This is a genomic window from Arenibacter sp. F20364 (genome assembly GCF_023015905.1).
GTDB lineage: Bacteria > Bacteroidota > Bacteroidia > Flavobacteriales > Flavobacteriaceae > Arenibacter.
Map to the genome: position 1 here is coordinate 57,672 of NZ_JALKBD010000016.1, position 57,671 is coordinate 115,342.

General features: G+C 39.7%; 55 protein-coding genes (2 of these 55 cut by a window edge). 25 read left to right on the top strand and 30 right to left on the bottom strand.

The window, feature by feature from the left end; all coding sequences use genetic code 11:
- The 15 genes from hisB to MWU84_RS14255 form a co-directional block, all read right to left on the bottom strand.
- Positions 1-1,002: the 5' portion of a bifunctional histidinol-phosphatase/imidazoleglycerol-phosphate dehydratase HisB gene (gene hisB / locus MWU84_RS14185; protein WP_246902473.1), read on the bottom strand. Its footprint begins 171 nt before the window's first position; only the first 1,002 of its 1,173 coding nucleotides appear in the window; it begins with the start codon at positions 1,000-1,002; its stop codon lies off the left edge, out of view.
- Between the two features lie 10 nt (positions 1,003-1,012).
- Positions 1,013-2,071, bottom strand: coding sequence for a histidinol-phosphate transaminase (hisC, locus tag MWU84_RS14190; protein WP_246902475.1), 1,059 nt, complete (start codon positions 2,069-2,071; stop codon positions 1,013-1,015).
- Between the two features lie 69 nt (positions 2,072-2,140).
- Positions 2,141-3,424, bottom strand: coding sequence for a histidinol dehydrogenase (hisD, locus tag MWU84_RS14195; RefSeq protein ID WP_246902477.1), 1,284 nt, complete (start codon positions 3,422-3,424; stop codon positions 2,141-2,143).
- A gap of 2 nt (positions 3,425-3,426) precedes the next feature.
- The gene (locus tag MWU84_RS14200; protein WP_246902479.1) at positions 3,427-3,858 is read right to left on the bottom strand and encodes a GNAT family N-acetyltransferase; all 432 of its coding nucleotides are present in this window, start codon (positions 3,856-3,858) and stop codon (positions 3,427-3,429) included.
- 11 nt (positions 3,859-3,869) lie between these two features.
- Positions 3,870-4,727, bottom strand: a complete 858-nt coding sequence (hisG, locus tag MWU84_RS14205) for an ATP phosphoribosyltransferase (protein ID WP_246902481.1) — start codon at positions 4,725-4,727, stop codon at positions 3,870-3,872.
- A 240-nt stretch (positions 4,728-4,967) separates the two neighbouring features.
- Positions 4,968-5,783 carry a prohibitin family protein gene (locus MWU84_RS14210; protein ID WP_246902483.1) on the bottom strand — a complete coding sequence of 272 codons (816 nt, stop codon included), beginning with the start codon at positions 5,781-5,783 and terminating at the stop codon, positions 4,968-4,970.
- A gap of 12 nt (positions 5,784-5,795) precedes the next feature.
- Positions 5,796-7,832 carry a vWA domain-containing protein gene (locus MWU84_RS14215; RefSeq protein WP_246902485.1) on the bottom strand — a complete coding sequence of 679 codons (2,037 nt, stop codon included), beginning with the start codon at positions 7,830-7,832 and terminating at the stop codon, positions 5,796-5,798.
- A 142-nt stretch (positions 7,833-7,974) separates the two neighbouring features.
- Entirely contained in the window at positions 7,975-8,724 is a 750-nt protein-coding gene (fabG, locus tag MWU84_RS14220; RefSeq protein WP_246902487.1) for a 3-oxoacyl-[acyl-carrier-protein] reductase, read from the bottom strand.
- A gap of 187 nt (positions 8,725-8,911) precedes the next feature.
- Complete coding sequence (sucD, locus tag MWU84_RS14225) at positions 8,912-9,784, bottom strand: succinate--CoA ligase subunit alpha (protein WP_246902489.1); 873 nt, start codon at positions 9,782-9,784, stop codon at positions 8,912-8,914.
- 73 nt (positions 9,785-9,857) lie between these two features.
- On the bottom strand, positions 9,858-10,790 hold the full coding sequence (locus MWU84_RS14230; RefSeq protein WP_246902491.1) for a UDP-3-O-(3-hydroxymyristoyl)glucosamine N-acyltransferase: 933 nt from the start codon (positions 10,788-10,790) through the stop codon (positions 9,858-9,860).
- A gap of 49 nt (positions 10,791-10,839) precedes the next feature.
- Complete coding sequence (gene efp, locus MWU84_RS14235) at positions 10,840-11,406, bottom strand: elongation factor P (protein WP_246902494.1); 567 nt, start codon at positions 11,404-11,406, stop codon at positions 10,840-10,842.
- Between the two features lie 6 nt (positions 11,407-11,412).
- Positions 11,413-12,198, bottom strand: coding sequence for an acyl-ACP--UDP-N-acetylglucosamine O-acyltransferase (gene lpxA / locus MWU84_RS14240; RefSeq protein WP_093979885.1), 786 nt, complete (start codon positions 12,196-12,198; stop codon positions 11,413-11,415).
- 3 nt (positions 12,199-12,201) lie between these two features.
- Positions 12,202-13,602, bottom strand: coding sequence for a bifunctional UDP-3-O-[3-hydroxymyristoyl] N-acetylglucosamine deacetylase/3-hydroxyacyl-ACP dehydratase (locus MWU84_RS14245; protein WP_246902496.1), 1,401 nt, complete (start codon positions 13,600-13,602; stop codon positions 12,202-12,204).
- Positions 13,603-13,604: 2 nt separating this feature from the next.
- Positions 13,605-14,621: a UDP-3-O-(3-hydroxymyristoyl)glucosamine N-acyltransferase gene (gene lpxD / locus MWU84_RS14250; protein WP_246902499.1), complete on the bottom strand. Its 1,017-nt coding sequence runs from the start codon at positions 14,619-14,621 to the stop codon at positions 13,605-13,607.
- A 23-nt stretch (positions 14,622-14,644) separates the two neighbouring features.
- Positions 14,645-15,874, bottom strand: coding sequence for an HD domain-containing protein (locus tag MWU84_RS14255; RefSeq protein ID WP_246902501.1), 1,230 nt, complete (start codon positions 15,872-15,874; stop codon positions 14,645-14,647).
- Positions 15,875-15,911: 37 nt separating this feature from the next.
- Between MWU84_RS14255 and MWU84_RS14260 the strand changes: the two genes are divergently transcribed.
- From MWU84_RS14260 to MWU84_RS14285, 6 genes are all read left to right on the top strand, one after another.
- A complete protein-coding gene (locus tag MWU84_RS14260; RefSeq protein ID WP_246902503.1) occupies positions 15,912-17,456 on the top strand; it encodes a PglZ domain-containing protein in 1,545 nt (514 codons plus the stop codon).
- Positions 17,457-17,611: 155 nt separating this feature from the next.
- Positions 17,612-18,022 carry a tRNA (adenosine(37)-N6)-threonylcarbamoyltransferase complex ATPase subunit type 1 TsaE gene (gene tsaE, locus MWU84_RS14265; RefSeq protein ID WP_246902512.1) on the top strand — a complete coding sequence of 137 codons (411 nt, stop codon included), beginning with the start codon at positions 17,612-17,614 and terminating at the stop codon, positions 18,020-18,022.
- 180 nt (positions 18,023-18,202) lie between these two features.
- A complete protein-coding gene (locus MWU84_RS14270) occupies positions 18,203-18,391 on the top strand; it encodes a peptidase m28 (protein ID WP_246902514.1) in 189 nt (62 codons plus the stop codon).
- A 94-nt stretch (positions 18,392-18,485) separates the two neighbouring features.
- Positions 18,486-19,043, top strand: coding sequence for a hypothetical protein (locus MWU84_RS14275; RefSeq protein ID WP_246902516.1), 558 nt, complete (start codon positions 18,486-18,488; stop codon positions 19,041-19,043).
- A 57-nt stretch (positions 19,044-19,100) separates the two neighbouring features.
- Complete coding sequence (locus MWU84_RS14280; RefSeq protein ID WP_246902518.1) at positions 19,101-20,300, top strand: alanine dehydrogenase; 1,200 nt, start codon at positions 19,101-19,103, stop codon at positions 20,298-20,300.
- A gap of 3 nt (positions 20,301-20,303) precedes the next feature.
- Positions 20,304-20,684, top strand: a complete 381-nt coding sequence (locus MWU84_RS14285; protein ID WP_246902520.1) for a DUF4258 domain-containing protein — start codon at positions 20,304-20,306, stop codon at positions 20,682-20,684.
- Here the strand turns inward: MWU84_RS14285 and MWU84_RS14290 are convergent.
- Positions 20,681-21,847: a proline dehydrogenase family protein gene (locus MWU84_RS14290; RefSeq protein ID WP_246902522.1), complete on the bottom strand. Its 1,167-nt coding sequence runs from the start codon at positions 21,845-21,847 to the stop codon at positions 20,681-20,683. The genes MWU84_RS14285 and MWU84_RS14290 overlap by 4 nt on opposite strands.
- Before the next feature lie 92 nt (positions 21,848-21,939).
- Between MWU84_RS14290 and aroB the strand changes: the two genes are divergently transcribed.
- Both aroB and MWU84_RS14300 read left to right on the top strand, forming a co-directional pair.
- On the top strand, positions 21,940-23,001 hold the full coding sequence (gene aroB / locus MWU84_RS14295) for a 3-dehydroquinate synthase (protein ID WP_246902525.1): 1,062 nt from the start codon (positions 21,940-21,942) through the stop codon (positions 22,999-23,001).
- A gap of 118 nt (positions 23,002-23,119) precedes the next feature.
- A complete protein-coding gene (locus MWU84_RS14300) occupies positions 23,120-23,446 on the top strand; it encodes a hypothetical protein (RefSeq protein ID WP_246902527.1) in 327 nt (108 codons plus the stop codon).
- On the opposite strand, the gene MWU84_RS14305 is transcribed toward MWU84_RS14300, so the two are convergent.
- From MWU84_RS14305 to MWU84_RS14315, 3 genes are all read right to left on the bottom strand, one after another.
- Positions 23,433-23,963: a DinB family protein gene (locus tag MWU84_RS14305; RefSeq protein ID WP_246902529.1), complete on the bottom strand. Its 531-nt coding sequence runs from the start codon at positions 23,961-23,963 to the stop codon at positions 23,433-23,435. The genes MWU84_RS14300 and MWU84_RS14305 overlap by 14 nt on opposite strands.
- Positions 23,964-24,090: 127 nt before the next feature.
- Positions 24,091-24,570: a winged helix-turn-helix transcriptional regulator gene (locus MWU84_RS14310; RefSeq protein WP_187583751.1), complete on the bottom strand. Its 480-nt coding sequence runs from the start codon at positions 24,568-24,570 to the stop codon at positions 24,091-24,093.
- 94 nt (positions 24,571-24,664) lie between these two features.
- Complete coding sequence (locus MWU84_RS14315) at positions 24,665-25,783, bottom strand: M14 metallopeptidase family protein (RefSeq protein WP_246902531.1); 1,119 nt, start codon at positions 25,781-25,783, stop codon at positions 24,665-24,667.
- Between the two features lie 303 nt (positions 25,784-26,086).
- On the opposite strand from MWU84_RS14315, the gene MWU84_RS14320 reads away from it, so the two are divergent.
- The 3 genes from MWU84_RS14320 to MWU84_RS14330 are packed head-to-tail and all read left to right on the top strand — an operon-like array spanning position 26,087 to position 27,708.
- Complete coding sequence (locus tag MWU84_RS14320) at positions 26,087-26,464, top strand: helix-turn-helix transcriptional regulator (protein ID WP_246902533.1); 378 nt, start codon at positions 26,087-26,089, stop codon at positions 26,462-26,464.
- A 51-nt stretch (positions 26,465-26,515) separates the two neighbouring features.
- The gene (locus MWU84_RS14325; protein WP_246902535.1) at positions 26,516-26,896 is read left to right on the top strand and encodes a DNA topoisomerase IV; all 381 of its coding nucleotides are present in this window, start codon (positions 26,516-26,518) and stop codon (positions 26,894-26,896) included.
- Positions 26,897-26,898: 2 nt separating this feature from the next.
- A complete protein-coding gene (locus MWU84_RS14330) occupies positions 26,899-27,708 on the top strand; it encodes a TerC family protein (protein WP_246902537.1) in 810 nt (269 codons plus the stop codon).
- Positions 27,709-28,076: 368 nt separating this feature from the next.
- On the opposite strand, the gene MWU84_RS14335 is transcribed toward MWU84_RS14330, so the two are convergent.
- The 4 genes from MWU84_RS14335 to ychF all read right to left on the bottom strand — a co-directional run bounded on the left by MWU84_RS14335 (position 28,077) and on the right by ychF (position 35,203).
- A complete protein-coding gene (locus tag MWU84_RS14335; RefSeq protein WP_246902539.1) occupies positions 28,077-29,033 on the bottom strand; it encodes a sterol desaturase family protein in 957 nt (318 codons plus the stop codon).
- A 134-nt stretch (positions 29,034-29,167) separates the two neighbouring features.
- The gene (locus MWU84_RS14340; RefSeq protein ID WP_246902541.1) at positions 29,168-31,849 is read right to left on the bottom strand and encodes a DNA gyrase/topoisomerase IV subunit A; all 2,682 of its coding nucleotides are present in this window, start codon (positions 31,847-31,849) and stop codon (positions 29,168-29,170) included.
- Positions 31,850-31,894: 45 nt separating this feature from the next.
- Positions 31,895-33,757 carry a DNA topoisomerase IV subunit B gene (locus MWU84_RS14345; protein ID WP_246902544.1) on the bottom strand — a complete coding sequence of 621 codons (1,863 nt, stop codon included), beginning with the start codon at positions 33,755-33,757 and terminating at the stop codon, positions 31,895-31,897.
- Positions 33,758-34,108: 351 nt separating this feature from the next.
- Positions 34,109-35,203: a redox-regulated ATPase YchF gene (gene ychF, locus MWU84_RS14350; protein WP_246902548.1), complete on the bottom strand. Its 1,095-nt coding sequence runs from the start codon at positions 35,201-35,203 to the stop codon at positions 34,109-34,111.
- A gap of 167 nt (positions 35,204-35,370) precedes the next feature.
- Here ychF and MWU84_RS14355 point away from each other — a divergent pair, with 167 nt between their 5' ends.
- Positions 35,371-38,046 (top strand): TonB-dependent receptor, encoded by a 2,676-nt coding sequence (locus MWU84_RS14355; protein ID WP_246902550.1) that lies wholly within the window; start codon positions 35,371-35,373, stop codon positions 38,044-38,046.
- A gap of 170 nt (positions 38,047-38,216) precedes the next feature.
- On the opposite strand, the gene MWU84_RS14360 is transcribed toward MWU84_RS14355, so the two are convergent.
- Positions 38,217-38,567 (bottom strand): 4Fe-4S dicluster domain-containing protein, encoded by a 351-nt coding sequence (locus tag MWU84_RS14360; RefSeq protein WP_246902552.1) that lies wholly within the window; start codon positions 38,565-38,567, stop codon positions 38,217-38,219.
- A gap of 86 nt (positions 38,568-38,653) precedes the next feature.
- Here MWU84_RS14360 and MWU84_RS14365 point away from each other — a divergent pair, with 86 nt between their 5' ends.
- The 8 genes from MWU84_RS14365 (at position 38,654) to MWU84_RS14400 (ending at position 46,686) form a co-directional block, all read left to right on the top strand.
- A complete protein-coding gene (locus MWU84_RS14365) occupies positions 38,654-39,715 on the top strand; it encodes an acyl-CoA reductase (protein WP_246902554.1) in 1,062 nt (353 codons plus the stop codon).
- Between the two features lie 215 nt (positions 39,716-39,930).
- Positions 39,931-40,995: a 3-phosphoserine/phosphohydroxythreonine transaminase gene (gene serC, locus MWU84_RS14370; protein ID WP_246902556.1), complete on the top strand. Its 1,065-nt coding sequence runs from the start codon at positions 39,931-39,933 to the stop codon at positions 40,993-40,995.
- A 154-nt stretch (positions 40,996-41,149) separates the two neighbouring features.
- Positions 41,150-42,100: a D-2-hydroxyacid dehydrogenase gene (locus tag MWU84_RS14375; protein ID WP_246902558.1), complete on the top strand. Its 951-nt coding sequence runs from the start codon at positions 41,150-41,152 to the stop codon at positions 42,098-42,100.
- Between the two features lie 82 nt (positions 42,101-42,182).
- Entirely contained in the window at positions 42,183-42,815 is a 633-nt protein-coding gene (locus MWU84_RS14380; RefSeq protein ID WP_246902560.1) for a DUF937 domain-containing protein, read from the top strand.
- Positions 42,816-42,980: 165 nt separating this feature from the next.
- A complete protein-coding gene (locus tag MWU84_RS14385) occupies positions 42,981-43,436 on the top strand; it encodes a DUF6146 family protein (protein WP_246902562.1) in 456 nt (151 codons plus the stop codon).
- A 30-nt stretch (positions 43,437-43,466) separates the two neighbouring features.
- Complete coding sequence (locus MWU84_RS14390) at positions 43,467-43,787, top strand: DUF6787 family protein (RefSeq protein ID WP_246902564.1); 321 nt, start codon at positions 43,467-43,469, stop codon at positions 43,785-43,787.
- Between the two features lie 47 nt (positions 43,788-43,834).
- Complete coding sequence (locus MWU84_RS14395; protein ID WP_246902567.1) at positions 43,835-44,170, top strand: hypothetical protein; 336 nt, start codon at positions 43,835-43,837, stop codon at positions 44,168-44,170.
- Between the two features lie 233 nt (positions 44,171-44,403).
- The gene (locus MWU84_RS14400; protein WP_246902568.1) at positions 44,404-46,686 is read left to right on the top strand and encodes a TonB-dependent receptor; all 2,283 of its coding nucleotides are present in this window, start codon (positions 44,404-44,406) and stop codon (positions 46,684-46,686) included.
- Positions 46,687-46,755: 69 nt separating this feature from the next.
- On the opposite strand, the gene MWU84_RS14405 is transcribed toward MWU84_RS14400, so the two are convergent.
- The 5 genes from MWU84_RS14405 to folE all read right to left on the bottom strand — a co-directional run bounded on the left by MWU84_RS14405 (position 46,756) and on the right by folE (position 50,622).
- Entirely contained in the window at positions 46,756-47,631 is an 876-nt protein-coding gene (locus MWU84_RS14405; protein ID WP_246902570.1) for a sterol desaturase family protein, read from the bottom strand.
- A 33-nt stretch (positions 47,632-47,664) separates the two neighbouring features.
- Positions 47,665-48,147: a monoheme cytochrome C gene (locus MWU84_RS14410; protein ID WP_246902573.1), complete on the bottom strand. Its 483-nt coding sequence runs from the start codon at positions 48,145-48,147 to the stop codon at positions 47,665-47,667.
- A complete protein-coding gene (locus MWU84_RS14415; protein ID WP_246902575.1) occupies positions 48,148-49,368 on the bottom strand; it encodes a sulfite oxidase in 1,221 nt (406 codons plus the stop codon).
- Between the two features lie 271 nt (positions 49,369-49,639).
- On the bottom strand, positions 49,640-49,942 hold the full coding sequence (locus tag MWU84_RS14420) for a hypothetical protein (protein WP_246902577.1): 303 nt from the start codon (positions 49,940-49,942) through the stop codon (positions 49,640-49,642).
- 80 nt (positions 49,943-50,022) lie between these two features.
- The gene (gene folE / locus MWU84_RS14425; RefSeq protein ID WP_246902579.1) at positions 50,023-50,622 is read right to left on the bottom strand and encodes a GTP cyclohydrolase I FolE; all 600 of its coding nucleotides are present in this window, start codon (positions 50,620-50,622) and stop codon (positions 50,023-50,025) included.
- 207 nt (positions 50,623-50,829) lie between these two features.
- Between folE and MWU84_RS14430 the strand changes: the two genes are divergently transcribed.
- From MWU84_RS14430 to MWU84_RS14440, 3 genes are read left to right on the top strand one after another with little or no spacing between them, the layout of a single operon-like run.
- The gene (locus tag MWU84_RS14430) at positions 50,830-51,492 is read left to right on the top strand and encodes an ABC transporter ATP-binding protein (protein ID WP_246902581.1); all 663 of its coding nucleotides are present in this window, start codon (positions 50,830-50,832) and stop codon (positions 51,490-51,492) included.
- Complete coding sequence (locus tag MWU84_RS14435) at positions 51,489-52,052, top strand: CPBP family intramembrane glutamic endopeptidase (RefSeq protein WP_246902583.1); 564 nt, start codon at positions 51,489-51,491, stop codon at positions 52,050-52,052. The genes MWU84_RS14430 and MWU84_RS14435 overlap by 4 nt, the downstream gene beginning before the upstream one ends.
- Positions 52,049-52,813, top strand: a complete 765-nt coding sequence (locus MWU84_RS14440; RefSeq protein ID WP_246902586.1) for a TIGR02757 family protein — start codon at positions 52,049-52,051, stop codon at positions 52,811-52,813. Before MWU84_RS14435 ends, MWU84_RS14440 begins: the two co-directional genes overlap by 4 nt.
- A gap of 62 nt (positions 52,814-52,875) precedes the next feature.
- Here MWU84_RS14440 and MWU84_RS14445 read toward each other — a convergent pair whose 3' ends face one another.
- Positions 52,876-54,687, bottom strand: a complete 1,812-nt coding sequence (locus MWU84_RS14445) for a glycoside hydrolase family 15 protein (RefSeq protein WP_246902588.1) — start codon at positions 54,685-54,687, stop codon at positions 52,876-52,878.
- Positions 54,688-54,790: 103 nt separating this feature from the next.
- On the opposite strand from MWU84_RS14445, the gene MWU84_RS14450 reads away from it, so the two are divergent.
- Together MWU84_RS14450 and MWU84_RS14455 are read left to right on the top strand one after the other, a co-directional pair.
- On the top strand, positions 54,791-56,998 hold the full coding sequence (locus MWU84_RS14450) for a bifunctional alpha,alpha-trehalose-phosphate synthase (UDP-forming)/trehalose-phosphatase (RefSeq protein ID WP_246902590.1): 2,208 nt from the start codon (positions 54,791-54,793) through the stop codon (positions 56,996-56,998).
- Between the two features lie 65 nt (positions 56,999-57,063).
- On the top strand, positions 57,064-57,671 hold the 5' portion of the coding sequence (locus MWU84_RS14455; RefSeq protein ID WP_246902593.1) for an MFS transporter. The gene runs 589 nt beyond the window's last position; the window shows 608 of its 1,197 coding nt (coding positions 1-608); its start codon is at positions 57,064-57,066; its stop codon lies beyond the right edge, outside the window.

Sequence of the window (57,671 nt, forward strand, 5' to 3'; positions counted from 1 at the left end):
GAAATGATAAAACATTTCCGTTGGCATTTTGCCTATCATTTCCCTTTTGAATTCTGTTTCCCATACCAACCAGTTTCGTCCCCCGAAATCTATGGCTGCCTGTGCCAAACAGTCGTCCATGGGCAAACAGAATCCGTACCTTTCTATCCCCAATTTATTGCCCAAGGCTTTGTGAAACAGTTCGCCCAAGGCTATGGCCGTATCCTCTATGGTATGGTGCTCATCTACTTCCAGATCTCCTTTGACCCTAATTTCCAGATCCATTTGCCCGTGACGCGCCAATTGGTCCAACATATGGTCAAAGAAGTCCAATCCGGTGCTAATATTGCCTTTGCCCGTACCGTCTAAATTGAGTTTTATAAAAATATCGGTTTCATTGGTTTTACGCGTTATTTCGGACACCCGATCTTTTAGCTTTAAAAATTCGTAAATTTTTTCCCAATCATTACTTTCTAGGGCAATGTAAGAATCCAATTCTTCCCTTTTAACGGATATTTCCCCAGTTCCCAAATTCGTATTGTCATTGATAAAGATTCCTTTGGCCCCTAAATTCTTAGCCAATTCCACATCGGTCAGGCGGTCGCCTATAACAAAGGAATTGGCAAGATCATATTCTTCGGAAAAGTACTCGGTAAGCAATCCGGTTCCCGGTTTTCGGGTATTGGCATTTTCGTGTGGGAATGTCCTGTCAAGAAAAACCTTGTCAAAGACCACCCCCTCATTTTCAAAGGATTTCAGTATAAAATTATGTACCGGCCAAAAAGTATCCTCCGGGAAAATATCGGTGCCCAATCCATCCTGATTGGTGATCATTACCAATTCATAATCCAATTCCTTGGCTATTTTACCCAAAAAAGTAAAGGCTTTGGGATAGAACGCCATTTTTTCAAAAGAATCTATTTGTTCATCCACGGTTTCCTTTATAATGGTCCCATCCCTGTCAATAAAGAGCACTTTTTTACCCTTTTTGTTTCCAAGGGAAGAATTTGTATTGGTCTCCATACTCATAATATTATGCGGTTGTTATGTTCTGTAATGCACTAATTAATATCTTATTTTCCTCCTTGGTCCCTACGGTAAATCTCAAAGTATTTTCACAAAGTGGCTGGGTAGTTCTGTTGCGGACAACAATACCTTTTTTTAGTAGTTGATTGTATCTTTTGGTGGCATCATCCACCTTGGCCAATATAAAATTTGCGTCCGAAGGATATATCTTTTCCACGAAGTCTACTTGACCCAATACCGTAACAAGAGCTTCCCGTTCCGTTAAAATATCCGATACCTCCAAATTAACCGCATTTGTGTCCAAAACCCTTTCCAAGGCTCTTTGCTGGGTTAATTCATTTACGTTGTACGGTGGTTTAATTTTATTCAGTATTCCTATAATTTCTTCGGAAGCGTAGCAAGTTCCCAGTCTAATCCCGGCCATTCCATATGCTTTGGATAAGGTTTGGGTCACCACAAGGTTGGGGTAACTGTTTAATTCCGAAATCCAGCTCTTTTCGTTTGAAAAGTCGATATACGCCTCATCTATAACTACCAAGCCATTAAAATTGTCCAAAAGCTCCCTTACAGCGCTGCTTGAAAAACTGTTTCCAGTTGGATTGTTAGGGGAGCACAAAAATAACAACTTACTCCTGTCATCGGCCATCTTGAGCACTTCGGGCACATTGGGTTCAAAATCCTCTGTCAGTAAAACCTCCTTGTTCTCCACGTTGTTAATACCCGCAAGTACCTTGTACATGCCATAGGTTGGAGGTAAGCTAATTATATTGTCTTCTTTGGGCTCACAAAAGGCCCTAAAAATTAAATCGAGTACTTCATCGCTACCGTTTCCCAAGAGAAGTTGTTGGGGAGAAACGCCTTTTCTTTCTGCCAGCACCTCTTTTAAGCGTCTCTGATGTGGATCGGGATATCTATTTACCCCTGTTTCAAATGGATTTTCGTTGGCATCTAAAAACACCATTTTGGAACCATCCGAAACATATTCGTCCCTTGCAGAAGAATAAGGGCTCAATCCTTTTACGTTTTCACGTACTATATTATTTATATTGAATATTTTCGTTTTCATTCTCTTTTTGCTATTCGCGATTTGGTTTCAATAGTATCAAAAGTGTCTTACCTTAATACAGTGGCCCCATTATTTTAAACTGTTCAATCTTAGGGTTACCGCATTTTTATGCGCTTGTAGGCCTTCGGCCTCAGCCATTAATTCAATGGTTTTGCCTATTTCCAGAATACCTTTTTCCGATATTTTCTGAAAGGTCATACTCTTCATAAAACTATCCAGGTTTACCCCACTATATTGCTTGGCGTATCCATTGGTCGGTAGTGTGTGATTGGTTCCCGAAGCATAATCACCGGCACTTTCCGGGGTGTAATTGCCAATAAAGACGGACCCGGCATTATAAGCTTGTTCCAAATAAAATTCCTCGTTTTGAACACATAAAATGTAATGTTCAGGCCCATATTCATTTATGAGATCTACAGCTGTCTGTTGATTTTCCACGTAGATCAACTTGCTGTTGGCAATGGCTTTTTCTGCTATTTCTTTTCTGGGCAAATCCTTAATTTGTTTGGCGACCTCTTTTTCAACGGCATCGATAATGTTTTTGGACGTGGAGACCAAAATGACCTGACTATCCACACCGTGTTCGGCCTGACTCAATAGATCGGAAGCTACAAATGCGGCATTGGCGGTATCATCGGCCATTACCAATAGTTCGCTAGGTCCTGCAGGCATGTCTATGGCAATTCCGTATTTAGTGGCAATCTGTTTGGCCACAGTCACAAATTGATTTCCCGGCCCAAATATTTTGTATACTGGAGGAATGGTTTCCGTCCCAAAAGTCATGCTGGCAATAGCTTGGATGCCACCTACCTTGAATATTTTGGTAACCCCACATAGGTCGGCCGTGTATAAAATGGCGGGATGTACTTTCCCTTCCTTGTTGGGAGGGGTACAGAGAATAATCTCTTTGCAGCCCGCAATATTGGCTGGTACGGCAAGCATTAAAATAGTGGAGAACAAAGGAGCGGTACCTCCAGGAATATATAACCCCACTTTTTGTATTGGTCTTTTTTCCTGCCAACATTCTACCCCATTGGCCGTTTCTATCGAAACCCTATCCGTTTTTTGCGCTGAGTGAAATTTTTCAATATTGTTTTTTGCCTGTTGGATGGCCTTCTTTAAATCATTGGAAATCAATTTATTGGATTCTTCTATTTCCTTGGCGGATACTAGGACGTCCTGCAATACCACGCCATCAAATTTTTTGGTGTAGTTATGTACCACGGTATCTCCACCTGCCTTTATTTCCGTAAAAACGGTGTTGACCATTTCCTCTATATCGGCAATAGTCTGGGTTGGCCGTTTTAAAACAGTTTTCCAAGCTACTCTTTCCGGATTATATATCTTATTCATTATTAAAATACTTTTTGCATGTGGTAGCCTATCGCCTTAAATCCAAGATTGTTCCAAAACCGAATGCCTTTTTCATTTTGTATGTAGCAATTAAGTTCAGAGGCATCGCACCCAATCTCAGCGGCATATTCAAAAACCTTATCCAACATTAATTTCCCAACGCCAGAACTTCTATATTCCGGCATCACAAAAACATTGTCCGGCTCCACATGTTTACCTACATATAATTTATTTAAAACCCAAACCCCACAAATTCCAATTAGTACTTCTCTATCATAAACTCCTAAACATTGGTATCCGTCACGGAGCATATCCTGCAATCTTTTTTTAAGAATTTCAACAGGAATTTTATAGTTGTTGAGCATTTGTACCAAAGGCAAAATTTCATTCATATTCTCCTTGGGAACGAACTCTATTTGAAATATAGCAGTCATTATAAAGAATATTAGAGCACCATTTTTTCTATGGGGCAAACCAATATTCCTTCCGCTCCCGCTTTTTTGAGTTCTTGGATTACTTCCCAGAACTTATCTTTATTGATTACGGTATGTACGGAACTCCACCCTTCCTCTGCCAAAGGAAGAACGGTCGGACTCCTCATGCCGGGCAATAGTGCAATAATCTCGTTCAACCTTTCGTTGGGTGCGTTTAGAAGCACATACTTGGACTGTCTGGCACGCAATACGGACTGGATTCTAAACCTTAAGTCTTCCAACAAGGAGGTGCGTTCAGGAGAAATTTGTGGAGAAACCGCTAGTACGGCTTCACTGGTCAACATCACCTCAACTTCTTTCAAATTGTTCTTGAACAACGTACTGCCACTGGAAACAATATCACAAATGCCATCTGCCAGACCAATATTTGGGGCAATTTCTACAGAACCATTTATAATGTGAAGATCTGCCTTTACGCCCTTACTATCCAAATAATTTTTTACGGTATTGGGATACGAAGTGGCAATCCTTTTACCTTCAAAGTCGTTCACTGAATTGTACTTGACCGATTTTGGAATTGCAAGGGATACTTTGCATTTGGAAAATCCCAATTTTTCCGCAATGGAGATATCCTCACCTTTTTCTATTAGGACGTTTTCGCCAATAATGGCTATATCCACGACCCCATCCCTGAGATATTGGGGGATATCCCCATTTCTCAGATAAAAAACCTCTAACGGAAAATTTCTGGAAGAGGCCTTAAGTTGGTCTTTCCCATTGTCTATGGAAATACCACAGTCCTTTAATATTTGAAGTGAGTCTTCGTTTAAACGGCCACTTTTTTGGATCGCAATTCTAATTTTTTTCATTACTGTTTTTTGTTTTTGGCCTGAACAAATCTAACAGGTTGTTAAATACAAAACCCGTTTGATTGCTCAAACGGGTTAGAATATAGTTTAGATACAACAATACATTCCTAGCTCGCTTGACTGCAAGTAAAGAAATGATGATGATGTGTCCTGTTGTTTTTCATGATATGGCAAAATTAAAACTATTTTTCAACCTTGGAAAATTTATACGGAACAATTTATTTTAAAATTGTTAAATTATTATTGATTCCCTAGTATAATAGGCATACCTGAATCTCCACTTCCAATAACTATTACTTTGGAATTGGGCGATTCCGATAATTTAATAGTAGCGTCTATACCTTTATCCTGTAATATTTTGTCGGTTAAGGATGCACTTAGAATTGTGTTGGCATCGGCCTTACCCTGGGCTTCGATACGTACTTTTTCAGCTTCTTTTTGTGCCGTTACCAGTCTAAATTCGTATTCCAGAGATTCCTGTTCTTGCTTAAGTTTTCTCTCAATAGCCTCTTTTATTGTAGCAGGAAGGGTTACATCCCTAACCAAAATTTCATTCAGCTGAATATACTGTCCGTCTACAATTTTCTCAGTTTCTTCAAAAATTTCCTGTTGAATGGCATCCCTTTTACTGGAGTACAGTTGTTCCGGGGTATATCTTCCTACTACAGAACGGGCTGCCGATCTTATGGCAGGCAAAAGTACACGTTGTACATAGGCCTCTCCTTTCTCTTGGTGCAGTTTGCCCAAAGCTTCCCTTTTAGGTTCAAACCAGACAGAGGCATCCAATTTAATGTCCAGACCATTGGATGACAGTACATTCATTTTTTCAAAGACTTCCTGTTGTCTTACCTCATATATAAAGACCTTGTTCCAAGGCGCAACTATTTGGAATCCCTCACCCAGTGGTGCCTCATCAGTAACAACACCGCCGGAAAAAGTTTTGTACAACACTCCGGCTTCCCCAGACCCAATGGTAATGGCAGATTTTGAAATTAATATTACAAGAACTATTAAAGCGAAGATAGCGGGTAATGCAATTTTTGGTAGTTTGTCCATTTATTTTATTTGTTAAGTTAATCCGTTATACTTTCTGATGAACCATTCCAGCGACAAAGCTGCGATGATGATACCCAGAAGAAATTTAAAATCGATTAAAGGTACAACAATTTGTTTGCTTTTTTGTGTTGGTACGTACCTAGGGTCAGTTTCCAATGTTTGGATCAACGAGTCCATTTGATTGGGAAAATACAGCTTTCCTTTAGTATTGTTGGCCAGACGTTTCAATTTACCATAATTGCTGGAAGAGAATTGTTTCTCGGCATCAAAATCCAAAACGGAAAAGCTACCAGACCTGCTTAGGTTTTCTTTGGTTACGGTGGTGGTAAAATCATATTCTCCTGCTGGCAAATTGCTTAGGTCCGCCTCATAATATCCATCTTTTAATAACAGCGGAACTTCTAGGGATGCATTGGTAGATGTATTCACCACTTTTATATTGATTGATGCATTGGAATCAAAAGCAAAGGCCTCATCAAAATAAGTCGCTTTTATTTTTGTTTCACTACTGTTGTTGTAAACGGGATTATAATCCAATACAAACCTATTCTTGCCCTTGGAGGTCGTAAGATAAAGGATTAATTTTCCTAGAAATGCGTCAAAATGTTTAAATGATTGATCGTTTCGGTAATTCTGAATTCTCCATTTCCATATGTTTTCCCCAACCAAAATGGCATGTTTTGCATTATCATCCTCAGTAATGGTCAACAAAGGTTGGTTCATGTCCACTCCTTTAATACGTACATTGATCAATGGCTCTCCCTTGCCCAAAACATTGACCGGCCCCGCATCAGATAAAAGGGGAGGAAAGCCTTCTAGTGAGAAATCGGAAATATCAAACTTTGTAAATGCAGTATTAGGGACCGCAAATAACTCTTGTACGGGATAACCGGTTTCAATAAGGTATTTGTTTTGAATTTTATCTATGAAATTCAAGTCGGTAGAAGTCCCTAGTATGGTAAAGGAGTTCGCTTGTTTCGCTTGAATTTGTTTGTAGATTTTGTCAAAAGAGGCATCGGGCTGGTAAAGTATATAAACATCAACTTCTTGCAATTTGCTTAAATCGGTGTTGGGCCTATAAATAGATACCAACCTTTGTTCGTTGCTCTCGATGGCTTTCTTAAGAGCTCCTATGTCCGGGTGTTGGACAGTGGAAATGATGGCTACATTTGTTTTTTCGTCCAAGACTTCCAAGGCCAACATTTTTTGGTTGTTAGCCGTATTTTTTTCATTGGGCAAGGGAGCTAGAATTACCTTGATATTTTTTATACCTACCGTACTGGCCTCTATCAGAGTGCTAATAACTTTTGCGTTGGATACATTGGACAAAGTAACTTTTTCCTTATGCGCCAACCTACCGTCTACAAGAACTTGTAATTCTGAACTCGCCTCTGTTTTTCCGTCATAAGAAATTAAAACCTCCAAGGGAAACTTGTTCTTTAAAAAGGCATATCTATTTGCATTGACCTGGCTTATTAAGATATCATCATACTTGGTAGTATCTCCCAAAACAATGGGGTAAATAGGGAATTTTTGTCGTTTTCCGTAGAATTCATAATCCTCCCCTATGGTCTGATTGCCATCGGAAAATAGTATTACTGCGGTATTGCTGCCAGTATATATATCATTTAAGCTCGCCAAGGCCTTTGAAATGTTGGTGCTTTTTTCCGTAAGACTAAGGCTATCGGAATTGGTTAAATCTGCTCCAAATCTGAAATTACTTATATTGAAAGTTTCCAATAATGTTGTGGCATTGTTCTTTAAGGAGGAAAAGTTGGAGATTATTCGAGCTTTGTCCTCTGAGGTAATTGAAGACGAATTGTCTGCAAGAAGCACCAAATTGGGCTTTTCCAGTGAATATTCATTCTTGGTAAATTTTGGATTTATAACAAGTAGTAAGGTTCCAAAAATGGCCAAAAAACGCAAAAAGGAAAGGATAACCTTTAGTTTCCCCTTCCTTTTGCTCTTATAATAATATTGAAACAGTACAAGTGCCAGAGCGACTATGGCCGCGAGCAAGATAAAAAGTACTGTTTGTATTTGCATCATATATGGTCGTTGGAAATATGGGTTAATATAAGAAGCGGACTCAACCAGGTATGGTTTATTATGGTCGTTCAGTGCACTTCGAAGTCAGCCATAGAAACAGATTTACAACTAATTCAGGACCTATCTGGCCAATAAACCGATCTTAGGTAAGCATGCCTCCATCCACATTTAAAACTTGTCCTGTGATATAGGCCGATAGGTCCGAAGCCAAAAACAGGCAAGCATTTGCAATATCTTCAGGTTGACCGCCTCTTTTTAATGGAATTCCATCGCGCCATCCCTGTACTACTTTGGCATCCAACTTATCGGTCATTTCGGTTTCAATGAATCCTGGTGCAATAGCGTTGCATCTAATATTTCTTGAACCCAACTCCAAGGCGATAGATTTGGTAAACCCTATCATTCCAGCTTTGGAAGCGGCGTAATTTGCCTGTCCGGCATTACCTTTCACCCCCACCACACTGCTCATATTTATGATGGAACCTTTTCTTTGTTTCAGCATGGTTCGCTGAACTGCCTTTGTCATGTTAAAGACCGACTTTAAATTTATTTCTATGACAGCGTCAAAATCATCTTCGCTCATCCTCATTAAAAGATTGTCCTTGGTAATACCGGCATTGTTGATCAAAATATCGATCACGCCTCCAAAATCTTCCAATACTTGGGAAACTAATTTTTCTGAATCCTCAAAACTGGCCGCATTGCTCTTGTATGCTTTTGCTTTTACGCCGTAAGCACTCAACTCTTTTTCCAAGGCCAAAGCCGGAGCTTCGCTGGAACTATATGTGAAAGCAACATTTGCACCGTGCTTCGCAAAAACTTGTGCTATTCCGGTTCCAATTCCCCTACTTGCTCCGGTGATTATTGCATTTTTTCCTTCTAGTAACTTCATCTGTCTTTAGTTTCTTAGTTGATAATCAAATATAAGTTATGTTTCAGCTGTTTTAAAATTTTTGCCCTAAATGCTGGTAGAAAATTTAATCGTCTAGGTAATCTAAGACAAAAAAAATCCCGTTTATCCTGAAAAATTCCGACTTGATCGGGACAGTATAAACGGAATCTGATTTATTGGATTGGGGTTATCCCAATACTTGTTTTACTTTTAATCCAATTTCGGCAGGGGAATCAACAACGTGAATACCACATTCCCTCATAATTCTTTTCTTGGCTTGGGCGGTATCATCACTACCACCCACGATAGCACCTGCATGGCCCATAGTTCTTCCCGCAGGAGCTGTTTCACCAGCAATAAAACCAACGATCGGCTTCTTGCTTCCACTTGCTTTATACCATTGAGCGGCATCGGCTTCCAATTGTCCACCTATTTCCCCTATCATCACTACGCAAGCAGTTTCCGGATCATTGATCAATAACTCCACAGCTTCCTTTGTAGTTGTGCCAATTATGGGATCCCCACCAATTCCAATGGCAGTGGTAATCCCAAGACCCTGGCGTACTACCTGATCTGCGGCCTCATAGGTTAAAGTTCCTGATTTGGAAACAATTCCCACTTGTCCCTTTTTAAAGACAAAACCTGGCATGATGCCTACTTTTGCTTCCTCTGGGGTAATAACCCCCGGACAGTTTGGGCCTACCAAACGACAGTCCATATGTTTTATATAGTCATATACCTTCACCATATCGGCAACGGGAATTCCTTCTGTAATGGTAATTATAACTTTAATTCCAGCGCTAGCAGCTTCCATGATTGCATCTGCGGCGAAAGCAGGTGGAACAAAAATGATGGTGGTATCGGCCCCAACTTTCTGAACAGCTTCTTCAACCGTGTTGAAAACAGGTTTTCCCAAATGCTCCTGTCCGCCTTTCCCTGGTGTTACACCACCAACTACATTGGTGCCGTATTCAATCATTTGTTCAGCATGAAAAGTACCTTCACTACCTGTAAAACCTTGAACAATAATTTTGGAATCTTTATTTACTAAAACGCTCATTATATATTTGGTTTAATTGATTCTTGCAAAAATAAAGTTTTGAAAAGGAATTCTAAACTATTCTTTTGCATATTTATTTTTCTAATTTTTTTAGTATGGAAGGAATTTGTTTAACATAAGCAAGCTGTTTCAATTTTTCCCTTGCTTCCTCTGCCGGACTCCCGAAGTAATTTTTGCCCCCTTCCAAGGATTTTGAAACTCCGGTTTGTGCCAGGACTACGGCTTTTTTACCAATGGTGGCGGCACTTGTTACACCAACCTGCCCCCATAAGGTAACCTCATCTTCAATTATTACGCAACCCGCAATACCAGTTTGTGAAGCTATAAGGCATTTCTCGCCGATAACGGTATCGTGACCTACTTGCACCTGGTTGTCCAGCTTGGTCCCTTTTTTGATTATCGTATCACCTGTAACACCCTTGTCTATAGTACAAAGCGCGCCAATGTCCACATTGTCCTGGATGACGACCCTTCCGCCGGAAATCAATTTATCATATCCTTCCGGTCTTTTTTTGTAATAAAAGGCATCCGATCCCATAACAGAACCCGCGTGAATGGTAACATTGTTTCCTATAACACAATTATCATAAATGGATACATTGGAATGAATAAGGCAGTTGTCCCCTATTACTACATTGTTCCCAATAAAGCAATTGGGTTGAACAATCGTGTCCTTACCTATCTTGGCCGAGCTGGAAATGTTGTTTTGGGCCTTTAAAAAAGGCTTAAAAAAAAGAGTGAGGATGTTGAAATCCCTAAATGGATCATCGGAGATCAATAGAGCCTTTCCCTCTGGGCAATCTACTTTTTTATTGATCAAAACAATGGAAGCTGCACAGCTTAGAGCTTTATCGTAGTATTTGGGATGATCTACAAAAACGATATCACCATGTTCCACGACATGGATTTCGTTCATGCCCAACACAGGAAAATCATCATGGCCCACATATTCGGCCTTGATTATAGTCGCAATCTGATTAAGCGTATAAGGAGATGGAAATTTCATAATAAGGTTCTTATGCCATAAAGCAGCAAAAAGCGTATTGTAAATTGTATTATTCCTTTACACGCTCCATATAAGCGCCTTTTTCCGTGTCAATTTTTATTTTATCGCCTTCATTGATGAAAAGTGGGACATTAACAGTTGCTCCCGTTTCAACCTTCGCAGGTTTGGTTGCATTGGTCGCTGTATTGCCTTTAACTCCAGGTTCGGTGTAGGTAATCTCCAAAACAACACTTGCAGGCATATCTACCGAAAGAGGCATGCTGTCCTCGGTGTTGAATAGAATAGTGACCACTTCACCCTCCTTTAATAAATCCGGAGCATCCAAAGAACTCTCTTGAAGGGTTATCTGGTTATAATCGTCCGTATTCATAAAGTGATAATTTTCCCCCTCCGAATATAAAAACTGATAGGAGCGGGTTTCCACCCGTACATCTTCAATTTTTGACCCTCCTGAAAATGTGTTGTCCAACACTTTTCCGGTACTTATACTTTTAAGTTTGGTCCTTACGAAAGCCGGACCCTTACCGGGTTTTACGTGAAGGAATTCAATTATTTTGTAAATGTCGTTATTGTACCTAATGCACAATCCTTTTCTAATATCTGATGTTGATGCCATAAAATTCTAATTTGTACTGAAATAACCTTTCATGATTCCTCTTTGGGAATCCCTTATAAATTGTAAAATTTCATCCCTTTCCGGAGTAGCCTCCATTTCTGCTTCAATAATTTGAACAGCTTGGGTATTATTATAATTCTTTTGATATAATATTCGATAAATATTTTGGATCTCCCTGATTTTATCGGAATCAAAGTTTCTCCTTCTCAATCCGACGGAATTGATGCCAACATAAGATAAGGGTTCCCTAGCCGCTTTTACAAATGGAGGTACATCTTTCCTTACCAAAGAACCACCCGTTACAAAGGCGTGGCGTCCTATGGATACAAATTGGTGCACGGCTACCAAGCCGGCCAAAATTACATTGTCCCCAATGGTTACATGTCCGGCCAAAGTGGAATTGTTGGAGAAAATACAATTGTTACCTACCAAGCAATCATGTGCAACATGGCAATAGGCCATTATTAGACAATTGTCCCCAATAACCGTTTTCATTCTATCCGATGTGCCCTTGTGTATGGTAGCGCACTCCCTTATGGTGGTATTGTTGCCGATGATGACCGTAGTATCTTCGCCTTCATATTTTAAATCCTGGGGGGGTGCGGATATGACGGCACCGGGGAAAATATTACAGTTTTTTCCGATGCGGGCACCTTCCATAATGGTAACATTGGAACCTATCCAAGTACCATCTCCAATTACTACGTTGTTATGTATGGTAGTAAACGGTTCTACTACAACATTTTTCGAAATTTTAGCCCCAGGGTGAATGTAAGCCAGTGGTTGATTCATCCTTTATTTCTTTTTAACTATTTGAGCCATCATTTCAGCTTCGCATACCAATTTACTATTGGCATAGGCATAGGCCTGCATATGACATATACCTCTTCTTATCGGCGATATTAAACTGCAGTGGAAAATTAAAGTGTCTCCAGGAAGTACCTTTTGCTTAAACTTTACATTGTCGATCTTCATGAAAAGGGTAAGGTAATTCTCTGGGTCGGGAACGGTACTTAGTACCAATATACCTCCAGTTTGTGCCATTGCTTCAACCTGAAGTACCCCCGGCATAACGGGAGCTCCAGGAAAATGACCTACGAAGAAAGGTTCGTTCATGGTCACATTCTTCATTCCTACCACATGTTGATCGGACAGCTCCAATATTCTGTCTATAAGCAGGAAAGGAGGTCTGTGGGGCAACATGTCCATGATTTGATGTATATCCATCAAAGGAGGCTTGCTTAAATCATATTGTGGTACATGATTCCTCTTTTCCATTTTAATGATTTTGGACAATTTTTTAGCGAACTGTGTGTTCACAAAATGTCCTGGCTTATTGGCAATTACTTTCCCTCTGATTCTAGTTCCTGTCAAGGCCAGATCGCCAATAACATCAAGCAACTTGTGCCTAGCAGCTTCGTTGGGTTGGTGCAGGGTTAAATTATCCAATATCCCGTTGGGTTTTACCGATAATTTCTTCTTGTTAAAAGCTTTTTCCAGCTTTTTCATTGTTGAATCGGAAATTTCTTTGTCTACATAAACAATGGCATTGTTTAAATCGCCACCTTTTATCAAGCCGTTTTCCAGCAGCATTTCCAGTTCATGTAAAAAACTAAAAGTTCTGGCATCCGCTATTTCCGACTTAAACTCACTTAAATTCTCTAAAGTGGCATTTTGGGTACCAAGCACTTTGGTACCAAAATCTACCATAGTGGTTACCTGATAGCTATCCGCAGGGATAATAGTTATTTCACTACCGGTTTCCTCGTCTTTGTACGAAATAACGTCCTTAACTATAAATTCATCCCGCAAGGCATTCTGCTCAACGATACCCGCCTGTTCCAGGGCTTCAACGAAATATTTGGAAGACCCGTCCATTATTGGAGGTTCCGGGGCATTCAGCTCTATGAGGACATTGTCTATTTCCAAACCTACCAAGGCAGCTAGAACATGCTCTGAAGTTTGAATCTTTACCCCGCGTTTTTCCAGATTTGTACCTCTTTGGGTATTTACCACATAATTGGCGTCGGCCTCTATGATAGGTTCACCTTCCAGATCCACACGTTTAAAAGCATATCCAAAATTTTCAGGGGCAGGAACAAACTTTAATGTTACGTTTTCCCCTGTGTGCAAACCTACACCCTTAAGTGTAATTTCTTTTGCAATTGTCCGTTGTTTTGTAGTTGTATTACTCACCGTCAATCCTTTTTTTCAATGTGTTCTAATCTATTTACTATTTTGGGCAGATTTTTAAAATGTACGTAAGATTTATTGTAATCCCCATAATTCAATGCTGGGGAGCCCTGCAATATTTCATCATCCTTAACATTTCTTCCAATGCCGGATTGCGCCTGTATTTTTACTCTGTCGCCTATTATAATATGACCAACAATGCCTACCTGTCCACCAATTTTGCAGTGCTTTCCTATTTTGGTGGATCCCGCGATCCCTGTCTGCGCTGCAATTACAGTGTGCTCTCCAATTTCTACGTTGTGGGCTATCTGAATTTGATTGTCCAATTTAACCCCTTTCCTTAAAATCGTTGAGCCCAAGGTGGCGCGATCAATGGTAGTACCCGCTCCTATATCAACATTATCCTCAAGAATTACATTTCCTGTCTGCGGCACGGTAATATATTCTCCGTTTTCACTAGGTGCAAAACCAAAGCCATCGGCACCCAAAACAACTCCGCTATGAACCACACAATTGTTGCCAATAAGGGTTTCGGAATAAATTTTGGCACCTGCAAAAATGACAACGTCATTGCCAATCGAGACATTATCGCCTATATAGACATTGGGATATATTTTTACATTATCCCCAATTTTCACGTTATTCCCAAGATAGGAAAAAGCCCCTAAATAAAAATCCTTGCCATGAGTGGCGCTCTCCGCTCTAAACACAGGTTCCTCAATTCCTATTTTGTTGTTCTTGACCTGATTGTAATATTCCAAAAGTTTGGAAAAAGATTTGTAGGCATCATCCACCTTTATCAAGGTCGTTTCCAAATCATGATCGGGAACAAAGTCCCTGTTTACAATTGTTACGGATGCTTTTGTAGTATAAATAAACGAGGTGTATTTTGGGTTGGCCAGAAATGTAAGTGCTCCTTTTTCACCTTCTTCGATCTTCGCCAATTTATGTACAGCTATTTCTGGATTGCCCTCCACATCCCCTTCCAATATACCCGCGATTTGGCTTGCTGTAAATATCATGTGGACAAAAGTAAGAAAAATAGTTAAACGGAAACTTTAGGATAGCACATATAATATTTGGTAACGGTTTTGGAAAGCGTTTTCAAATATTGTTGATCGGAGGCCTTGGCTACATCCGTAATTCTTCCATTCCCACGAAGAATGTTTATATTCTGACTTTTGGAGTTATAGGCTTGGTTTTTTATTTCCCCTGTAAATACAAAATATGCCGTTTCTTCATCCGTTAATCGATGTTCGTTTTTGAAGCTTAAAAAGTGTCTGTTCAGTTTGGCGTCATTAATGGGCTTGTTCTTGAGTTTTACGTGCAATAGCCTACGATTAATGATCATCTTGCATAATTTGGATAATACAAAGTCGTCATGATCTTGCCAACTTTTGATGGCCGCCATAATATCAACATCATCCAATTGGGCAAAAAGATCCAGTTTATCCTGGGAAAAATCCTCTTTTGGGATTTTGTTCTCCATGAAGAACTTTAGTGCTCCGTTAAATTGTATTTTTTCACCATTGGCCAACAATTCCTTGGCCCTTTGTAATATTTTTATCAAAAGTTGTTCGGCTACCAATCCAGTTTTATGCAAATAAACCTGCCAGTACATAAAGCGTCTTGCCATTAGAAATTTCTCGACCGAGTATATCCCCTTCTCCTCCACCACCAACTCGCCATTGAGTACATTCAACATGGTCAGGAGCCTTTCGGAATTTATATTTCCTTCCGCCACGCCAGTATAGAAACTATCCCTTTTTAAATAATCCATCCTGTCCATATCGAGTTGACTGGATACCAATTGGTTTAAAAATCTCTTGGGATATTGTCCTTTAAATATAGCAATGGCCGTGGATAATTTTCCTTTGTATTTTAGGTTAAGGGCTTCCATAAACAGTAAGGATATATGTTCATGATTTACACCCTCCACGATACTGTGCTCCATGGCATGCGAAAAAGGGCCGTGTCCTATATCATGTAATAATATGGCGCACAAAAGTCCCTCCTCTTCTTCTTTTGTAATTTCGATGGACTTAAATCTCAGGACCTGAATGGCCTGTTGCATTAGATGCATACTTCCCAGGGCATGATGGAAACGAGTATGGTGTGCACCGGGATAAACAAGATAGGATAACCCCATTTGGGAGATTCTCCTTAACCGCTGAAAATAGGGTTCGGCAATTAGATTAAAGATTAGTGCATTGGGTATTCCGATAAATCCGTAAATTGGATCATTGAAAATTTTGAGCTTATTTGATTTTATCAAAACCAGAATTCTTTACGCAGGCAAATATAAGGACTAAATGAACAAGATAACAATACTTTGGGTAGATGATGAAATAGATTTATTAAAACCGCACATCTTATTTTTAGAGGGCAAAAATTATAAAGTTATTACATGTCTAAGTGGTCGGGAGGCATTGGATGAGTTAAAGGAAACACATGTAGATATTGTTTTCTTGGATGAAAACATGCCCGGAATTTCCGGCTTGGAAACGTTGAACGAGATAAAGGTGATCAATAATTCGCTGCCAGTGGTTATGATTACCAAGAGTGAGGAGGAATTGATTATGGAGGAGGCAATTGGTTCCAAAATAGCGGATTATTTAATAAAGCCGGTTAACCCCAATCAAATTCTATTATCACTAAAAAAGAATCTGGACCATTCACGTCTGGTCTCTGAAAAAACAACCGCAAACTATCAGCAGGAATTTCGGAAAATTGCCATGGAACTGGCTATGGTAAACTGCTATGAGGAATGGGCGGAGCTCTACAAAAAACTGATTAGCTGGGAATTGAGATTGGAGGAAATAGAGGATTCTGGAATGTTTGAAATTTTGGAGTCCCAAAAAACAGAGGCTAACCAGCAATTCGGAAAATTTGTAGAAAAGAATTATCCCAGTTGGTTTAGTGACAAAGACGGTCCCATTATGTCCCATACCCTGTTTGGGCAATTGATTAAACCGGAATTGAAGGACAATAAAACATTACTGGTGGTCATAGATAATTTGCGATATGATCAGTGGTTGGCTTTTGAAGAGACCTTGAACACTTTCTACAGGAAGAGAAAAGAGGTGCCGTACTTTAGTATTCTGCCAACGGCTACCCAATATGCAAGGAATGCAATATTCTCTGGGCTTACCCCTTTGGATATGGAGAAGAAATATCCACAATGGTGGAAAAACGATACGGAGGAAGGAGGCAAAAATCTATTCGAGGCAGAATTTTTAGAGGCACAATTAAAGCGATTGGGACTGGATTTGAAGTGGGAATACCATAAAATAAGTAGCCTAAAACAGGGTAAGCACCTTTCCCAAAATTTTAGATCACAAAAAGACAATGATCTTACGGTCATAGTATACAACTTTGTGGATATGCTCTCCCATTCCAAAACGGAAATGGATGTAGTTAAGGAATTGGCCGCCAATGATAAAGCTTATCGTTCCCTGACACAGAGTTGGTTCAAGAACTCGCCGTTGCTGGAAATAATCCAGCAGGCACAGGGACTGGGATTAAAATTGATCATTACTACCGACCACGGCACTATTAATGTTAAACAACCCTCGAAGGTAATAGGTGACAAGGAAACGAGTCTTAATTTACGCTACAAAACGGGAAGAAGCCTAACTTATGAGGAAAAGGATGTATTGGAAGCCAAAGATCCAAAGAAAATATTCTTGCCCAATATAAATGTGAGCAGTGTCTATATATTTGCCAAAAACGATCTGTTTTTTGCTTATCCCAACAATTACAACCACTATGTTAGTTATTATAGGAATACGTATCAACATGGAGGGGTTTCTATGGAGGAAATGATAATTCCTTTTGTGGTTTTGGAACCAAGGTGATTGGATTTATAGGGAGGAAACATAATACTTATGGGAATCTAGAGGGCTTAAAATATTTACTGGGTACCTTCCGCTCTCGGGGATAGTCCGTTTCAAGATTTTTTTTATTTAGTGGGCAATAGGTTTTAAATTGCGATTATTTTTAAAATTTTAAAATGATCATTACCTACACTATTGCCCAGATATCAGATGTGGCCAAACAGTTGATTGCCAATATTTCTTCAAAAACGCTGTGCTTTTATGGAGAGATGGGGGCCGGTAAAACTACGCTAATAAAAGCCTTGGTAAAAGAATTGGAAGGTGGCGGTTCTACGAGCAGTCCAACTTTTGGCATTGTTAACGAGTATCATAGAAAAAATGGGGAGCTGTTGGGGTATCATTTTGATTTCTACCGTTTGAACGATGAATCGGAGGCTTGGGATCTGGGATTGGAAGAGTATTTGAATACCGATGCATGGATATTTATGGAATGGCCGGAAAAAATTGAAGGTTTGCTTCCGCAGACAACAACTAAGATTAAGATTGAAATTCTGGATGAAAAAACCAGGCAGCTATCTATTTTATGACTTTAATTGATTCATAATTTCGATTATAGGAATACGGAATTTTTTAAAATGAAATTTTTGCATCTGACAATTTTTTTAGATAAAATACATGATTTAATCGATGTTCGACAGGCTATGTAAATTTTTTTTCTATTTTTGTTTTTAAATTAAACCCTTTATCGAACCTAAAATTTAAAAACCATGAAGATCAAAAAAACTTCCCTAAGCTTTGCTTTTGCGGCATGTATTGCATTAATGAGTTTTTCCTGTACCTCAACTAGCACAGCTGAAGACGATTCATTGTACGAACAGAATATTGATATATTAAAAATTAAGGTTCCGGCTAATGGAATAGATATATTAAAGATAAAAGTACCAAAGAACGGTTAGGACATATTTTACATTTTTAGATGGGTTTCTATATACTAGAAACCCATTTTTTTTGTTATTATAGGAGTAAAACAATTACCGTCTAAATTAAAACATGTTTAAACTGTTTCGTAACCCCGACCAAAGCAATAAGAAAAAGAAGTCGAGAAGTATTCTGATTGGAAGTATTGTAGCAGTTATTATAGCCCTAACGCCCTTAATATTTTATTCATATAAGTTTTTCCCTTCCGGTAGTACATTGAATCTGTATTTCTTTACCTATGAAAGCAAATATCAGTTAAGTATTGTTACCGTAATGTGGCTGTTTATGGCCAAATTTGTGCCTTTAATGCTCTTGGTCCTATGGTTTTTTACCTGTAAACATTGGTGGTACCACGTGTTGTTGATTCCTATAGCCATGTACGTATTTCAGGTTGTTTCCTTAATTTATGAAGATCGATTTATCGATGAAGTTGAAATATTTTGGTTGTTACCTATAATGACTGTAGTAATACCCTTTGTTTATTTTATTCGTTTAAAGTTGTTTGACAAGCATGTTCTTGGCATTGATCTGGAGGCAATGGACCGGGAATTGAAGGCCTATAAAGAAAAAGAATTTAACGAAAAGGACCGACTTCAAAAAGAAGAAATGGCAAAAGAAAAATTATTGTAATTTTGACTTTAGGTAGTTTCGATATATATCGGATTATATCTGTCAGATTTACACCATATGAGCCAACATTCCTCACCGTTTAGCAAGCAGCAATTGTTGCCCCAAGAAGAAACTTTGGAAATCCTGAGACAAAAAGGAGAGCTTTTTATAGGTATTCCAAAGGAAAACCAATATCAAGAAAAGCGAATTTGTCTTACCCCGGATGCCGTAAATGCAATTACGGCCAATGGACATAGGATTCTAATTGAATCGGGTGCTGGCGATGGTGCCAATTATTCCGATGTGGATTACACCAATGCCGGGGCCGAAATAACACGGGATACCAAAAAAGTTTTTGCCTGTCCCATAATTCTAAAGGTAGAGCCGGCAACCTTACAGGAGATACAGTTTATTAATCCACAATCTACCATTATTTCTGCCCTTCAGATCAAGACCCAAACTAAGAAGTATTTTGAGGAATTGGCCAAAAAGAGGATTACTGCTATAGCGTTCGAATATATCAGGGACGACGATGGTAAATATCCGGCAGTGCGCTCCTTAAGTGAAATTGCAGGTATATCTTCTGTATTGATCGCCTCTGAAATAATGGCAGCCACCAATAAAGGCAATGGCCTTATGTTCGGAAATATTAGCGGTGTTCCCCCCGTTGAGGTTGTTATTATCGGCGCAGGCACCGTTGGGGAATTTGCGGCAAGATCTGCTATAGGATTGGGAGCCAATGTAAAGGTCTTTGATAATTCCATTACTAAATTACGGAGTATACAGACCAATTTAAGACAGACCGTTTACACCTCTACCATTCAGCCCAAAAATTTATTGAAGGCGTTAAAACGTTGCGATGTGGCCATTGGTGCTACCCGTGGCAAGGACCGTTCCCCTGTTGTGGTTACCACTACCATGATGGAGCAAATGAAGAAAGGGGCAGTAATTATCGACGTTAGTATTGATATGGGCGGCTGTTTTGAATCTAGTGAAATTACTACCCACGACAAACCGATAAAAGTCAAAAATGGCGTACTGCATTATGGGGTGCCCAATATTCCGTCTAGATATCCTAAAACGGCCTCCATTTCCATAAGTAATATTTTTACCCCTTATTTATTGAAAATTGGGGAAGATGGCGGTTTTGAAAATGCATTGCGATTTGATAAGGGTCTGCGCAGCGGTCTATACCTTTACCACGGTATTTTGACCAATAAATCTGTTGGAGAGTGGTTCGACCTCTCGTACAGCGATATTAATTTTCTTATTTTTTAATTTATGGCATTTTTAAAGCGTTTGGGCTTCTTTCTTTTTGGATTATCTATTGGTTTGGTTTTTTTGACGATTTTTTTAAAGAAAAAATCCGAGGAAACGGGTACCGAATTTTGCTATTTCCCTAACTGTAGGACACTAAAGGACATTAGGGCCAAGCAAATATCCTATTCTGAAGGTATTGTCCAGCTAATCGGTAGAAAGGAATTGGACAGTACCGATATAAACGGTTTTCTATATAATGGGGAGGTGGACTTTGGAAAGAGCGAAACCAAGACCAAGCCCTGTAAAACCTATTATATTGAAGGTGTGGTAAAGGATAAAGCGGCAATCCTGAAAGTGAAAAATTGTTCAGAAAAGGCTGTTATAGAGAGTATCTCTTTCTAAATTTTTCTCCGCTTCCGTTCTTTTTTCAATAAGGTAAGTTCCCTGCTGGTCTGGCCCGCTACCGAAGTGTTCTCCTCTGCCCGTCTTATTAAGTAGGGCATTACATCCCTTACAGGTCCGAAAGGCAGGTATTTGGCTACGTTATAACCTTCTTTAGCCAAGTTAAACGAAATATGGTCACTCATCCCGTAAAGTTGTCCAAACCAAATTCTAGGGTCGTTGTTCTCAATATTTTTGGCCTCCATTTGTTCCATTAAACGGTAGCTGCTTATTTCATTATGTGTTCCCGCGAAAAGGGAAATGGTGTCCAAATTATTCACCATATAGGTCACTACACTATCAAAATTATCGTCAGTGGCTTTTTTGGATGCACAGATCGGGGATGGATAGCCTAATTCCTCGGCCCTGTCATTTTCCTTTTCCATATAAGCGCCTCGGACCACTTTCATTCCAATAAAATAGTTGTTTTCTATGGCATCCTTATGCAGTCTTTTTAAATAATCAAGTCGGTCCCATCTGTAAGTTTGTAGTGTGTTGAAGACTATGGCCTTCTTTTGGTTGTATTTCCGCATCATTGATTCGACCAATTCATCCGCTGCCCCCTGCATCCAGCTTTCCTCACCATCTATTAAAATAGAAACTTCCAGGTCATGCGCTTTTTTACAGACCTTGTCGTACCTGTTCACTACTCGCTGCCATTCCGCCTTTTCATCATGGGTCAAACTTTTGCCTTCTGTAATCTTTTGATAGAGTTTAAATCGTCCAAATCCGGTGGGTTTAAATACAATGAAAGGTATAGCGGCATTTTCTTTGACAAAATCCAAGGTTTTCAAGGCTTTTTCATAACAGGAGTCCAACTGGTTCTCTACTTCTTGCCCTTCCACGGAATAGTCCAGAATAGTGCTTACCCCCTTTTCGAACATTTTGTCGGCAACCACTAAACACTCTTCCTCGTTTACACCGCCACAGAAATGGTCAAAAACACTGGCCCTAATAAGTTTTTCAACAGGTAAATGGGCCTTAATAGCAAAATTGGTTACGGCAGTGCCTATTTTAACCAGAGGTTCGTTTGCGATAAGTTTGAATAAAAAATATGCCCTTTCTAATTCTGAGTCGCTTTTAAGTACAAATGCTGTTGCAGTATCCTCAAAAATTTCCTTCATTTATATGAATTTATTAAGGATTCAAATATAAGTACAGATTTTATATTCTTATCATTTAAAATAGTGTTTATTTTGCCGTAAATAAATCAACAATGAATTCTATTACGACTCCCTCTTACTCTGTTTATTTTAATGAAAAGGCCTATGTTGCCCTGAACAAGCATTTGGCAAACTCCAATTATTCCAAAATATTTGTTTTGGTAGATGAAAACACCCATGATTGCTGCCTGTCTATTTTTATGTCGAAAATTGAAGGGGATTACGATTTTGAGATTATTGAAATTGAAGAGGGTGAAGTCAATAAAAACATAGCTACCTGTACACAGGTTTGGGAAGTTTTGTCCGAATTGGATGCGGACCGAAAAAGTGCAATGATCAACCTTGGAGGTGGTGTGGTTACGGATCTTGGAGGCTTTGTAGCTTCCTGTTTTAAAAGGGGTATAGATTTTATCAATGTACCCACTACCCTCTTGTCTATGGTAGACGCTTCCGTTGGAGGGAAAACCGGTGTTGATCTTGGCTCCTTAAAGAATCAGGTGGGGGTTATTAACCAGCCCCAAATAGTGGTGGTGGATACCGATTTTCTGAATACCTTGGATCAACGCCAATTGAACAGTGGTTACGCAGAAATGCTTAAACACGGCCTCATTACCGATGCGGCCTATTGGGAAACATTAAAGGCAATTGCAGGTTTTGACAATTTGGATGAATATATACTTAGATCGGTGGCTATAAAAAATGAAGTGGTACAACAGGATCCCACAGAGCAGCATCTAAGAAAAATACTAAATTACGGACATACACTTGGGCATGCCGTAGAATCTTATTTTTTGGATAGTGAGGAACATGAGCTACTCTTGCATGGAGAGGCCATTGCCATCGGAATGATACTGGAAGGTTATCTTTCCTATAAGTTGACAGGACTGAGCAAGAGTGCCTTGGAAGATATTAAGGCTACCTTTTTGGCGAGGTACGAAAAAATACATTTTGTAAAAAAGGATATCGATACCATTCTGACCTTATTGAAATTTGACAAGAAAAATTCGCATGGTAATATTAATTTTGTTTTGTTGAAAAGTATTGGGGAGCCGGCGATAGACATAAAAGTAACGCCTGATTTACTGGAGCAAGCCTTTGCATACTACGCAGAATAAGCGATACATATACTAATATTGGGGCTTTTACAACTCTTTATAGGGTTGATAGAGAAATTTATATAGTTTAGGTAGAGTAAATAACCACCCTTATTTTTTGGGGATTAAACCACTTGTTATGTTACGTAAACTTGTAGATTACAAAAAACTGAGTCACGAAGTAGCTGCCCGCCTAATAGAAATGTATCCCTATGGCTACGGAGATGAAGATATTATTATGTTTAAAAATATCCATGGGGAGATTATTGAAGCCGTGGAGATAAAAACAGAGGATACTATTTATCTTGTAAAGATCAGTAAAAGTCTTGCCAATTTTATTTCAAATTTTGAGGATAATATGGAAAAGGAGTTGGAAGATCAATCCGAATCCGAAACATATGAAACTCCTTCGGGTGAAATGGAGCTGGAATTAAACCACGAAGAAGAGGAATCTAAATTGGATTAGTGTTTAGGTACCTCTGTGCAATAATTTGTTGGTGGTGTTTTTGGTGTCCGCAAATAACAAATCCCAATGTAGCAACGGTCCACTCAATATTACTGGCCACCCCTCTACGTGTCAACCCTTCATTGTCCAAATTAAGAAATAGTGAAATAGATGCTTCCCTCACTGTGGAAAATTCGTTAATTAAACTTTCCTTACTTCTGGTATTTGCATAGGAGTTTAGAACATAATGATCTTGGTCAAAACCGGGCAAAGGTGTTTTGTCATTTCGTAAAAAGCGGAGAGCCCGATATTGAAAAACACGCTCAGCATCAATAATATGTAAAATTACTTCCGCTATAGTCCATTTGCCCAGAGAATACGAACTATGCCATTGTGATTCGGAAATATTCTCGATAAACTTTACGAACTCGGTTTTTCCAGCTGTCAATAAGTCCATTAATTCTCTGTCGTCCAAAACAGAAAGATAGGTTCCGTAGAACTGATTGTAAACTTCCTGGGGCAAACTTGATTTAGTCATCTCTTCAAATTTATAGTTTCTTAGCGGTCACGCTTTGCCAACGCCATTAATTCCTTGAATAAATACAAAAAAAATCCCAAACAAAAATTGCTTGGGATCTTAAACAGTTCTTATTCTTAAAGATCAATTACATTTCATTGAAGATAGTGTGCATAAGACGTTTTTTGTCATTAATGCTTTCTTCCAATGATATCATAGTCTCTGTCCTGTCTATGCCATCAATATCATCTATTTTAAAGATAATATTTTTCGCATGATTGGTATCCCTTGCACGTATTTTACAGAAGATATTAAATTTCCCTGTCGTAATATGGGCTACAGTAACGTTTGGAATTTGATTTAATCTTTCCAATACAAACTTGGTCTGATGTGTCTTTTCCAAAAATATACCTACATAAGCAATAAAGGCATACCCTAATTTAACATAGTCCAAAGTTAGAGATGAACCCTTGATAATGCCTGCTTCTTCCATTTTCTTTACACGAACATGAACAGTTCCTGCGGAAATCAGAAGCTTTTTTGCTATATCGGTAAACGGTGTTCTGGTATTGTCAATTAACATGTCCAGAATTTGGTGGTCTATTTCGTCTAATTTTACTTTACCCATTAGTGTTTAATTTAAATGCAAAAATAAAAAAATATCGAATTAAATGTAATGAATCTATTACTTTTTTATGAAAACCGTAACTTTTTTACAATTTTTAAAAAAATATTCCATTTGATCCGAGTAACTCCACTATGTCGGTTTTATTTTTTAGCTCTTTTAAATCCTTAGAAAATAGGCAATTATAGGTTTTGTGGCCAAATTTACCTCGCAAATCCCCAATTTCTTCCAATTTCCCTTTGAATTCAATCTTCCCATCTACCAAAGTTTCTACAAAGAGAATAGCGGCACTAGTACCCAATTCAGAATTGGAATCAAGAATATGGATATTCCTTATGATAATATCAAAAAACAATTTGTTGTTGTCCGGAATATCGAAATAGGAATCCAAATTATATTGGCCAATAGTACTTTTTGAAATTACCTCTATAGCCTTGAGCAAGGCGGTAAAAATATACTTTCTAGTTTCCTCCCTATCATAGTCTTTTGGAAAATGACCCGACTCAAATAGGATGGTGGGGATATTCAACATCTGAAATGTATCCCCTACACAGTTGCTGTTAAAACCATCATCATATCTCCCCACCTGCCCTGGAATGTGTTTTTGCAATTCTTCGTTCATGGCTACTATTAACTGCATGCTAATTCCCCTGGTTTTGGATATGCTTCTTTCGGGGTCATGTGCTGGTGCCAAAAAAGAGACCGTAGCGGGTCTAGGGGTATTTCCCACATTAAAGATAGTGCGTTGGTCATGCAGGTTGAAACAATAGTCCGGCCTAAAATCCCCGTATATTTCTCTTAACACAACACTCTCTGGTTGGGTTCGTTCCTGGGCATCCCGATTTAAATCCACTTTATTGGCATTGACCCTGGTATAGGCCATGGCTCCATCCGGGTTTAATATTGGAATAATTTTAAGGGTACAGTTCGTTAAAATGGATCTGGCCAGATCGGAATCCGATTTTAAAAAATTCATCAAATCCAGGACTGCTTTTGTAGTTGTGGATTCGTTCCCGTGCATTTGGGACCACATCATAATTTTCAGTTCCCCCTTACCTATTGTAATACTTTTTATAGGTCTTTCTTCTACCGATGCTCCCTCGGTTCGTATTTTATAATCATTAGGGACGGAACTTAAAAATAGGTCAATGTCCTTATGTGTAACGTATCTTCCTGTTATCGTTCCTTCCTGTATATCCTTATAATTTAACGACATGCGCAATACTCTGGTTTTGTTTGTAGCATGCAAAGGTAGTTTCAAAATAAATTACATTTGTAAACTACATTATTTACAAATGTAAACAATTAATAATGTTGATTTCAAGGATTTACAGAGGTTTATTTTTTATAATCGGCGGAAAATATAGTTTAATTATGATTAAATAATAGTCTACTATTAATCAAGATTATATATAATGTAACTTAAAGTACTAATTAAAGGTTAGTGACTGTAATTGGTGTTTTTTGTCTTAGGGTTATGGTGTAAAATGATTACTTTTGTAATTATAATTTTACAAATGTGAATACTTCTGATTTTATAGAAAGGATAGATCAAATTATAAAATTCCATGATTTGTCGGCATCGGCTTTTGCAGATACCATAGGAGTTCAAAGATCTAGTATCTCCCATCTTTTAGCTGGTAGAAACAAGCCTAGTCTGGAATTTGTGCTTAAGGTTGTTTCCTCTTTTTCGGATGTTGATCTATATTGGTTGTTGTATGGCAAGGGTTCTTTTCCCAAAAAGGAGAAAGCCTCGCCTTCCGTAGGCATTGAATCGGAAGTGGCTGTAAAGGGTGATGCGCCACTAGCTTCTTTGTCTTCTGCCCAGGCTATAGATAAAATTGTAATATTCTATTCTGATGGAAGTTTTAAATCCTATTCGGAAAAAGGAAGTTGAATTATTCCTTTTTTAAGTGGTATCAGCATCAAATTTCTATATTTTTGTGACATGATTAAAAACAAGATCTTTGGGGTGGTGCTCCTGTTGTTGGGAGTGTCCTCCTGTTATCAGCCTGAGCGTAATTGCGCCAATTTTAAAAACGGAAAATTTTCTTTTACGGCAGAGGTTAATGGTGAAAATCTCACTACTACTTTTGTAAGGACGGACAGTATTGAATTGGATTATTTTCAAGGAAAAGTGGATACCTCATCGATTAGATGGATAAATGATTGTGAGTATATTGTTAAAAAGCTGAATCCCAAGAATATGGCGGAAGAGAAATCTATTCATATGAAGATATTGTCCACAACCTATAATTCTTATACATTTGAATATAACGTTGTTGGCGGTACCAAAAAATCCAAGGGAACCGCAATTAAAATAGAGTAATTATGTTTGAAATTTTATCGAGTCCGGATGCATGGGTGGCTTTGCTTACCCTAACCTTTTTGGAGATTGTCCTGGGAATAGACAATATTATTTTTATCTCCATAATTGCTAACAAACTGCCGCGAAAATTGCAGGCAAAAGCAACTAATGTAGGGTTGCTATTGGCAATGGTTCAAAGGATTGTATTGCTTTTTGCCGTTTCCTTCCTGATAGGTCTTAAAACTCCGTTTTTCTATTTTGAGAGCTCTTGGGTTTATATGGGCATTAGTGGACAGGCTCTGATTTTGTTCGCGGGAGGGCTTTTCTTGTTGTATAAGAGTACCTCCGAAATTCATGAAAAAATTGAAATGCCTGCGCATGATGAGAACCTAGTGAGCGCTAAGGGAATTTCCAGCCTGTCCAGTGCCATTGTTCAGATTATTCTGATCGACTTTATTTTCTCTATAGATTCTATTCTTACTGCTGTTGGTATGACCAATGGTATCGGTGATAAGCCCGGTGATGCACTGTTGCTCATGATTATCGCTGTTGTTATTTCCATTATTATCATGATGGTCTTTGCCAATCCCATACGTCAATTTATAAGTGCCCATCCATCTATGCAGATTCTGGCACTTTCTTTCTTGATACTTATAGGGTTTATGTTGATTATGGAGGCTGCGCATCTAAGTCACGCTAAATTCTTTGGAAATGAAGTAGGTGCTATTCCTAAGGGCTATCTTTATTTTGCTATAGCGTTCTCCTTATTCGTGGAATTCCTTAATATTAGAATGCAAAAGAACAAGGAAAAATCTGTGGAAGTAAAGGAATAGACTGTGTTGATTGCAAGGGGTTTGTTGCTGTTTTGTATGGTATGTTTCATTTATCGATCGCTCTGAAAACAAAATGCTTGGTTAGGTATTCTTTTTGGTTTAAAACGAATAGCTTCGGGTAAGGGAATATTGTTGAAACAAAACTTTTGGACGGGATCGGTGATTTTTGCAAATTATTCTGCGGTCAAACTTACGCTCTATTGAAATAGGTGAATGCCGAAATTGACCAATGCTAATTTAGTGTATTACCGGGTGCTGGGGAGGAATTTCGGACCGTTTGCTCTTGAAATCGGTTAACAGCTTCTGTGGCTGCTGCTGATTGCGGGCAAACAGTGTTTGCTATAAGGGTTTAAAAGCGCTATACGGGGCTAATTAGGTCGACTAAAGGCTACCTTGGGATCTGTGGTCTTTTGTTGCTTAAACAGTCGCTGTTGTTGCTTCACCGTCAATGTGCTTCCGTCCGGACTCCATCCTGGAGGTCCGAAAATATACATAAGGGCGTGAGAAAGTTTTTTCGATTTCTTAACATCATTATAGATATCCTTGAACTCATGGGTTAGGATAACTACGGGGTTGTGTGAGTTAGGTGCGTGAATTACTCCGTATTTAACGTCGATGTCGTCATCCAGCTCTTTCCATGTTCCGAACATTTTATCGAAAATATTTAAGAACCCGCCGTGATTCTTGTCCAAGTATTCTACATTTTGGGCGTGGTGGACCTGGTGCATGGTATGGGTATTGAATATCTTTTCAATGAATCCCATTTTTGGAATATAGACAGAATGTAATTGAAATTGCCACAGAGCCTCGATTCCCAAGCAAACAACCACCATTTCTGGAGGAAAGCCTATGGCGGGAAGCCACATGTAAAAGAGGGGCTTGTAAAGGATGGTAAACCAACCGTTACGAACCGCAGTACCTAAATTAAAGTTGTCGGAGGAATGGTGTACAATGTGGGCGGCCCAAAGAATGCGGACCTCGTGGTTTGCCCTGTGAAACCAATAATATGTAAAATCGTCTGCCAGTTGGCAAAGCAGCCAAACATACCAGGCATATCCAAAGGATTCATATCCAAGAATATTGGTTCTGACTCCATTGGAAATAGGGTTGAATAATTCGTAAGTAAATTCAAAGATGACAATTGCGGAAATAACCTTGATCAATGGTGCAATAATGGCCGATCCAACACCCATAAATCCGCTTGCGGCCAAATCCTTCCAATCATATAGATGGTCGTCGCCATGTGTCTTGCTATAAGTGAGTTCTAATAAAATAAAGGCTATAAAACAAGGAACTCCATATACCAGGGGGTTGGTAAAATCCATAAAAAAATCAATTTGTGCAAATATAGGCTATTATTGGAGGAATTCTGAAGGAATTATTCCAATTAACCTTTAATTTATGTTAATTATAAGAGGTCTCCCCTTTTTTGTTAAATTGCATTTGTCCTCATTAAGTTCTAAAAAAGCGCTGTCTGTCCTTCGTCATCGTCTTTGTTTGATTTCTTGGTCTTATTGGGTTCTTCTTTAGTTGTTCCGGTTTTTTGGGGGTCTGATTTTTGACCCTCCTTGGAGGCTACATTTTCTTCATCAACCACTTCTATGTCGTTAGCTGTGTTTTCTTTGGGTTCCTCGAAAGGGAGCGGTTCTAGGGCATTAATATTTTTTACTTTATCGGAAGTCAATTGATTACCTAAAGCTTTTATTCCTTTAATTGATATAAAAGCTTCTAAATCAACTACTTGATTAGGTTTAGAATCTTTGCCTCTTGGTTTTGTAAATTCAATCTCTACTACGGGGCGCCAATCTGTAGAAACCAGTTCTAGGAAGGATTTAGGGTGTTCCGAAATGAACAATTCTTCCTTGTTTTCATTCTCGATCATAAATCGCTTAACGTAGTAGCGGTCTTTTTCCCCTTCATAGTATATGGCAGATAATGGCTTGTTGGGGTGCCATTTTTCCAAAATGACCATATCCTCATCGAAGTGGGTGGAGAGGTTGGGGATAAAGGTTTTGGCTACGCCTTTTTGGGTGACGACCAAAAGCATATCATCTCCCTTGAATTCGCCAAGGAGTTCCCCGCGACCATCTACGTTCAATCTACGGACTATTTCATCGAACCATATTTTTCTGGGCTTTAAGGTAGAAACCCCTTTTTCTTTAAGTTCGATGCGCTTTACGGTGTATTTGGTGACAATATTCCCTTTTGAGGCCCTACCTTTTATCAATACATCGGCGAAGTCGATATCCCATTTAAGTTTCTTGATGCTGCCCACCTGTCTTAAAAGGACGGTTATCACTTCGGCTTCCCCATTGGGGTTGGCAGAGAAATACAGCACCTCGGATTGTGGTTTGCCAGTGGTAAGGTCATAAGGTTTGTCCCTGGTAACTCCGGTTACGTTGAAGCGCTTAATATAGCTGGCCCCGCCCTTACCGTCCTTGTAGATCATATTGTAAATGGTGCGTTTGTCTTTTTTCTTGAATACGGCCACATGTATGATGTTTTTGCCTACAAAGATCTTTGAATCTACCTTGGCAATCATCATTTTTCCATCATTGGTAAATACAATTATGTCATCTATATCACTACAATCGGTTACGTATTCGTCTCGTTTTAAGGAGGTTCCAACAAATCCTTCTTCTCTGTTTACGTATAATTTTGTGTTTCTTATAACCACCTTGGTGGCTTCTATATCGTCAAAAATTCTGATTTCCGATTTTCGCTCCCGTCCCTTTCCGTACTTTTCCTTTAAGGACTTGAAATAGTTAATGGCGAATTCTATCAAATTGGCCAAATGATGTTTTACCTCGGCAATTTTGTCCTCGAGACTATCTAAATATTGTTGGGCCTTGTCCAAATCGAACTTAGAGATTCTTTTGATCCTTATTTCTGTAAGTCGAACAATATCATCTTCGGTGACTTTTCTTTTTAGATGTTTGGTGTGCGGCGCAAGACCTTTGTCTATGGCGGCAATAACGCCCTCCCAGGTTTCTTCCTCTTCAATGTCCCTATAAATTCTATTTTCAATGAAGATGCGCTCAAGGGAGGCAAAATGCCATTGTTCCTCCAGTTCTCCCAGTTGTATTTCCAATTCGGCCTTTAGTAGTTCCACGGTGTAATCGGTGGATCGTTGCAGCATTTCGGTAACGCCTATAAAAAGAGGTTTGTTGTCCTCTATGATACAACCCAATGGGGATATGGATGATTCGCAGGAGGTGAAGGCATACAGGGCATCTATGGTTTTGTCCGGTGAAAGACCTGTTGGTAGGTGGACCAATATTTCTACTTCCGCTGCGGTATTGTCCTCAATTTTTTTGATTTTTATCTTCCCCTTGTCATTCGCTTTTAGGATAGAATCTATTAAAGAAGAGGTGTTAGTGCCATATGGTATTTCCCTGATTACCAGTGTATTCTTGTCTAGCTGCTGTATCTTGGCTCTGACCCTGATTTTGCCACCTCTTAATCCGTCGTTGTAATTGCTTACATCTATGATGCCGGAGGTTGGGAAGTCTGGGTAAATGGTAAATTTTTGTCCTTTAAGATGTTTTATGGAGGCATCGATAAGTTCAACAAAATTATGGGGCAATACCTTGGTGGAGAGTCCCACGGCTATCCCTTCTGCTCCCTGCGCAAGTAAAAGCGGAAATTTAACCGGTAGATTTACGGGTTCTTTTTTTCTTCCGTCATAGGAAAGTTGCCATTCCGTAATCTTTGGGCTAAATACCACTTCAAGGGCAAATTTTGTCAACCTGGCCTCAATATAACGGGATGCGGCAGCGCTATCGCCCGTTAAGATGTTTCCCCAGTTACCCTGAGTGTCGATCAAGAGGTCTTTTTGTCCAATTTGTACCATGGCGTCCGCAATACTTGCGTCACCATGGGGGTGGTATTGCATGGTATGGCCCACAACATTGGCAACTTTGTTGTATCGGCCGTCGTCCAATTCCTTTAATGCGTGCATTATCCTTCGCTGAACAGGCTTGAATCCGTCCTCTATTGCGGGTACTGCACGCTCCAAAATAACATAGGAAGCGTAATCTAAAAACCAGTCCTTATACATCCCCGTAACCTTGGTAAGGGTGTCATGGGTTTCTTCTTGATTTTCTTTGGGTACTTCGTTCAGTTCTTCATTCTCTTCCATAAAGAAAGATTCGTATTAGTTTGGCCTGCCTATCGGCAGACAGGTTTATAATTGGTTTTCCTCTACTAGGTCTACCTCTACTTTAAGGTTGTTTATTATGAATTCCTGACGGTCAGGGGTGTTTTTTCCCATATAAAATTCCAATAGGTTTTCTATGGACATGGCTTTGTCCAACATTACCGGTTCCAATCTAATATCTTCGCCAATAAAATGTTGAAACTCATCCGGGGAGATCTCGCCCAATCCCTTAAATCGGGTTATTTCGGGTTTCCCTGTTAACTTTTCAATGGCCTGTAATTTTTCCTCAGGGCTGTAGCAATAATAGGTGTCCTTTTTGTTCCGGACCCTGAACAGCGGTGTTTGAAGGATGTACAGGTGATTTTCTTTTATTAGTTCAGGAAAAAATTGTAGGAAAAAAGTTATCAATAAAAGTCGAATGTGCATTCCGTCAACATCGGCATCCGTAGCAATTACTATTTTGTTATACCTTAGATCCTCCATGGATTCCTCAATGTTCAAGGCAGCTTGTAGCAGGTTGAACTCCTCATTTTCGTATACTATTTTTTTGGACATGCCATAAGAGTTCAAGGGTTTTCCCCTTAGGCTAAATACCGCTTGGGTATTTACGTCCCTTGATTTTGTTATGGAACCTGAGGCTGAATCACCCTCTGTGATAAACAGGGTACTTTCCAAGCAGCGATCGTTCTTTGAATCTGCCAAATGAACCCTGCAATCCCTTAATTTCTTATTGTGTAGGTTGGCTTTTTTTGCCCTGTCTTTGGCCAGTTTTCTAATGCCGGAGAGTTCCTTTCGCTCCCGCTCTGCCTGCATAATTTTACGCTGCAGCTTTTCTGCGGTATCGGGATTTTTATGAAGGTAATTGTTGAGCTGGGTACCAACAAAATCGTTAATATAGGTTCGCACCGTTGGCAGATCGCCGCCCATATCCGTAGACCCCAATTTGGTCTTTGTCTGACTTTCAAAAACAGGCTCCATAACCTTGATGGCTATAGCGGAAATGATAGACTTCCTAACATCGGATGGATCGTAATTTTTACCATAGAATTCCCTTATGGTTTTTACTATGGCCTCTCTAAATGCCGTCTGGTGTGTTCCGCCCTGTGTGGTGTTTTGTCCATTAACAAACGAATGATACTCTTCACTGTATTGTGTTTTACTGTGCGTTAATGCAATTTCGATATCGGTACCCTTTAAGTGTATTATAGGGTATGTCATATCTTCAATGTTGTTATTGTCTTCCAATAAGTCCTTTAATCCGTTCTCGGAGTGGAATTTCTCACCGTTGTAGATAATAGTCAGACCGGGATTGAGGTATACATAATTTTTGAGCATGCGTTCCACATACTCGTTCCTGTACTTGTATTTCTTAAAAATAATTTCGTCCGGGGTAAAGGAAACCTTTGTTCCCTTTCGTTTTGAAGTGTCTTCCGGGCCCACTTCCGCTACCAGGTTTCCTTGTTGAAACTCTGCGGTTTTAAGCATATTGTCCCTTGAGGACTGCACTCTGAAAAAACTTGACAGGGCATTTACTGCTTTTGTACCAACCCCGTTGAGTCCAACCGATTTCTTAAAGGCCCTTGAGTCGTACTTACCACCGGTATTCATTTTGGAAACCACGTCCACTACCTTTCCCAATGGTATTCCCCTACCGTAATCCCTCACGTTTACCACATTATCTTTGATAACGATTTCGATGGTCTTACCGGCGCCCATAACAAATTCATCTATACAGTTATCTATGACCTCCTTTAGGAGGATATAGATACCATCATCTGCGGAAGAACCATCCCCCAATTTACCAATGTACATCCCCGGACGCATCCGGATATGTTCTTTCCAGTCTAATGAGCGAATGTTGTCTTCTGTATATTGGGCGTTATCTGACATGGTCTAGGGCTTTATCCAAAGTGTTGCTAATATAGCAAGTGTTATAAAAAGATGAAACCCCTGGGCGTTAAAGTAATTAACAAAGGAAACCAACGATTTGTTGATAGTAAGGGGTTTTAAGTGCAATAATTTCTTAATTAAGAGAACAATAGCGATCACAAAAATATAAAATATTATTGATTCTTTGAAGGGGCGCCAAAGCCAGTTCAATTTCAGTACCCTTTTTGGATTCTAAGGTGCAGAGCGATTTAAAATGAGCAAATCCCAAGAGAATTATGAAATAATATCTCTTGGGATTTGATAATGGAGTTGAAATTGACAGGTGTTTTAACTGATAAATGACGTTAGGGATTACACGTTAAACCTAAAATGCATTACATCACCATCCTTAACTATGTACTCTTTTCCTTCTACGCGCATTTTTCCGGCTTCCTTAACCTTGGCCTCGCTACCAAAGGAAACAAAATCGTTGTAGGCAATAACTTCGGCACGAATAAAACCCTTTTCAAAATCGGTATGTATTACCCCTGCGGCCTGTGGTGCCGTAGCGCCCACTGGAATAGTCCATGCACGAACCTCCTTTACTCCTGCTGTAAAGTAGGTCTCCAAATCCAATAACCTATAAGCTCCCCTGATCAATTTGGCAGAACCTGGTTCGCTCAATCCTAAATCTTCTAAGAACATTTGTCGTTCCTCATAACTTTCCAATTCCGTAATATCGGCTTCGGTGCCTACGGCCAAAAAGATTACCTCGGCATTTTCGTTGGCAACTGCTGCCTTAACTTGCTCCACATAGGCGTTGCCAGTGGTAGCGGCATCCTCATCCACGTTACATACGTACATTACCGGCTTGTCCGTAATTAACTGTAAAGGCTTTACAAATTCGGCCCTATCTTCCTTGTTGATGTCCAGGGCGCGTACAGAGGTTCCGGTTTCAAGACCTTGTTTAATTTTTAGAAGGACTGCTTCTTCTTTTTGCGCTTCCTTATTTCCTGTCTTGGCGGCCCGCTTTACTTTTTCAAGCTTTTTATCAACGGTCTCCAAATCCTTTAATTGAAGTTCTATGTCAATGGTCTCTTTGTCCCTTACCGGGTTGACAGAGCCATCTACGTGAACAATATTTTCGTTGTCGAAACAGCGGAGTACGTGTAAAATTGCATCTGTTTCCCGAATATTACCTAAAAACTGGTTGCCAAGACCTTCGCCTTTACTGGCTCCCTTTACCAAGCCCGCTATATCCACAATCTCTACGGTTGCAGGCAATACCCTTTCCGGGCTTACCAATTCCTCCAATTTCTCCAAGCGAGTATCCGGTACGTTTACTACCCCAATATTGGGTTCAATAGTACAAAAAGGAAAATTGGCGCTTTGGGCCTTAGCGTTGGACAAACAATTAAAAAGGGTGGACTTTCCTACGTTGGGCAATCCTACAATACCTGCTTTCATGATCTAGATCTATTTTAAGTCGGAAACAAGCTCAATCCTATTTCCCAGCTTTTTTTAAACAGCTGCAAAGATACTATTTATGTACGTTTAAGAACATATATTGCCAATCTTAATTACGTAAAAATAAAATACCTAAATTAGAAGTAGAAACACTTAAAACCATTAATATGAAAAAAATATTTTTATTGACAGTTTTTATGTTGGGCAACTTTGCTTTGGTAGTTGCCCAAAATTCTGTAACAGGTAATGTTACGGATGATAGTGGCGAGCCCCTAGTTGGGGTGAATATTGTGGAAAAAGGTACCACTAACGGTACAACGACAGATTTTGATGGGAATTATCAAATATCGGTAATGGACAATGCAATACTTGTTTTCAGCTATATAGGATATGATTCCAAGGAGGAAATCGTTGCAGGGAAATCTATTATCAATGTTTCCCTGTCTGGAGGAATGATGTTGGACGAGGTGCAACTGGTGGGTTCAAGAAGTCCAAAACGTACTTCTACGGATACCGCAGTACCAGTGGATGTTATTGACATTGCAGAAGTCTCTACCCAAACGGGCCGTGTTGAAGTAAACGAGTTGCTGCAGTATGCGGCCCCGTCCTTTAATGCCAATAAACAATCGGGCTCGGATGGTGCGGATCATATAGATCCAGCTACTCTGAGAGGTCTTGGACCTGATCAGACCTTAGTACTCATCAATGGCAAAAGAAGGCATCAATCCTCTTTGATCAATATTTTCGGAACCAGGGGCCGTGGCAATACCGGCACCGACCTGAACGCCATTCCGTCCTCGGCCATTAAACGAATAGAGATATTGCGTGATGGCGCTGCTGCACAGTACGGTTCGGATGCCATTGCGGGGGTAATCAACATTGTCCTAAAAGACCAAACCAATAAAGTATCAGGTTTTGTCAATTATGGAGCCTACAACACCAATGCACAAGGAGATTTTCCGGCAGGAACACCTAATACCGATGGTAACCGATTGGACACCGAGAAAGACGGCAATGCCATAGGTAGCGATAAGAGTTTTGACGGAGGTTCATTAAAAGCGGGAGTGAATTTTGGCGCTGCTATTGGCAAAGATGGTGGATTCGTAAATGTCACCACGGAATATATTAGCAAGAACAAGACGTTAAGGCCTGGGTTCGATTTCAGGAGAGGTTTTGGGGAAGCGGCCATTGACGGATTTAATCTAATGGTGAATGCTTCCGTTCCATTGTCCGACAACTCAGAGTTATACGCTTTTGGAGGTAGAAATTATAGGGATACGGATGCCTACGCCTTTACAAGAAACGGAGGAAATAGGGTAATTCCATCTATATATCCGAATGGCTTTACCCCTAGGATTACTTCCAATATTATAGATAATTCCTTCTCAGCCGGATTTAGAACTGAATTGGAAAGTGGCTGGAAACTTGATATCAGTAATACTTATGGCAAGAACAATTTTCATTATTACATAAAAGGTACGCTCAATGCCTCTTTGGAGGATGTATCTCCCACCGATTTTGACGCTGGGGGTCATAGTCTTACCCAAAACACGGTTAATTTAGATTTTTCCAAATATTATGATGATGTTTTGGAAGGGATGAACTTGGCTTTTGGTGTCGAATATAGAACGGAAAACTTTGTCATATTCGCTGGTGAGGAGGGTTCATGGGGGACTTATGATGTAAATGGTCTGTTAATTACAGATCCGGCGAGCCAAACCCAGCCCACGGATCCGGATTCCGGCGATCCACGTCCCGGTGGTTCCCAAGGTTTTCCTGGATACAGTCCCACGAACGAAGTGGACAGAAGTAGAAGTAATTTTTCCCTTTATGCCGATGGGGAGTTTGATCTTGCCGAAACCTTTCTTTTGAGCGCTGCGGCAAGGTTTGAGAATTTTAGCGATTTTGGAAGTACCTTGAACGGTAAACTGGCCGCTAGGCTAAAAGCGTCGGACAACGTAAATATAAGAGGTTCTGTAAGTACAGGTTTTAGAGCCCCTTCTTTGGCCCAAAAATATTATAATCTTCAGTTTACGAATTTTGTTGGTGGGGCAGCCTTGGAGTCTTTATTGTCTCCCAATAACAGTCCTGTAACGGCCTCATTTGGAATTGAACAGTTAACTGAGGAAAAGGCACTAAATGCCGGCTTGGGTTTTACCGCAACTTTTGGTGATTTTACGGCCACTGTTGATGGATACTATATTAAGGTAGACGATAGGATAGTGCTCACGGGTAATTTTGATGCTCCTCAAATTCCCAATGTGGAGGCAGCGCAGTTCTTTGTAAATGGCGTGGACACCAAAACCACTGGTTTGGATATTGTTTTGGCCTGGAAGAAAAGTTTTGATGACAATAGGCTATCGGCCACATTTACCGGCAATATTAACGATATGAAAATCGATAAGGTAAATAATGGAAACCTGGATGCGGAAACTTTTTTTGGGGAGAGGGATAAAGGCTTTCTGTTGGCCTCGGCCCCGAAAAGTAAATTTACTCTGAATATGAACTACGCTAGGGACAAATTTGATGCCGGTTTGGCTTTTACCCATTTCAGCAAGGTGGAACTATTGGACTACCAAATGTATGAGCCTACCTCCGATTATGCCAGTTTTGAGGACCAAATCAATCAGGCTACGGACACCTATGACCCCAGGCTGGTAACCGATCTGGTTTTTGGTTATCAATTGTGCGATGGGCTTAAATTAAATGTTGGCGCCAATAACCTATTCAATGTATATCCCGACCAACAGGACGATTGGGTTGAAGGAGGAGGTTATTGGGACTCCGTACAAATGGGCTTTGGCGGGGCTTATTACTATGCCAAAATAGGATTTACATTTTAAAGATTATCCAACCCAAATAGGAAAAGGCTGCACATGAGCAGCCTTTTTTATATAGTCATATTGGATCAGTCATTCGTCCGGAACTGGAATTTTAAGAACGGCGGTAATTAAAATTCGTATTCCACTTCTTCAATAGCATCAAGGAATTTTCGTATGTGGTAATAAATATCCTATTCAGGATGCATAAAACGTTGTTTGCCCAAAAGAACATCTTCGGACTCAACATGGTCTTCATCGGGCACGCAGCAATCTACCGGACATACAGCGGCACACTGTGGCTCATCGTGGAATCCTTTACATTCCGTACACTTATCGGGGACAATAAAATATATCTCGTCACTTATGGGCTCTTGCGATTCGTCCGCATTAACGGCTTTGCCATCGGGCAGCACAACATCCCCTTTTAAAAGGGTTCCGTCGCTATAGCGCCAATCGTCCGCACCTTCATAAATTGCAGTATTTGGGCATTCCGGTTCACAAGCTCCGCAGTTTATGCACTCATCTGTTATTATAATTGCCATATTTTATATTTCTTTTATGCTGATTTAAATTCAGTATCAATACTTTTGTACAAAGGTAAAGCCTAATAAAATCTTTTACAAATATAATGACTGACCTTAGACATAGACTTAATGCTTTTGTTAAACTTGGTAGTTTTTTTAAAGGATATTGCAAATATGCAAAAAACAAAACTCAAATAGAAGATAATCAGCATGCATGGTTTGTAAAACTCGATGAAATACTAGTCTTGGCCGGACATCACAATGGCTGGTTTACCCCCGAAAATATTTTATACAGTCTGGAGAGTTGGGCAGAGTTACTTACGCTATCAGAACTCGAAAGTTGGCTTTCTGACTATGATTTGACGAAAAACAAGCCTAAGACGGTAGCCTTGATCATGGCCGGGAACATTCCTTTGGTGGGTTTTCATGACTTCTTAAGTGCCCTGATAACAGGAAACCGGGTCATGGTAAAACTTTCCTCAAATGATAAAATTTTACTGCCTTTTATTGCTCAATATTTAATTGGGATGGAGCCTTTGTTAAAAGATCAAATTTCTTTTGTGGAAGGTAAATTGGAAGATTTTGATGTGGTAATTGCTACCGGAAGCGACAATACTTCTCGGTATTTTGAGCATTATTTCGGAAGCAAGCCCAATATTATCAGAAGAAATCGGAATTCGGTAGCCATTCTTAACGGCAAGGAGACCAATGATGAGTTGGCCGCTTTGGGCGAGGATATTTTTAGGTATTACGGATTGGGCTGTAGAAGTGTTTCCAAATTGTTCGTACCAAGAAATTACAACTTTGATGCGCTTTTTAAGGCCCTCTACCCTTTTAATACCATTATTGAACAACATAAATACGCCAATAACTATGATTATAACAAGGCGGTATACCTTATGAGCCTATTTAAGATACTGGAAAATGGTTTCCTTATGTTAAAGGAGGATGAAAGTTATGCCTCGCCCATCGCCACCGTATTTTATGAATTTTATGATTCATTGGAGGAATTGAAAATTAGACTATCCAATGAAAAGGAAAAGATTCAATGTATAGTGGCGAATGGATTTATGGTTGATGAGGTGCCCTTTGGCCATACCCAAAAACCTTCCTTGGCCGATTATGCGGATAATATTGATACTGTTGATTTTTTGTTGAAAACATAATGTAATAATTCAGGAGCGCACTACCCTACTTCCTAAAATATTTATGACCTTTAACCTTTTAAAAAAGTAATCAAATTCAGAAATAACTCAAGAACAACCTTAGCACGGACAAATAAGAATTAGATAATTAAAGTGATTGTTGTCAGTCAATCCAAAATTATTTTTAACCTCTCAGAGATAGAATATATTCTTTGAATAACCCTAAAAAGAAGTAAATGAAAAAACATAATTTTAGTGCCGGCCCTTGCATTCTACCACAGGAAGTAATCATAAAAGCTTCCGAAGCCGTATTGGATTTTAATGGACTGGGACTTTCCCTAATTGAAATTTCGCATAGAAGTAAGGATTTCGTTGCTGTTATGGATAAAGCCAGATCCCTGGCCTTGGAACTCTTGGATTTGGAAGGAAAGGGCTATCAGGCCTTATTTTTGCAAGGAGGTGCCAGTATGGAGTTTTTAATGGTAGCCTACAACTTATTGGAAAAAAAAGCAGGTTATCTCAATACGGGTACCTGGGCGGATAAGGCTATAAAGGAAGCTAAGCTTTTTGGAGAGGTCATAGAAGTGGGGTCGTCCAAAGACGAGAATTTTAGTTACATTCCCAAAGGTTATACCATTCCCAACGACTTGGATTACCTGCACCTTACCTCCAATAACACTATTTTTGGAACCCAAATAAAGAAATTCCCAAAAACGGAAGCTTCTTTGGTCTGTGATATGAGTTCCGATATATTTTCCAGACAATTGGATTTTTCCCAATTTGACCTTATTTACGCCGGAGCCCAAAAAAACATGGGGCCTGCTGGAACCACTTTAGTAGTGGTGAAAGAGGAAATTCTGGGCAAGGTGAGTAGAAAAATTCCATCTATGTTGAATTACAAAGTCCATATAGAGAAGGAAAGTATGTTCAATACCCCTGCAGTTTTTCCTGTTTATGTTTCCATGCTAACCCTGGAGTGGCTTCAAAAGTTGGGTGGAATAGCTGCTATTGAAGAAATAAATGAAAAGAAAGCCAGGTTATTGTATTCCGAGATAGATCTTAATCCTCTGTTCAACGGCTATGCACATAAAGAAGACCGTTCCAATATGAACGCAACCTTCACTTTGGCGGAGGAAAAGCTGAAAGATGTATTTGATGGAATGTGCAGGGAAGCAGGAATAAATGGATTAAACGGACATCGTTCTGTTGGCGGGTATAGGGCTTCAATGTACAATGCCCTTCCTTTGGAGAGCGTAGGTACCTTGGTAGATGTAATGAGCGAATTGGAACGAAAGGCTTAGAAGTTTAGTTCTAGGGCCTGGGCCCGCTGTAATAGCAAGGCAAAGTTCCTGTGCAAACAATAGGGCTTTTCATCTAACTATTTCCTTGAGGTACCCAAAAGGATCGACTTGGTACCAATAGTAGATTTTAAAAATATAATAATCAAAACTTAGCATGAAAATTTTAGCAAACGACGGAATATCAAAAAGTGGCAAACAGACCTTGGAAAATGCCGGTTTTGAAGTTTTGGCGGTGAATGTGGCACAAGAACAGCTTGTATCTTACATAAACCAAAATAAGGTTTCAGTGCTACTGGTCAGAAGTTCCACCAAAGTTTTTAAGGATGTAATAGATGGCTGCCCTGCCCTGAAAATAATTGGCCGAGGGGGGGTAGGAATGGACAATATAGACGTGGAATATGCCAAATCCAAGGGCATCCACGTAATTAATACTCCGGAAGCGTCTTCTTCCTCGGTAGCCGAGCTGGTCTTTGCGCATTTGTTCAGTGGTGTGAGGTTTTTACATGACGCCAATAGGAATATGCCGTTGGAAGGCGATAGTAATTTTAAGAAACTCAAGAACGCCTATGCCAAGGGTATAGAACTTAGAGGTAAAACCTTAGGGATTATTGGATTGGGAAGAATTGGTGTGGCAACTGCAAGAATAGCTTTAGGAATTGGGATGAAAGTTGTATTTACGGATCCTTTTTTGGATGAGGCTACGGTGACCGTTCCTTTTTTCGACAACAGATCAATTTCTTTTGAGCTAACAAGCACTCCATTGGAAAATTTGTTAAAAACGGCTGATTTTATTAGTCTCCACGTCCCTGCACAAAAATCCTATATTATAGGCAAAAAAGAATTTAGTTTAATGAAGGACGGTGTTGGCATAGTAAACGCTGCCCGTGGTGGTATCTTGGATGAGGTTGCCCTAGTGGATGCTTTGGAAAGCGGAAAGGTAGCTTTTGCCGGATTGGATGTTTACGAAAGCGAACCTATTCCTGAATTGCGCATTTTGATGCATCCTGATATCTCTTTAAGTCCACACATTGGGGCGGCCACGGAGGAGGCTCAGGATAGGATTGGGTTGGAACTGGCGTCGCAAATTATTAGTCTTTATAAATAACTGTTAGTGGAAAAATCTATCCTATAGAACTCTTTTTCGTATCTTATGACAAAATTACGTACTAATCATAATAACTATAAAAATGTCAGGATTATTGGATCTTTTGAGTAGCCCCATGGGTAAACAATTAATTAGTGGGGTTTCCGGTCAAACTGGACAACCGGAAAACAAAACTGCAGATGTACTCAGTATGGCCATGCCACTTTTGTTAGGTGCCATGAAAAAGAACGTTTCTTCAGCTCAAGGCGCCGAAGGCCTAATGAATGCCCTATCCTCCAAACACGATGGCGGCTTATTGGACGACTTGGGAGGTTTGTTTGGCGGAGGAGTGGATCAGTCGGTTATTAAGGATGGAGCCGGTATTTTAGGCCATGTCTTTGGTGGGAAGCAATCCAATGTTGAAAATGCCTTAAGTGAGAAATCAGGAGTAGATGCCGGGACAGTAGCTCAAATCCTAAAAATTGCTGCCCCATTGGTAATGGCTTACTTGGGTAGGCAAAAGGCACAAAGTAATGTAAGTGATGCCAATGGTCTAAATAGCTTATTGGGCAGTATGCTTGGGGGGCAACCGGAACAGAACCAGAGTTTAATTACAACCCTATTGGATGCAGATGGTGATGGTAGTGTACTGGATGATGTTGCCGGGATGGTCATGGGAACCGGCAAAAAGAAAAGTGGATTGGGTGGTTTGCTAGGCGGCTTGTTTGGCAAATAACAGTTTTAACATAATTTAAGGAAGGCCATTTGTAACCCAAATGGCTTTTTTCGTATCTTATAGGAAGGAAATTTAGGAATTGGATGTGTACCGCGTATTTGCTATTAGTGCCCAGGAACATTGACTATTCAGTTCTTATCATTGACCTTTGAAAATATACAAGCAATGAAAAAAATTATTTTTACCATAGGCCTTGCTGCCCTATTTGTTTTATCCTTGGCTAATTGTGGTAGCTCTAAGCAAGCTATCTCGGTTACGGACGAAGAGAAGGCGGCCTTTTCCCAAACGGTGGGAGACACCATAACCATTAGGGATGATAAAACTGAATATGAAATTATAATTATCGAACCTGGTTTCGATTTTTGGCTTCAGAGTATTGCCAGGCCAGAAGGTTACTATTCCCAATCCTTTCTGGAAAATAGGAATAGAATTATGGTAATAGAATGGAACCAAAGGGTTGTGCAACCCTTTAGATATAATTCCAATCTTTATGAGCTCCGAATCGATTATGACCCGAACATAGATTATGGGTATGAGGTAAATTATAAATTGTACAACTATTTTATTTATTTCCAACGGAAGTACAACCAAAGATTGGGACCATTTGTTCCACGCGTATAAAAAGTTATCTTTGTAACGATTTTTTAAGGTATGAAGAAATTAAAACAACGTTGGGGAGTAAGCTCCAATTTGCAGCTCGCGATAATTTTTATTGTATTCTCCATTACTGGTTCATCTTCGGTTTATGCTGCAAAGCCGTTTCTAAATTGGATCGGGCTATATAGGGAGAATTTTTCCCCTGATTTTCTATGGGGAGGTTTTATTTATTTGACGTTTAGAATATTGCTGATTTTTCCCATTTATCAATTCCTTTTAGTTATTTACGGGTGGTTGTTCGGTCAGTTCAAATTCTTTTGGGAATTTGAGAAAAAAATGTTGAGCCGCATGGGCTTAGGGTTCATCCTAAAATAATTATACATTTCTTAACAATCATTTTGATGGGATACTTCTAGATTTGAATGGTGAAGAATTATTTGAGAAATATAACCTTTTCTTTTATTGCCGCCCTCTTGGTCGGTTTAATAATCCTGCCTTCCGTTTTAAAACTAAAACATGCCATTTTTGAGCACCATACCTTTGTCTGTAAAGAAAAAGGTAAGCTACATATACATGAGGTAGAATTGGATTGTGATTACCATAAATTCAACCTCACACATTATTACACGCATTTTCAACAGGAGTTTACCACATTTACAGGAATAGCAAAATCAGAAAAAATTATAAATTTTTATAATTTTTTAAATAAATATCAGAAACTTCATTTCTCCAGAAGGGGACCTCCATCCACTATATAATACTTTTTACGGGACTTATATAATTCTAGGACATGCTTGCAGTGTGACCAAGAAACGCTATAGTAATATAGAGGCGGCCCAATACATATTGATATTTTGACAGGCCGTATTCTTTAATATTCTTAGAGCCTTTGAGGTATAAAGCTGTCCATATAAGTACCAAGCTATTATAAATAATAATTTGGAGGTGAATTGCCACTAGGTAGTTCTATTCTTTACCTAAAAAAAAATAAATGAAAAATGTAATTCTGTCAATGCTCTGCATTTTGACATATATATCTGCAAATTCACAAAACACCCTGATAGGGAAAATAATTAACAAAGAGAACCAGCAAGGCTTGGAACAGGTGACCATATATTTTCCGCAAATGGAAAAGGGTGGTATTACTGATAGTGATGGGAAATACAAAATTGAAGCTTTGCCCACGGGGACCTATAAAATAGTGGCTTCTTACATAGGTTTTCAAACATTTTCCGGAAATATCACTATAGAAAATGGTGCCAATACCTTGGATGTTTCTTTATCCCCAAGTGCCATTGAAATGGAAGAAGTTATTGTATCTACCCCATTCCACAAATTACAACGCGAAAACGTTATGAAGGTTGAGTTTGCCAAGCTTTCCTCCCTTAAGACCCAGGGAGCCCCTACTCTTGTGGAAGGTATTGGTGCCATTCCCGGCGTGGATGTAGTTTCTACCGGAGTGGGAATCGGGAAACCGGTAATCAGGGGGCTTACCTCTAACCGTGTTTTGGTGTACACTCAAGGTATTCGGTTGGAAAACCAGCAATTTGGCGCAGAACATGGTCTAGGTGTAAACGAAGCGGGAATAGAAAGTGTTGAGGTAATTAAGGGTCCAGCTTCCCTATTATATGGATCAGACGCCATGGGCGGAGTACTTTATTTAAACCCTGAAAAATTTGCCGTCCCTAACAGCACGGAGGGCGATATAAACCTTAATTACAATAGCAATACCCAAGGTCTAAGTAGTGGAGCCGGCATAAGAACTTCAGGCGAAAGATTTAAATATCTTCTACGACTGGCAACCAATAACCATGTGGATTATTTAGGTGGCGATGGCGATAGGGTCACCAATTCCAGATTCAACGAAAAAGATTTAAAAGCGGGTTTGGGTTATCAGTCAACCTCCTTAAAAAGTGAATTTAGGTATAATTACAACCAATCCAATATAGGGATTCCGGAAGAGGTAGGATTACAGACTACTTCCAGGACTCCCGATTTACCTTATCAAAAATTGGACAACCATATTTTGAGTTCCAATACCAAAATATTTTTTAACAACTCCAATTTGGACATCACCTTGGGCTACATAGGAAATAACCGTAAGGAATTTGAAGACCACCATCACCATGAGGAAGAGGAGGAAGACCATGGGGAAGAGGAAGAAGACCATGAAGAGGAAGGAGATGAAGAGGCTGCCTTGGACATGAAGCTCAACACGTTTAATTACAATGTCCTCTACCACCTCCCTGAGTGGAATAGGTTTGAAACCGTTTTAGGTGTACAGGGTATATATCAAACCAATAAGAATTATGGGGAAGAGATACTAATCCCGGATGCCACTACCCAAGATATAGGGTTTTTGGGGACCACACATTTTCACCTTGACCAAAACAACGATTTTCAATTGGGAATGCGTTATGACCATAGGCAAATAGAAGGAGAGGCGTATGGTATTAGTGGGGAAGACGGATATATTGCCCCTTTAAAACGAAATTTTAATAGCTTTAATGGTGCCTTAGGATATAAGAACAATTTTTCAGAGCAATTTACCGGGAGGATCAATGTTGCTACAGGGTTCCGGGCTCCAAATTTGGCAGAACTCACCTCCTATGGTACGCATGAAGGTACCAATAGGTTTGAAATAGGGAATGCAAACCTCAAGAACGAACAAAACCTGCAACTAGATCTGTCATTGGAATTTCAAAATGAACATTATGAATTTTTTATAAATGGTTTTCACAACAGTATAAAGGATTATATCTACATAGCACCTACAGGAACCTTTATGGAAGATACCCCTGTTTTCAACTATCTGCAACAGGATGCCACACTTTACGGAGGGGAAATTGGATTTCATTTGCACCCGCATCCGTACGATTGGTTACATATAGAAAGTAGTTACCAGACGGTGTTCGGTGAATTGCAGTCCGGTGACCCCTTACCTTTGATACCTGCCAATAAATTGATTAATACCTTGAGGGTAGAGTTTAACAATGCTCAGGGATGGTGGCTTAGGTCCAATGCCTTTGTTTCCTTGAATACCACCTTTAAGCAGGGAAAAGTAAGCACTTTTGAAACAGTTACCCCTGGGTACTCCCTTTTAAATGCCGGCTTAGGCGGGGATATTAAATTTCTTAAAAAATCCATGAATATTACCCTTAGCGCCAATAACCTTTTAGATAAAGCATATATTGCCCATCTTTCCCGCCTAAAAAGTGATAATATTTTAAATATGGGAAGATCGGTTGTATTAGGGCTAAACATTCTATTGTAATATAAATGAGCCAAAGTGGAGGCCATATTCCAAATTGAGCATAACAATTATGCCAATCAAAATAAATACCTACGGTTTAGATTTTCTTAGGCCGTAGGTTATTTGTTTCCAAAAAGAATTTGGTATTTTTTCATCCCCTTCAAAGCCCAGTTCAATCTTACCACTATCCTCGGGGATATAATCGGTTTTAAAAATATAATCCCATAGACTGAGGCTTATTCCAAAATTGACCCCGTATTTTCCTTCAGGGAGATCATGGGCATGATGATATAAATGCATTACCGGATTGTTTAAAAAGTATTTTAAAGGACCCCAGGTTATTTTAATATTGGAGTGATTGAAATGCCCTATGGCTATGGCAAAGAAATGGACAATATAGGCCTGTTCGGGTTCAAAACCGCCCAATATCATTACTCCAAAGGTCTTTAAGGGCTTATAGAATACGTTTTCCATCCAATGATACCTAAGGTGGGCTGCAAAGCCCATCTCCTTAACACTGTGGTGGATTTGATGGAATTTCCATAAAAACGAATATTTATGGAGCAAAATATGGGTAAACCACTGTACAAAATCCAAAATAAGAAAAAAGATCAATAATTGGAGCCAGCTGGGAAATTGGGACAAATCAAAAAGGGCAAGGCTACTTTGCCTTATTCCCAAATCGTTGAACAGAAGGCCCAATAACTTGTAGAAGCCACTTATGGCAATGGCGAAAAGAAAAAAATTGAAGAACATATAAAAGCCATCCAACCAAAAATCCCTTCTAAAAATGGATTGATCCTTGCGCCAAGGAAACAAAATTTCCAGCATCCACACCACTAGGGATATAATTATCAGCCCCCAAAAATAATTGGTATACCAAGGAACCTCGAATATTATGGATTTCCATGTCCAGTTCGCAGTCCCTACAATGGCATTGATGAAACCTTCAAAATATTTCTCCACTATCTTTTTCCTTTATAGTTTGCCCATAATCTATTACTCTTCCAAAGGGTACCACTCTATATTGGTAAGTGCTTCCCTCCTTCCCTTACTTTTGGGTGGATAATTGGTGACCAAATAGTTCACAATCACCTTTTCGTTTTCTCCAAGATCCCAAAGGTTCTGTGTTTTTTGCATCCAGCGGATAGTTTCTATCCATCGCTCCTCGTTCATTCTGTTCTGTATGACCAATTGGGCAGAATGACAATTGGTACAGTTGTTGACCACTGTCATTAGTCCCTCACCATCCTTAAATCCAGTTCTTAGGTGGATGCCGTTTTCTATCATGTCCCAGTCATCACCTTCGTCGGTTATATTGATGACCTCAGAATTAGGAGTATCCCCATTGGAAGAAAATACGGACGGATCCATCATATAGGTAATTCCCAATACCCCAATTATCAAAACCAGGGCGAACGAAATCACTAAAACACCATAAAAGGACTTGACCTGTTTTCTAAAATTATCCTGTTTGTTCATTTAACTAACTTTTACGGCAATTCTATGGCATGCATTGTTCAAGTATCCTTTGGGGTTCCATCCGGGTAGCAACATGGGCTGGCTCACACCATTGGCATCTGTGGCTCGGGCCCAAACTTCGTAATATCCCGATTTTGGAAAACCTATACTTGCCTTAAAATGCTGCCAAGCTAGGCGGTTTGCAGGTTTTTCCAATAGGCATTCCGACCAGGTAGCTCCAAAGTCGATAGAATAGGAAACTTTGGAAATTTCCAATTCTCCGGCCCAGGCATGCCCCCTAATATTAAGTTTTTCCCCCATGGAGATCATGGCTCCGGATTTGGGGTAGGTTATTAGGGATTTTACCGGCATGGACTCTATAATGCACATGTCTTCATCCTTAACCGATTCCCCCGGGGCTACGGGATTGCAGGGAACTTTATACGATGTCCCTGTCATTTTTTCTCCGTCATGGACTATATTTCGTATACTGATCCTATTGATCCATTTACCGGAAGTAGATGCGGGCCATCCACCACATACCAAACGCAAAGGATATCCGTGCACTAGCGGAATATCCTCCCCGTTCATTTTAAAGGCCAATAGGGTTTCGTCCTGCATGGCCTTTGATATGGGGACTCCCCTAGAGATAGGTTCCTTACTGGGATCTCTGCTTAGGTGTAGGTCAGCGGCATGATAACCAATATACACGGCATCATCCTTTATCCCAACTTCTTTTAAGACATCTTTTAGGCGGACACCCGTCCAAGAGGCACAACCTACAGCGCCAATTGTCCATTGGTTTCCCTTGGCCGGAGGATCGAATTCGCTCCTGCCATTACCTCCACATTCCACGGTAAGTTGATAGGTATGGTGGGTGAATTTGGATTTGAGTTCTTCCAATGTAAAAGTTTTCTTTTCCTTTACCGATTCCCCGTCAAATGTAATGGACCATTCTTTGGCATCAATATTTTCAGGTACCAATCCGTTGTTACGGATAAACATATATTTATTGGGTGTTACCCTATCATCCAATAAATGGGCCACAGCTTCCATATTCCATGGTTTACTGTTAAGGACAACCATTTCCTTGTGCTTATTGAACAATTGAAAGGGATCTGGGTTCTGAAGCCCCAATAAAGTATAATTTTCTGGAATATTGGAACCAAAGACAATTTCCATACCCAGTATTCCTGCCAAAGAACCTAAGGTGGTTTTTTTGACAAAATTTCTTCTTTTCATTTACTTAAATTTATAATACTAGATAAATCTAAGAAAGATATCCGAAAAGTTGAGTAACATTGGTCACTTAATAAATCTATGTCGGCCTATACTGTACTTTAAAACCTGATAATCAATTTACTCGGTAATCGAGATTAAAACCTGCTTGCCCGAATCCATTCAGGCGGGCCTGCCCGTATCGGTACAGGCGGGCTTCGAAATTTAAAATAAGGTCGCTATCAATGCCTTTCGGGCCTGCCTTTGTCGGTAGACAGGCTTGCCCCGAGGTAGTTTACTTGGTAGATATAAATTTTTCTTTTGTGGAGGCTTTAAAAAAATAAGTATAAAACCACATTATGGTAAAGGTTGGAATAATGTCCAAGCCTGGCAACATTTCTTCAACAAAGGTAATCACCCCGGCAGCCCGTCCTACCCTACCCTTGTACAATCTGGTCATTAGCCAGCCGGCCACGGGCGCCCAGATCACATCTGAAAATTCACCGATTCCGGGAATAACGAAAGAGAGCATTCCTATCCCATCAAAAAGTAATCCCAAAAATAGGTTTCTCAATTTACGATCTTTTAATGTGGACATATGTACATATAATAATTTACAACTGTATTAAATCAAATAGGATACCAATATTTTGCACCCTTGTGAGTGAGGCAACTATGCTAAGACAAATTTGAACTTATCAATTTCAAAAATTCGTTCCGGGTTTCAATTTTTTCAAACTGACCTCTAAAACCGGAAGTAGTAGTTACCGAATTTTGTTTTTGAACCCCTCTCATCATCATGCACATATGTGAGGCCTCTATGACCACAGCTACACCTTGTGGTTTTAAAGTGTTGTTGATACACTCCAGGATATCATTGGTGAGCCTCTCCTGCACCTGTAATCGTCTTGCAAAAACATCCACTACCCTGGGTATTTTGCTCAGGCCAACGATATGCCCATTGGGAATATAGGCTATGTGGGCTTTTCCGAAGAAGGGCAACATATGGTGCTCACACAAAGAATACACCTCAATATCCTTAATGATTACCATTTCATCGTAAGACTCTTTAAACATGGCTCCTTTCAGAATTTCCACAGCATCCTGCTTGTAACCCTGTGTGAGAAAAAGCATGGCCTTGGCCGCTCTCTCAGGAGTCTTAAGGAGGCCATCCCTATTTAAGTCCTCTCCTATTTCATTAATAATAGATGAGTATCTGGATTTGACCTCATCGGTAATTTCCAGGTTGTATTCTTCCAAATTTTTGTATTGTGTCATAAATGCCTTGTCCTAAATTTATTTTTTTGTCGCTATCACAATATAATCATTAACGTATTATAATAAAAAGAATATTTTATCAGAATTTGTAGTATATCGTTACGGTTACAATACCCTCCCTTAAAATGGCAAAGAACAGACTTTGAAAAGAATAACTATTTTGTATTCTTCTAGGTAATGTTTACTTTCAACCCATAATTAAAAACGATGATCAAGGCGACAAATATCAATAAATTTTACGGTGATCTACAGGTGCTCAAAGGAGTTGATCTGCACATTAAACAAGGAGAGGTGGTGTCTATTGTAGGCCCCTCTGGAGCTGGAAAAACCACGCTCTTGCAAATACTGGGTACTTTGGATACCCAAAGCAATAGGAAAGATAGTACCTTGTTGATTAACGACCAGGACGTAACTAAACTTTCGGACAAGGCTATGGCCAAATTCCGAAATAGCCATATTGGATTTATTTTTCAATTTCATCAATTGTTGCCAGAGTTTACTGCTATGGAAAATGTTTGTATCCCTGCATTTATTAAAGGAACAAATAAGGAAAAGGCAGAATCGCGGGCTGCAGAACTTCTAGAATTTTTAGGACTTTCACATAGGTTGCAGCATAAGCCCAATGAACTTTCGGGCGGCGAGCAACAGCGTGTAGCGGTGGCCAGGGCCTTGGTGAATAACCCCTCCGTTGTCTTTGCGGACGAACCTAGTGGTAATTTGGATTCTGAAAGTGCCGATAATCTTCATAAGCTGTTTTTCGATCTTCGGGACGCCTTTGGACAAACTTTTGTCATTGTTACCCATAATGAGGAACTCGCCAATATGGCCGATAGAAAGCTAACCATGGTGGACGGTTCCATAACACGATGAAAATACTGGCAAGGGTCTGGAAATTTGCAAAAGCTCCTGTTTATAAAAGCTTGGATCATGTCCGAAATCCATTAAAACTAAAAATTGTTATTGCCCTGTTGAAATGGGGGATATTGATTGGGGTAACTGTTGGTATGATAAATCAATGGTGGATAGATCTAATGGACATTGACCTTGGTCAACACGCAATAGATAGATTTCTAGATAACTATTCCATTATCCCCCTCTTCTTTATCGCAGCTGTCTTTGCGCCCTTGGTTGAGGAGATATTGTTTAGGGGTCCTCTGGTTTGGTTCAAGAACAAAAAATATTTCCAATTTATACTTTATGGCTCTGTAATATTGTTTGCGGGCGTTCATATGACCAATTTTGAAATGTCCAGGGAAGTATATTATATTGCACCCTTATTAGTGGCGCCACAGCTTATTTTAGGTATGTTCTTGAGTTACGTTCGCGTTAAATTGGGACTAAGGTGGTCTATTTGCTTGCATGCTATGTATAATGGCATACTGTTATTGCCCATACTTCTTTACAAATTTCTAAACATCCCACTGGAATGACGCAGCAAGAACTCAAAGAATTTTTGGATGCCAAGGTAGAACAATATAATCGCCCCGATTTTTTGTCGACAGACCCTCTCCGGATTCCACATGGATTTACAAAAAAAGAGGATATCGAAATCAGCGGGTTTCTAACCGCTACCATTGCCTGGGGCAATAGAAAAAGTATCATTAACAATGCAGAGAGGATGATGGACCTGTTGGAGAACTCCCCTTTCGACTTTATAATGAACCATCAGGAGAAGGACCTTGAAAAACTTCAAGGGTTTGTACACAGGACTTTTAATGGAGATGATTTTAGGTATTTTGTTCGCAGTTTAAAAAATATCTACAACCAACATGGGGGATTGGAGAACACCTTTGCCATAAAAGGGGATATAACATCCCTACAAATGTCCATTTCCCATTTCAAGGCCACATTTTTCGAACTTGAACACCAATCTAGAACTACAAAACATGTATCCGACCCCCAAAAAGGCTCGGCTGCCAAACGAATCAACATGTTCTTGCGGTGGATGGTGAGAAATAATAGCAGTGGAGTAGATTTTGGAATATGGGATAAAATTTCCCCTTCACAATTGTCCTGTCCTCTTGATGTACATTCGGGCAATGTGGCCCGTAAACTTGGCCTTATCCAAAGAAAACAGAACGACGGTAAGGCCTTGGCAGAATTGGATGCCCATCTTAGAAAATTGGACCCGACCGACCCGGTTAAGTACGATTTTGCCTTGTTCGGATTAGGTGTTTTTGAAAAATTTTAAAGTATTTTAGTGGAGTCTTTATAATTTAATCATGGTAGTTGCCACTGCAGTGTATCGTTTAATTATTTATCGTGATCCATTAGCGATTCCAAAATTTCCATTTCACTGTGTTTTTTGGAGAAGTTCATGGCACATTCTATAAGCGCCAAGTGCGAATAGGCTTGCGGGAAGTTCCCCAACAGCCTTTTGGTTTTAAAATCAATATCTTCACTGAACAAGCCCAAATGGTTACTGTAGCTTAGTAATCGGTCAAAATGTTTCATGGCCTTCTGTTCGTGACCAATTTTAAACAGGCTATTTATAAACCAAAAGGTACAGATGGTAAAAGATGAAGAGGGCAGTCCAAAGTCATCTTCATTTTTATAGCGATAGAGTAATCCGTCATTGCTCAGCTCTTTTTCAATGGCCAGTACGGTACTGACATATTTAGGATCTCTTGGATCAATAAAGCCGTAGGATTCCATCAATAAAACCGAGGCATCCAAATGCGGTGACCCATAGGATTGTGTAAATGCCTGTTTTTCCTCATTCCAGGCGTTTTGATGGATATCTTCCCTGATTTGTTTTTCCAAAGTACGCCATTTTTCCAATTTCCTTTGCTTACCAAAAAGTTCGGCCACTTTAATGGCCCTGTCAATAGCTGTCCAACACAGAATTTTTGAAAATGTAAAATGCCTATCCTCCGTGCGGAATTCCCATATACCCTTATCTGCCTCTTGCCAATGCTTGTTTACGATCCAAACGATTCCCTTGGTAATTCCCCAAAGCTCCTCTCCGTTTTCTATTTCCGTATCAAATTGTTCCAATTGGGTGTAAATGACGTCCATGAGGATACCATAGATATCGTTCTGCCGTTGCTTATAGGCCGCGTTTCCTATTCTGACGGGCTTGGAGCCCTTGTATCCCTGCAAATGGTCCAAGGTTTCCTCTGTCAACTTTTTTTCTTTGTTGATGCCGTACATGATCTGTAACTTTTCATCCTTATCGGGTATAAGGTCTATGATAAATTGTAAATACCTTTTGGCGATATTTTTATGACCCAATTGACCAACTACCTTGATGACCATGGACGCATCCCTGATCCAACAAAAGCGATAGTCCCAATTTCTAACCTCACCAATGGTTTCGGGAAGAGAGGTGGTTGCCGCAGCCAATACGGCTCCGGACTTGTCATAGCTCAACATCTTTAGGGTAAGGGCACTTCTTTTTATTTCTGTGTCATATTTCTTATAAGTGGGAGTCTTGCTGGACCAATTTAACCAATATACCTTGGTGCGCTCCAATTCCAGATAAACCCTTTCCAAAGTCGGTTCAAATATCTTTTCATTATAACCCAAGAGAAAATAGCCATCGTTTTCCAAAACAATTTCCCGTTGTGCCAGGACATCTTCCTTATCAAAGGAAGTATAAAGAAAAAAGGTGTCGAACTTTACCTCATGTGTTAAACTGGCGATAAAACCTTTTTTAACGTAGGTATTGGTCTTGCCCATAGCGTATTCCAATTTTGGGTTGTACAATACCCTAAATATAGGTTTGCCCGAAACGTGCTTTATATATCGTATAATTTCCGGTGGTGCATTATAACCTCCGCTTTGTTTGTAATACCGGGGCATAAAATCTTGAACTTCAAAACTATTTATACCATCGGTAAAACTGGTAACCAAGATGGCGGTAAGGGGAATATATTTTTGTTGGATAGTATAGGTTTCGTCGACCAAGATTTCAAAACTCCCCCCTATTTCCTCGTCAAGAATTTTTGCAAATATGGAAGAGGAATCAAATTCTGGTAGACAGCACCAATCCAATGAGCCATTCTTAGAAATCAAAGCGGCACTTCTACAATTTCCTATTATTCCGTAATCTAAATTGTCCATATTTTAATTTATTCTTTAAATAACTTTAATTAGTAGGTTTTACACATCATTTTACCGAAATTTAAGGAAATTTAATGCGAATAACACTTAAAAAAACCAAATTATGGACAAAACTATCATAATCTCAAATAGACTACCCGTACAATTACAAATTGACAATGGAAGCATCACTGCAATACCAAGTGTTGGTGGCTTGGCCACGGGTATGAAATCTGTTCATTCTGGGGGTGATAGTTTATGGATCGGTTGGAGTGGATTAACGGATGAAGAGATTCCTGACGGACTTGCTCCTGAAATTGATAAGGCTCTGGCTAAACACGGATCGTCCAAAGTGAATTTAACTTCGGAAGAAGTGGATGGTTTTTATTATGGATTTAGCAACCGTACCATATGGCCTCTTTTTCACTATTTCTTGGAATATTCGGAGTTCGAGATCGAAAGCTGGAATATTTATAAAGCCGTTAATCAAAAATTTGCAGATGCCATTTTAAAAGAAGCAGGGGACAATGATACGATATGGGTTCATGACTATCAATTAATGCTGGTACCCCAAATGGTAAGGGAAGAACGCCCGAATATTTCCATTGGTTTCTTCTTGCATATTCCTTTCCCTTCCTATGAGATCTTTAGAACCATGCCTTGGCGTAAGGAAGTTCTAATGGGCCTGTTGGGATCGGATTTGATCGGTTTTCATACCTATGATTACGAACGTCATTTTTTAAGTTCGGTGCGCAGGTTATTGGGACTGGAGGTTAGTTTCAACGATATCTATTTGGAGGACAGGGTCATCAAAGTAGATTCTTTTCCCATGGGGATCGATTACAAGAAATTTAGCGATGCCGCCAAAAAGCATGATGAAAACAAAAGCGGTCAACGTTCGGAATTACAGCGCAGACTGGATATGCACAAAGAATCGGATCTAGAAGCAAAATTCTTTTTGTCTATAGACCGTTTGGATTATTCCAAAGGGATTGCAAAACGACTCAATGCGTTTGAATACTTTTTAAACAAATACCCCCAGTACAAAGAAAAGGTAAGGCTTATTATCCTTGCGGTGCCTTCAAGATCCAATGTGCCCCAATATCAATTATTAAAAAAAGAAATAGACGAGTTGGTGGGAAGGATCAATGGCGAATTCTCCACCGTGAGCTGGACACCCATCTGGTATTTTTACCGCTCCATGCCTTTCGAGAATCTAATAGATCTATATACCTCCAGCGATATTGCCTGGCTGACGCCCATCCGGGACGGAATGAACCTTGTTGCCAAAGAATATATTGCAACAAGAACGGATAAAACCGGTGTTCTTATCCTGAGTGAAATGGCCGGTTCGGCCAATGAAATGAATGAAGCACTACTCATAAATCCTAATAATTTTGAAGAAATTGCAGATACATTATATGAAGCTATCAATATGCCTGTGGAAGAGCAGCAGGCAAGAAATGCAATTTTGCAAAAAAGATTGGAAAGATATAACGTTGAGAAATGGGCCAATGATTTTATGACCTCTTTGCAAAATCAGAAACTAATAGACCATTCCTATAAGTCGCGCAGATTGTCCAATGACATTCTCAAGACGATAACAAAGGATTATGGAAAGGCAAAGAAAAGATTGATGTTCCTAGACTATGACGGCACCTTGGCAGGTTTTCACGGCGATCCGCAAAAGGCGAATCCGGATAAGGAATTATATGATCTGCTGGACCGCTTGACTGTCCTGGAAAACACGGATGTCTATTTAATAAGCGGTCGAGATAAGGACACTTTTACCAAATGGTTTCTACCTAAGAAGTACAATATGATTGTAGAACATGGGGTGTGGATTTCCGAAAATGGAGAGGATTTTAGAATGCTGGAGAATGTAAAAAAAGACTGGATGGAAAAAATCCATCCCGTATTGGATTCCTTTGTGGATAGGACCCCCGGTAGTTTTATTGAACAAAAAAACTATTCCCTGGCATGGCACTACCGAAAAACCGATCCGGATTTTGGACAAAAACGGGCCACAGAACTCAATACGGTACTCACAAGTCTTATAGCCAATGACGATTTGAGTATTTTAAACGGAAATAAGGTCATAGAAATTAAGAGCAGTAATGTAAACAAAGGTCGGGCGGCAATGCGCGTTTTTTCCCAAAAGGATTATGATTTTGTATTTGCCATTGGCGATGATTGGACCGATGAGTTTATGTTTCAGGAATTACCGGAAAGCGCTATAACGGTAAAGGTGGGTCGACAAAAAACCCAGGCCAGCTATTATGTGGACAGTATTAAAAATGTTCGCGGGTTATTGGAGCATTTTATAGATTAAAAAAGTAAAATCTTCGTAATCAATTGTAGGTTGTAACGACTATTTGTGATTATATCTGTTCCGGAATGTCCATTGTGAAACCCAATACTAAATTGAAATCGGGGTCTTATATTCTGCTGATCATTATAGTTTCGCAGTTTGCGTGCACCTCCTTGTGGTTTGCCGGGAATGCGGTTATTGACGACCTTATCCTGAAAACCGGATTGGGAACCGAAATTATAGGATATGTGCTATCTTCGGTGCAACTTGGTTTCATTTTAGGTACCTTGGTGTTTGCTCTTTTAATGATTGCCGACCGGTTTTCACCTTCTAAAGTCTTTATGCTCAGCGCCTTTTTGGCGGCCCTCTGCAATGCAGTGCTATTGGCCAATGATATTTCTAACATAACGCTTTTTTTGGCTAGGTTGGGGACAGGCTTTTTTCTTGCCGGCATATATCCCGTTGGTATGAAGATTGCGGCCGATTATTATGAAAAAGGGCTTGGAAAAGCTCTGGGGTATCTGGTCGGGGCCCTGGTATTGGGTACTGCATTTCCACATTTATTACAGGGATTGCAATTGGGGAAAGACTACACCATAGTGATCAAAATAACCTCTTTACTTGCCGTTATGGGTGGGGCCACCATATATTTCTGGGTACCTAACGGTCCTTATAGAAAGCCGAGCGCTGTCCT

Coding starts and splice junctions, on each gene's coding strand:
- fabG (WP_246902487.1), bottom strand. CDS start 8,724: ATGAAGTTACTAGAAGGAAAAAATGCAATAATCACCGGAGCAAGTAGG.
- folE (WP_246902579.1), bottom strand. CDS start 50,622: ATGACACAATACAAAAATTTGGAAGAATACAACCTGGAAATTACCGAT.
- MWU84_RS14310 (WP_187583751.1), bottom strand. CDS start 24,570: ATGGGTAAAGTAAAATTAGACGAAATAGACCACCAAATTCTGGACATG.
- aroB (WP_246902525.1), top strand. CDS start 21,940: ATGAATTCTATTACGACTCCCTCTTACTCTGTTTATTTTAATGAAAAG.
- hisG (WP_246902481.1), bottom strand. CDS start 4,727: ATGAAAAAAATTAGAATTGCGATCCAAAAAAGTGGCCGTTTAAACGAA.
- MWU84_RS14440 (WP_246902586.1), top strand. CDS start 52,049: ATGACGCAGCAAGAACTCAAAGAATTTTTGGATGCCAAGGTAGAACAA.
- MWU84_RS14355 (WP_246902550.1), top strand. CDS start 35,371: ATGAAAAAAATATTTTTATTGACAGTTTTTATGTTGGGCAACTTTGCT.
- MWU84_RS14275 (WP_246902516.1), top strand. CDS start 18,486: ATGTTTAAACTGTTTCGTAACCCCGACCAAAGCAATAAGAAAAAGAAG.
- MWU84_RS14415 (WP_246902575.1), bottom strand. CDS start 49,368: ATGAAAAGAAGAAATTTTGTCAAAAAAACCACCTTAGGTTCTTTGGCA.
- MWU84_RS14285 (WP_246902520.1), top strand. CDS start 20,304: ATGGCATTTTTAAAGCGTTTGGGCTTCTTTCTTTTTGGATTATCTATT.
- hisC (WP_246902475.1), bottom strand. CDS start 2,071: ATGAAAACGAAAATATTCAATATAAATAATATAGTACGTGAAAACGTA.
- MWU84_RS14300 (WP_246902527.1), top strand. CDS start 23,120: ATGTTACGTAAACTTGTAGATTACAAAAAACTGAGTCACGAAGTAGCT.
- efp (WP_246902494.1), bottom strand. CDS start 11,406: ATGGCATCAACATCAGATATTAGAAAAGGATTGTGCATTAGGTACAAT.
- MWU84_RS14410 (WP_246902573.1), bottom strand. CDS start 48,147: ATGAACAAACAGGATAATTTTAGAAAACAGGTCAAGTCCTTTTATGGT.
- MWU84_RS14435 (WP_246902583.1), top strand. CDS start 51,489: ATGAAAATACTGGCAAGGGTCTGGAAATTTGCAAAAGCTCCTGTTTAT.
- hisD (WP_246902477.1), bottom strand. CDS start 3,424: ATGAATAAGATATATAATCCGGAAAGAGTAGCTTGGAAAACTGTTTTA.
- MWU84_RS14360 (WP_246902552.1), bottom strand. CDS start 38,567: ATGGCAATTATAATAACAGATGAGTGCATAAACTGCGGAGCTTGTGAA.
- MWU84_RS14385 (WP_246902562.1), top strand. CDS start 42,981: ATGAAAAAAATTATTTTTACCATAGGCCTTGCTGCCCTATTTGTTTTA.
- MWU84_RS14365 (WP_246902554.1), top strand. CDS start 38,654: ATGACTGACCTTAGACATAGACTTAATGCTTTTGTTAAACTTGGTAGT.
- MWU84_RS14315 (WP_246902531.1), bottom strand. CDS start 25,783: ATGTCGTTAAATTATAAGGATATACAGGAAGGAACGATAACAGGAAGA.
- MWU84_RS14325 (WP_246902535.1), top strand. CDS start 26,516: ATGATTAAAAACAAGATCTTTGGGGTGGTGCTCCTGTTGTTGGGAGTG.
- tsaE (WP_246902512.1), top strand. CDS start 17,612: ATGATCATTACCTACACTATTGCCCAGATATCAGATGTGGCCAAACAG.
- MWU84_RS14260 (WP_246902503.1), top strand. CDS start 15,912: ATGAACAAGATAACAATACTTTGGGTAGATGATGAAATAGATTTATTA.
- MWU84_RS14450 (WP_246902590.1), top strand. CDS start 54,791: ATGGACAAAACTATCATAATCTCAAATAGACTACCCGTACAATTACAA.
- MWU84_RS14290 (WP_246902522.1), bottom strand. CDS start 21,847: ATGAAGGAAATTTTTGAGGATACTGCAACAGCATTTGTACTTAAAAGC.
- lpxA (WP_093979885.1), bottom strand. CDS start 12,198: ATGAATCAACCACTGGCTTACATTCACCCTGGGGCTAAAATTTCGAAA.
- MWU84_RS14445 (WP_246902588.1), bottom strand. CDS start 54,687: ATGGACAATTTAGATTACGGAATAATAGGAAATTGTAGAAGTGCCGCT.
- MWU84_RS14215 (WP_246902485.1), bottom strand. CDS start 7,832: ATGATGCAAATACAAACAGTACTTTTTATCTTGCTCGCGGCCATAGTC.
- MWU84_RS14210 (WP_246902483.1), bottom strand. CDS start 5,783: ATGGACAAACTACCAAAAATTGCATTACCCGCTATCTTCGCTTTAATA.
- MWU84_RS14430 (WP_246902581.1), top strand. CDS start 50,830: ATGATCAAGGCGACAAATATCAATAAATTTTACGGTGATCTACAGGTG.
- MWU84_RS14330 (WP_246902537.1), top strand. CDS start 26,899: ATGTTTGAAATTTTATCGAGTCCGGATGCATGGGTGGCTTTGCTTACC.
- MWU84_RS14375 (WP_246902558.1), top strand. CDS start 41,150: ATGAAAATTTTAGCAAACGACGGAATATCAAAAAGTGGCAAACAGACC.
- MWU84_RS14335 (WP_246902539.1), bottom strand. CDS start 29,033: ATGGATTTTACCAACCCCCTGGTATATGGAGTTCCTTGTTTTATAGCC.
- ychF (WP_246902548.1), bottom strand. CDS start 35,203: ATGAAAGCAGGTATTGTAGGATTGCCCAACGTAGGAAAGTCCACCCTT.
- serC (WP_246902556.1), top strand. CDS start 39,931: ATGAAAAAACATAATTTTAGTGCCGGCCCTTGCATTCTACCACAGGAA.
- MWU84_RS14345 (WP_246902544.1), bottom strand. CDS start 33,757: ATGTCAGATAACGCCCAATATACAGAAGACAACATTCGCTCATTAGAC.
- lpxD (WP_246902499.1), bottom strand. CDS start 14,621: ATGATATTTACAGCAAGCCAAATCGCGGGTATATTGGAAGGGGATGTG.
- MWU84_RS14380 (WP_246902560.1), top strand. CDS start 42,183: ATGTCAGGATTATTGGATCTTTTGAGTAGCCCCATGGGTAAACAATTA.
- MWU84_RS14400 (WP_246902568.1), top strand. CDS start 44,404: ATGAAAAATGTAATTCTGTCAATGCTCTGCATTTTGACATATATATCT.
- MWU84_RS14305 (WP_246902529.1), bottom strand. CDS start 23,963: ATGACTAAATCAAGTTTGCCCCAGGAAGTTTACAATCAGTTCTACGGA.
- MWU84_RS14280 (WP_246902518.1), top strand. CDS start 19,101: ATGAGCCAACATTCCTCACCGTTTAGCAAGCAGCAATTGTTGCCCCAA.
- MWU84_RS14270 (WP_246902514.1), top strand. CDS start 18,203: ATGAAGATCAAAAAAACTTCCCTAAGCTTTGCTTTTGCGGCATGTATT.
- MWU84_RS14230 (WP_246902491.1), bottom strand. CDS start 10,790: ATGAAATTTCCATCTCCTTATACGCTTAATCAGATTGCGACTATAATC.
- MWU84_RS14200 (WP_246902479.1), bottom strand. CDS start 3,858: ATGACTGCTATATTTCAAATAGAGTTCGTTCCCAAGGAGAATATGAAT.
- MWU84_RS14420 (WP_246902577.1), bottom strand. CDS start 49,942: ATGTCCACATTAAAAGATCGTAAATTGAGAAACCTATTTTTGGGATTA.
- MWU84_RS14340 (WP_246902541.1), bottom strand. CDS start 31,849: ATGGAAGAGAATGAAGAACTGAACGAAGTACCCAAAGAAAATCAAGAA.
- sucD (WP_246902489.1), bottom strand. CDS start 9,784: ATGAGCGTTTTAGTAAATAAAGATTCCAAAATTATTGTTCAAGGTTTT.
- MWU84_RS14390 (WP_246902564.1), top strand. CDS start 43,467: ATGAAGAAATTAAAACAACGTTGGGGAGTAAGCTCCAATTTGCAGCTC.
- MWU84_RS14395 (WP_246902567.1), top strand. CDS start 43,835: ATGGTGAAGAATTATTTGAGAAATATAACCTTTTCTTTTATTGCCGCC.